Annotated in this window: 56 protein-coding genes and 1 tRNA gene (1 of these 57 only partly in view); 26 read left to right on the plus strand and 31 right to left on the minus strand. The window is 73.5% G+C overall.

Features of this window, described 5'->3' with window-relative positions; translation table 11 throughout:
• The 7 genes from DQ241_RS16590 to DQ241_RS16620 form a co-directional block, all read right to left on the minus strand.
• A protein-coding gene (locus tag DQ241_RS16590; protein WP_113831316.1) for a nitrate/nitrite transporter crosses the window boundary here: on the minus strand, positions 1-884 show its 5' portion. It extends 346 nt beyond the left edge of the window; the window shows 884 of its 1230 coding nt (coding positions 1-884); its start codon is at positions 882-884; its stop codon lies off the left edge, out of view.
• Positions 881-1627, minus strand: a complete 747-nt coding sequence (gene narI / locus DQ241_RS16595) for a respiratory nitrate reductase subunit gamma (protein ID WP_113831317.1) — start codon at positions 1625-1627, stop codon at positions 881-883. The genes DQ241_RS16590 and narI overlap by 4 nt, the downstream gene beginning before the upstream one ends.
• On the minus strand, positions 1624-2313 hold the full coding sequence (gene narJ / locus DQ241_RS16600; RefSeq protein ID WP_113831318.1) for a nitrate reductase molybdenum cofactor assembly chaperone: 690 nt from the start codon (positions 2311-2313) through the stop codon (positions 1624-1626). Before narJ ends, narI begins: the two co-directional genes overlap by 4 nt.
• A complete protein-coding gene (narH, locus tag DQ241_RS16605; protein ID WP_113831319.1) occupies positions 2310-4010 on the minus strand; it encodes a nitrate reductase subunit beta in 1701 nt (566 codons plus the stop codon). Before narH ends, narJ begins: the two co-directional genes overlap by 4 nt.
• A 1-nt stretch (position 4011) precedes the next feature.
• Positions 4012-7713: a nitrate reductase subunit alpha gene (locus DQ241_RS16610; protein ID WP_113831320.1), complete on the minus strand. Its 3702-nt coding sequence runs from the start codon at positions 7711-7713 to the stop codon at positions 4012-4014.
• A gap of 140 nt (positions 7714-7853) precedes the next feature.
• On the minus strand, positions 7854-8195 hold the full coding sequence (gene fdxA / locus DQ241_RS16615) for a ferredoxin (RefSeq protein ID WP_113831321.1): 342 nt from the start codon (positions 8193-8195) through the stop codon (positions 7854-7856).
• Positions 8196-8253: 58 nt separating this feature from the next.
• A complete protein-coding gene (locus tag DQ241_RS16620) occupies positions 8254-8991 on the minus strand; it encodes a metalloregulator ArsR/SmtB family transcription factor (RefSeq protein ID WP_113831322.1) in 738 nt (245 codons plus the stop codon).
• Positions 8992-9177: 186 nt separating this feature from the next.
• Here DQ241_RS16620 and DQ241_RS16625 point away from each other — a divergent pair, with 186 nt between their 5' ends.
• Positions 9178-9645, plus strand: a complete 468-nt coding sequence (locus DQ241_RS16625) for a hypothetical protein (protein ID WP_113831323.1) — start codon at positions 9178-9180, stop codon at positions 9643-9645.
• Positions 9646-9732: 87 nt separating this feature from the next.
• Here the strand turns inward: DQ241_RS16625 and DQ241_RS16630 are convergent, their stop codons facing one another.
• The 4 genes from DQ241_RS16630 to DQ241_RS16645 are packed head-to-tail and all read right to left on the minus strand — an operon-like array spanning position 9733 to position 13157.
• On the minus strand, positions 9733-10962 hold the full coding sequence (locus DQ241_RS16630; RefSeq protein ID WP_113831324.1) for an acyl-CoA dehydrogenase family protein: 1230 nt from the start codon (positions 10960-10962) through the stop codon (positions 9733-9735).
• A 46-nt stretch (positions 10963-11008) separates the two neighbouring features.
• Entirely contained in the window at positions 11009-11794 is a 786-nt protein-coding gene (locus DQ241_RS16635) for a thioredoxin domain-containing protein (RefSeq protein WP_113831325.1), read from the minus strand.
• Positions 11784-12329 carry a MauE/DoxX family redox-associated membrane protein gene (locus DQ241_RS16640; protein WP_113831326.1) on the minus strand — a complete coding sequence of 182 codons (546 nt, stop codon included), beginning with the start codon at positions 12327-12329 and terminating at the stop codon, positions 11784-11786. The genes DQ241_RS16635 and DQ241_RS16640 overlap by 11 nt, the downstream gene beginning before the upstream one ends.
• Positions 12330-12332: 3 nt before the next feature.
• Positions 12333-13157 (minus strand): DUF2249 domain-containing protein, encoded by an 825-nt coding sequence (locus DQ241_RS16645; RefSeq protein WP_199584643.1) that lies wholly within the window; start codon positions 13155-13157, stop codon positions 12333-12335.
• Between the two features lie 62 nt (positions 13158-13219).
• Between DQ241_RS16645 and DQ241_RS16650 the strand changes: the two genes are divergently transcribed.
• From DQ241_RS16650 to DQ241_RS16675, 6 genes are all read left to right on the plus strand, one after another.
• Positions 13220-13939 carry a metalloregulator ArsR/SmtB family transcription factor gene (locus DQ241_RS16650; protein WP_113831327.1) on the plus strand — a complete coding sequence of 240 codons (720 nt, stop codon included), beginning with the start codon at positions 13220-13222 and terminating at the stop codon, positions 13937-13939.
• A gap of 151 nt (positions 13940-14090) precedes the next feature.
• A complete protein-coding gene (locus DQ241_RS16655) occupies positions 14091-15107 on the plus strand; it encodes a hypothetical protein (protein WP_199584645.1) in 1017 nt (338 codons plus the stop codon).
• Positions 15104-17701, plus strand: coding sequence for a multicopper oxidase domain-containing protein (locus tag DQ241_RS16660; RefSeq protein ID WP_113831329.1), 2598 nt, complete (start codon positions 15104-15106; stop codon positions 17699-17701). The genes DQ241_RS16655 and DQ241_RS16660 overlap by 4 nt, the downstream gene beginning before the upstream one ends.
• Before the next feature lie 123 nt (positions 17702-17824).
• Positions 17825-18265: a CBS domain-containing protein gene (locus tag DQ241_RS16665; RefSeq protein WP_113831330.1), complete on the plus strand. Its 441-nt coding sequence runs from the start codon at positions 17825-17827 to the stop codon at positions 18263-18265.
• Between the two features lie 88 nt (positions 18266-18353).
• Positions 18354-18821 (plus strand): hemerythrin domain-containing protein, encoded by a 468-nt coding sequence (locus DQ241_RS16670; protein ID WP_113831331.1) that lies wholly within the window; start codon positions 18354-18356, stop codon positions 18819-18821.
• Positions 18818-19186, plus strand: coding sequence for a LuxR family transcriptional regulator (locus DQ241_RS16675; protein WP_233492509.1), 369 nt, complete (start codon positions 18818-18820; stop codon positions 19184-19186). Before DQ241_RS16670 ends, DQ241_RS16675 begins: the two co-directional genes overlap by 4 nt.
• Here DQ241_RS16675 and DQ241_RS16680 read toward each other — a convergent pair.
• The 3 genes from DQ241_RS16680 to DQ241_RS16690 form a co-directional block, all read right to left on the minus strand.
• Positions 19180-20226, minus strand: coding sequence for a tellurite resistance/C4-dicarboxylate transporter family protein (locus DQ241_RS16680; RefSeq protein WP_113831451.1), 1047 nt, complete (start codon positions 20224-20226; stop codon positions 19180-19182). The two genes, DQ241_RS16675 and DQ241_RS16680, sit on opposite strands and share 7 nt — an antisense overlap.
• A 306-nt stretch (positions 20227-20532) precedes the next feature.
• Entirely contained in the window at positions 20533-20934 is a 402-nt protein-coding gene (locus DQ241_RS16685) for a hypothetical protein (RefSeq protein ID WP_113831332.1), read from the minus strand.
• A gap of 17 nt (positions 20935-20951) precedes the next feature.
• Complete coding sequence (locus DQ241_RS16690; RefSeq protein WP_113831333.1) at positions 20952-21557, minus strand: GAF and ANTAR domain-containing protein; 606 nt, start codon at positions 21555-21557, stop codon at positions 20952-20954.
• Between the two features lie 508 nt (positions 21558-22065).
• On the opposite strand from DQ241_RS16690, the gene heR reads away from it, so the two are divergent.
• Complete coding sequence (gene heR, locus DQ241_RS16695) at positions 22066-22854, plus strand: heliorhodopsin HeR (protein ID WP_113831452.1); 789 nt, start codon at positions 22066-22068, stop codon at positions 22852-22854.
• Between the two features lie 159 nt (positions 22855-23013).
• Here heR and DQ241_RS16700 read toward each other — a convergent pair whose 3' ends face one another.
• Positions 23014-23376, minus strand: a complete 363-nt coding sequence (locus DQ241_RS16700) for a hypothetical protein (protein WP_147252391.1) — start codon at positions 23374-23376, stop codon at positions 23014-23016.
• Between the two features lie 291 nt (positions 23377-23667).
• Here DQ241_RS16700 and DQ241_RS16705 point away from each other — a divergent pair, with 291 nt between their 5' ends.
• Entirely contained in the window at positions 23668-23937 is a 270-nt protein-coding gene (locus tag DQ241_RS16705) for a hypothetical protein (protein WP_113831335.1), read from the plus strand.
• A gap of 35 nt (positions 23938-23972) precedes the next feature.
• On the opposite strand, the gene DQ241_RS16710 is transcribed toward DQ241_RS16705, so the two are convergent.
• The 4 genes from DQ241_RS16710 to DQ241_RS16725 all read right to left on the minus strand — a co-directional run bounded on the left by DQ241_RS16710 (position 23973) and on the right by DQ241_RS16725 (position 27861).
• Complete coding sequence (locus DQ241_RS16710) at positions 23973-24641, minus strand: enoyl-CoA hydratase-related protein (RefSeq protein WP_113831336.1); 669 nt, start codon at positions 24639-24641, stop codon at positions 23973-23975.
• 29 nt (positions 24642-24670) lie between these two features.
• A complete protein-coding gene (locus DQ241_RS16715; RefSeq protein ID WP_199584647.1) occupies positions 24671-25105 on the minus strand; it encodes a MarR family winged helix-turn-helix transcriptional regulator in 435 nt (144 codons plus the stop codon).
• Positions 25106-25155: 50 nt separating this feature from the next.
• Positions 25156-26139, minus strand: a complete 984-nt coding sequence (locus DQ241_RS16720; RefSeq protein WP_113831338.1) for a sigma-70 family RNA polymerase sigma factor — start codon at positions 26137-26139, stop codon at positions 25156-25158.
• A gap of 87 nt (positions 26140-26226) precedes the next feature.
• Positions 26227-27861, minus strand: coding sequence for a hypothetical protein (locus DQ241_RS16725; protein ID WP_113831339.1), 1635 nt, complete (start codon positions 27859-27861; stop codon positions 26227-26229).
• A gap of 197 nt (positions 27862-28058) precedes the next feature.
• Here DQ241_RS16725 and DQ241_RS16730 point away from each other — a divergent pair, with 197 nt between their 5' ends.
• Positions 28059-29369 carry a sensor histidine kinase gene (locus tag DQ241_RS16730; protein WP_113831340.1) on the plus strand — a complete coding sequence of 437 codons (1311 nt, stop codon included), beginning with the start codon at positions 28059-28061 and terminating at the stop codon, positions 29367-29369.
• A 20-nt stretch (positions 29370-29389) separates the two neighbouring features.
• Positions 29390-30034, plus strand: a complete 645-nt coding sequence (locus DQ241_RS16735) for a response regulator transcription factor (RefSeq protein ID WP_113831341.1) — start codon at positions 29390-29392, stop codon at positions 30032-30034.
• On the opposite strand, the gene DQ241_RS16740 is transcribed toward DQ241_RS16735, so the two are convergent.
• Positions 30035-30454, minus strand: a complete 420-nt coding sequence (locus DQ241_RS16740; protein WP_113831342.1) for a MarR family winged helix-turn-helix transcriptional regulator — start codon at positions 30452-30454, stop codon at positions 30035-30037. It abuts the gene before it with no gap.
• A gap of 106 nt (positions 30455-30560) precedes the next feature.
• Between DQ241_RS16740 and DQ241_RS16745 the strand changes: the two genes are divergently transcribed.
• Positions 30561-31805 carry a GNAT family N-acetyltransferase gene (locus tag DQ241_RS16745; RefSeq protein ID WP_233492511.1) on the plus strand — a complete coding sequence of 415 codons (1245 nt, stop codon included), beginning with the start codon at positions 30561-30563 and terminating at the stop codon, positions 31803-31805.
• 72 nt (positions 31806-31877) lie between these two features.
• Here DQ241_RS16745 and DQ241_RS16750 read toward each other — a convergent pair whose 3' ends face one another.
• Positions 31878-32357, minus strand: a complete 480-nt coding sequence (locus tag DQ241_RS16750) for a ribose-5-phosphate isomerase (RefSeq protein WP_113831344.1) — start codon at positions 32355-32357, stop codon at positions 31878-31880.
• 26 nt (positions 32358-32383) lie between these two features.
• Here DQ241_RS16750 and DQ241_RS16755 point away from each other — a divergent pair, with 26 nt between their 5' ends.
• The gene (locus DQ241_RS16755) at positions 32384-33049 is read left to right on the plus strand and encodes a DUF429 domain-containing protein (protein WP_113831345.1); all 666 of its coding nucleotides are present in this window, start codon (positions 32384-32386) and stop codon (positions 33047-33049) included.
• A gap of 57 nt (positions 33050-33106) precedes the next feature.
• Here the strand turns inward: DQ241_RS16755 and DQ241_RS16760 are convergent, their stop codons facing one another.
• On the minus strand, positions 33107-33868 hold the full coding sequence (locus DQ241_RS16760; protein WP_113831346.1) for an SDR family oxidoreductase: 762 nt from the start codon (positions 33866-33868) through the stop codon (positions 33107-33109).
• A 174-nt stretch (positions 33869-34042) separates the two neighbouring features.
• On the opposite strand from DQ241_RS16760, the gene DQ241_RS16765 reads away from it, so the two are divergent.
• Entirely contained in the window at positions 34043-35680 is a 1638-nt protein-coding gene (locus tag DQ241_RS16765; protein ID WP_113831347.1) for an MFS transporter, read from the plus strand.
• A gap of 9 nt (positions 35681-35689) precedes the next feature.
• On the opposite strand, the gene DQ241_RS16770 is transcribed toward DQ241_RS16765, so the two are convergent.
• Positions 35690-36355, minus strand: a complete 666-nt coding sequence (locus tag DQ241_RS16770; RefSeq protein WP_113831348.1) for a DsbA family protein — start codon at positions 36353-36355, stop codon at positions 35690-35692.
• Between the two features lie 134 nt (positions 36356-36489).
• On the opposite strand from DQ241_RS16770, the gene pepN reads away from it, so the two are divergent.
• On the plus strand, positions 36490-39042 hold the full coding sequence (gene pepN / locus DQ241_RS16775) for an aminopeptidase N (RefSeq protein ID WP_113831349.1): 2553 nt from the start codon (positions 36490-36492) through the stop codon (positions 39040-39042).
• Positions 39043-39093: 51 nt separating this feature from the next.
• On the opposite strand, the gene DQ241_RS16780 is transcribed toward pepN, so the two are convergent.
• Positions 39094-39549 (minus strand): DUF5130 family protein, encoded by a 456-nt coding sequence (locus DQ241_RS16780; RefSeq protein ID WP_113831350.1) that lies wholly within the window; start codon positions 39547-39549, stop codon positions 39094-39096.
• 45 nt (positions 39550-39594) lie between these two features.
• A complete protein-coding gene (locus tag DQ241_RS16785) occupies positions 39595-39951 on the minus strand; it encodes a hypothetical protein (RefSeq protein WP_113831351.1) in 357 nt (118 codons plus the stop codon).
• Between the two features lie 83 nt (positions 39952-40034).
• On the opposite strand from DQ241_RS16785, the gene kynU reads away from it, so the two are divergent.
• On the plus strand, positions 40035-41300 hold the full coding sequence (gene kynU / locus DQ241_RS16790; protein WP_113831352.1) for a kynureninase: 1266 nt from the start codon (positions 40035-40037) through the stop codon (positions 41298-41300).
• Between the two features lie 2 nt (positions 41301-41302).
• On the opposite strand, the gene DQ241_RS16795 is transcribed toward kynU, so the two are convergent.
• Complete coding sequence (locus DQ241_RS16795; protein WP_113831353.1) at positions 41303-42166, minus strand: hypothetical protein; 864 nt, start codon at positions 42164-42166, stop codon at positions 41303-41305.
• Positions 42163-42690, minus strand: a complete 528-nt coding sequence (locus DQ241_RS16800) for an HNH endonuclease (protein WP_113831354.1) — start codon at positions 42688-42690, stop codon at positions 42163-42165. Before DQ241_RS16800 ends, DQ241_RS16795 begins: the two co-directional genes overlap by 4 nt.
• A 209-nt stretch (positions 42691-42899) precedes the next feature.
• Here DQ241_RS16800 and DQ241_RS16805 point away from each other — a divergent pair, with 209 nt between their 5' ends.
• The 8 genes from DQ241_RS16805 (at position 42900) to DQ241_RS16840 (ending at position 50915) form a co-directional block, all read left to right on the plus strand.
• A complete protein-coding gene (locus DQ241_RS16805) occupies positions 42900-44975 on the plus strand; it encodes a prolyl oligopeptidase family protein (protein ID WP_113831355.1) in 2076 nt (691 codons plus the stop codon).
• 69 nt (positions 44976-45044) lie between these two features.
• On the plus strand, positions 45045-46370 hold the full coding sequence (locus DQ241_RS16810) for an MFS transporter (protein WP_233492512.1): 1326 nt from the start codon (positions 45045-45047) through the stop codon (positions 46368-46370).
• The gene (locus DQ241_RS16815) at positions 46367-46783 is read left to right on the plus strand and encodes a globin (RefSeq protein ID WP_113831356.1); all 417 of its coding nucleotides are present in this window, start codon (positions 46367-46369) and stop codon (positions 46781-46783) included. The genes DQ241_RS16810 and DQ241_RS16815 overlap by 4 nt, the downstream gene beginning before the upstream one ends.
• A gap of 64 nt (positions 46784-46847) precedes the next feature.
• Complete coding sequence (locus tag DQ241_RS16820) at positions 46848-48422, plus strand: glycoside hydrolase family 13 protein (RefSeq protein ID WP_199584648.1); 1575 nt, start codon at positions 46848-46850, stop codon at positions 48420-48422.
• Between the two features lie 27 nt (positions 48423-48449).
• Entirely contained in the window at positions 48450-49016 is a 567-nt protein-coding gene (locus DQ241_RS16825; RefSeq protein WP_113831358.1) for a biotin transporter BioY, read from the plus strand.
• Between the two features lie 2 nt (positions 49017-49018).
• Positions 49019-49750, plus strand: a complete 732-nt coding sequence (locus DQ241_RS16830) for an energy-coupling factor ABC transporter ATP-binding protein (RefSeq protein WP_113831359.1) — start codon at positions 49019-49021, stop codon at positions 49748-49750.
• On the plus strand, positions 49750-50385 hold the full coding sequence (locus DQ241_RS16835) for an energy-coupling factor transporter transmembrane component T (protein WP_113831360.1): 636 nt from the start codon (positions 49750-49752) through the stop codon (positions 50383-50385). Before DQ241_RS16830 ends, DQ241_RS16835 begins: the two co-directional genes overlap by 1 nt.
• On the plus strand, positions 50382-50915 hold the full coding sequence (locus DQ241_RS16840; RefSeq protein WP_199584649.1) for an MOSC domain-containing protein: 534 nt from the start codon (positions 50382-50384) through the stop codon (positions 50913-50915). The genes DQ241_RS16835 and DQ241_RS16840 overlap by 4 nt, the downstream gene beginning before the upstream one ends.
• 9 nt (positions 50916-50924) lie before the next feature.
• On the opposite strand, the gene DQ241_RS16845 is transcribed toward DQ241_RS16840, so the two are convergent.
• Positions 50925-52001 carry a bifunctional 2-polyprenyl-6-hydroxyphenol methylase/3-demethylubiquinol 3-O-methyltransferase UbiG gene (locus tag DQ241_RS16845; protein ID WP_113831361.1) on the minus strand — a complete coding sequence of 359 codons (1077 nt, stop codon included), beginning with the start codon at positions 51999-52001 and terminating at the stop codon, positions 50925-50927.
• 90 nt (positions 52002-52091) lie between these two features.
• Positions 52092-52505, minus strand: a complete 414-nt coding sequence (locus DQ241_RS16850; RefSeq protein ID WP_199584650.1) for a thioesterase family protein — start codon at positions 52503-52505, stop codon at positions 52092-52094.
• Positions 52506-52545: 40 nt separating this feature from the next.
• Here DQ241_RS16850 and DQ241_RS16855 point away from each other — a divergent pair, with 40 nt between their 5' ends.
• A complete protein-coding gene (locus DQ241_RS16855; RefSeq protein WP_113831362.1) occupies positions 52546-52986 on the plus strand; it encodes a protein phosphatase in 441 nt (146 codons plus the stop codon).
• Positions 52987-53121: 135 nt separating this feature from the next.
• Here the strand turns inward: DQ241_RS16855 and ettA are convergent, their stop codons facing one another.
• Complete coding sequence (gene ettA / locus DQ241_RS16860) at positions 53122-54792, minus strand: energy-dependent translational throttle protein EttA (protein WP_113831363.1); 1671 nt, start codon at positions 54790-54792, stop codon at positions 53122-53124.
• Positions 54793-54894: 102 nt separating this feature from the next.
• The gene (locus tag DQ241_RS16865) at positions 54895-55410 is read right to left on the minus strand and encodes a single-stranded DNA-binding protein (RefSeq protein WP_113831364.1); all 516 of its coding nucleotides are present in this window, start codon (positions 55408-55410) and stop codon (positions 54895-54897) included.
• Between the two features lie 190 nt (positions 55411-55600).
• Here DQ241_RS16865 and DQ241_RS16870 point away from each other — a divergent pair.
• Positions 55601-55673, plus strand: a tRNA-Arg gene (locus DQ241_RS16870).
• The last annotated feature ends 46 nt before the right edge of the window (positions 55674-55719 follow it).

Here is a 55719-nt window from a genome sequence, read left to right on the forward strand (position 1 = left end):
ATGAAGCACACCGTCAGCACGGGCACCGGGTGGAACCGGTCGGACAGGACACCGCCCAAGGGCCGCATGACCACCGCCAGGACGACGAAGCCGGCCGTTCGCAGCGCCGCGTCCCCCGCGTCGAGCTCGAAAGCGTCCCGCAGATAGGTCGGCAGGTAGACGCTGAAGGCGACGAAGCCGCCGAAACCCACCGCGTAGAGAAACGACAGCTGCAGAGTGATGGGGAGCCGAAAGGTCTCCCAGGTGCGCCGCAGCACGCTTCCGCCCGCCGGTGCCGGGCGGTCGGGGGCGTCGCGCAGCAGCAGCCACGACACGATGGCGTAGGCCGCCAGCAGGACCGCGACCAGCGTGAAGGGAAACTCCAGCCCGAAGCTGCGCCGGAGCTGCACGGTGCTGAAGGCCGAGATCGCGGTGCCGGCCATGCCGGCGCCGAAGATGCCGAGCGCGGTGCCGCGCTTGGCCGGCGGGAACCAGGCGTTGACCAGTGGGACGCCGATCGCGAACGTGGTGCCCCCGAGGCCGAGGACGAACCCGCCGAGCAGCATCATCGCGTAGGAGTCGCTGGCGATGTAGCCGATGAACAGCACCGGCAGGATGGTCAGCGCGCTGACCAGTGGAAACATCGCGCGGGCCCCGAAGCGGTCGGTGAGGGCGCCCACGGGGATGCGCCCCAGCGAGCCGACGATCACCGGCACCGCGACCAGCAGGGACTTCTCGAGGGCACTGAGCCCGAGCGCGTCGGTGTAGAAGGCGCCCAGCGGGCTGACCAGAGCCCACGCCCAGAAGTTGATCGTGAAGCCCACCGTCGCGATGGCGAGCATGATCCACGCCTGGCGCGGTACCGCCGTCGTCGCCGTGGTCTCCGGGACGGGTGCGCTGCTCATCGGCGACCACCTCCGACGCGCTCCCACCCCCGAGCCGTCGGCCGGTTGCCGAGCTGACGGTCACGACTGCGGTAGACGATGTAGGGCCGCGTGAAGTAGCCCAGCGGCGCACTGAACACGTGCACCAGGCGAGTGAACGGCCAGATGGCGAACAGCACCAGGGCCGACAGCGCGTGCAGCTGGAAGCCCAGGCCGGCCTCGGTCATCAGCTCCGGCTGCGGGTTGAAGTAGAAGATGCTCCGGAACCACGGGGAGACCGTCTCCCGGTAGTCGACGTGCTCGCCCTCCAGGCCGAGGACGCCGAGCACGGTGTTGCTCATCCCCAGCACGATCGTGACCGCAAGGACCGCGTACATGAGCTTGTCGTTGTTGGTCGTCGCGCTGAACACCGGGCCCACCGTTCGCCGGCGGTAGATGAGCACAGCCATCCCGACGACGGTGCCGATGCCGGCGATCGCGCCGACCCCGACGGCGAGGGCGTGGTACGCCTCTGGGGTGAGGCCCACCGCGTCGGTCCAGGACTTCGGGATACCGAGGCCCATGACGTGGCCGATGAGCACGAAGAGGATTCCGAAGTGGAACAGCGGGCTGGCCCAGCGCAGCAGCCTGCGCTCGTACAGCTGCGAGGACCGGGTGGTCCAGCCGAACTTGTCGTACCGGTAGCGCCAGATGTGCCCGCCGATGAAGATCGCGAGGCTCACGTAGGGCAGGACGACCCAGAGCAGGATCTCTGCAGTGTTCATCGGGGGGCTCCAGCGGGCTCTCCGGCGGCCGGCATGTACTCGGGCGGAGCGAACGCGGTCGTGCCGTAGGGATCCAGACCCACCTCCTCGGTGGGCGGCCCCTCCTGCGCGAGGCGGGCGATCGCCGCGCGGTCGGCCGCCTCGACGGGCGGCAGCGTGGCCGACACCGCCTGCAGGACCGCGGCCCAGGGAGACCGCCGCTCCTCCAGGGCGAGCCGGATGAGCTCCAGCCCGGCGCGGTGCTCGTGCAGCAGCCGCTCACCGCGCACGGCGTCCCCGGTCGCGGTGAACTCGAGGACGACCGCGAGGTGGTCGGGCAGCTCGCCGTCGGCGAGCTGGAGCCCGGCCCGGCCGTACAGGTGCTTGAACTGCAGCAGTGCCATGCCGCGCTTCCGGGTGTCCCCGTGCGCGTAGTAGGTCAGGTAGAGGCTGCACCGGCGCCGGAGGTCGAACGTCTCCACGTAGTCCGCTTGCAGGTCGGTGAGCGTCGTCGTCTCCAGGTGGTCGAGGAACCGCCCCAGCGGGCCCGACAGCTCGGCGGGCAGCGGAGCCGTGGCCGCGCGCAGCAACGGCAGCCGCCCGAGGAGTTCCTCGTCGGGGTAGCCCAGCAGCAGCGAGGCCGCCTGGCGGGCGGTGGCGAGCTGCTCCGGCGTCGCGCCGGACGACCGCCACGGCAGCCGGCTCACGGCTTCGGCTCCGTCACGCTCGGCGAGTCGGGGCCCACGCCGCCGCCGTCGCCCTTCGGTGGGAACAACCCCTCGGGTGCGCCCTTGCCGTCCCAGTTGAGCAGGTTGACCCGCTGGTTCTTGTCCGGTGGCGCGGACAGCGTGTCGGTCGTCTGCCGGGCGGCCAGCATGTGGAAGTTCTCCACCGCGATCGGCGTGGAGCCACCCGAGGTCTCCCCGAACGGACCCCAGCCGCCCATGCCGGGACCACCGTCGTAGTCCAGGGAGCAGCCGGTGTCGAACTCCTCCATCTCCGGCCCCTGCTCGGCGTGCGCCGTCGGGATCACGTAGCGCTCGTCGTACTTGGCGATCGCGAGCAGCCGGTGCATGTCCTGGATCTCCTGGCCGGTCATGCCGACGGCGGCGGCGATCGACTCGTCCGCGGGCCGGCCCAGGTTCAGGTCGCGCATGTAGGCCCGCATCGCCCCCAGCTTCTTGAGCACCCCGGTGACCAGGTTCGTGTCGCCTGCGGCGAACAGTTCGGCGAGGTACTCGACCGGGATCCGCAGCGACTCGATGGCGCCGAAGATGTTGCCGGCGTCCTCCCCGTCGTGACCGGTCTCGGTGAGGGCGTCGACGACCGGGGACAGCGGCGGGATGTACCAGACCATCGGCATGGTCCGGTACTCCGGGTGCAGCGGCAGCGCCACCTCGAACCTGGTGATGAGGGAGTAGATCGGCGAGCGCTGCGCGGACTCGATCCAGTCGCGCGAGATGCCGGCCTTCTCCGCGGCGCGGATGACCTCCGGGTCGTGCGGGTCGAGGATGATCGACCGCTGCGCCATGTAGAGGTCCTGCTCGTCCGGGGTGGACGCGGCCTCGAGGACGCGGTCGGCGTCGTACAGGATGATGCCGATGTAGCGCAGCCGTCCGACGCAGGTCTCCGAGCAGACGGTGGGGATGCCCACCTCCACGCGCGGGAAGCAGAACGTGCACTTCTCGGCCTTGCCGGTGCGGTGGTTGAAGTAGACCTTCTTGTACGGGCATCCGGTGACGCACTGGCGCCAGCCTCGGCAGCGGTCCTGGTCGACCAGGACGATGCCGTCCTCCTCGCGCTTGTAGATCGCGCCGGAGGGGCAGGACGCCGCACACGACGGGTTGATGCAGTGCTCGCAGATCCGCGGCAGGTAGAACATGTAGGTCTGCTCGAACTTCTCCTTGATCTCCGCCGAGATCTTCTGCAGGACAGGGTCCTGCTGGGTCAGTTCGGGCGCGCCGCCGAGGTTGTCGTCCCAGTTGGCGCTCCACTCGACCTTCATCGGCTCGTTGCTCAGCAGCGAGCGCGGCTGCGCCACGGGCGTGTGCTCCTGCACCGGCGCGTTCGTGAGGGTCTCGTAGTCGTACGTCCAGGGCTCGTAGTACTCCTGGATCGATGGCAGCTTGGGGCTGGAGAAGATCTGCAGCAGACGCTTGAGCCGGCTGCCGGTGCGCAGTGTCAGCTTGCCGTTGCGGCCGACCACCCAGCCGCCCTTCCACTTCTCCTGGTCCTCGTAGGTGCGCGGGTAGCCCTGGCCCGGCCGGGTCTCGACGTTGTTGAACCAGACGTATTCGACGCCGGTCCGGTTAGTCCATGCCTGCTTGCAGGTGACCGAGCAGGTGTGGCACCCGATGCACTTGTCGAGGTTCATGACCATGCCCATTTGCGCCATGACGCGCATATCAGTACTGCACCTCCTGGCTGCGGCGGCGGATCACGGTGACCTCGTCGCGCTGGTTCCCGGTGGGGCCCAGGTAGTTGAAGGCGAAGGACAGCTGCGCGTAGCCGCCGATCAGGTGGGTGGGCTTGAGGAAGAGGCGCGTCCCGGAGTTGTGGATGCCGCCACGCCTGCCCGTCGTCTCCGATCTCGGGACGTCGATCAGCCGGTCCTGGGCGTGGTACATGTACACCGTCCCCTCGGGCATCCGCTGGGAGACGATGGCTCGGGCCACGATCACGCCGTTGCGGTTGACCGCCTCGATCCAGTCGTTGTCCGTCACGCCGACCTTCGCCGCGTCCTGGGTGCTCATCCAGATGGTGGGCCCGCCGCGCGACAGCGAGAGCATAAACAGGTTGTCCTGGTACTCCGAGTGGATGGACCACTTGTTGTGCGGCGTCAGGTAGCGGACCGAGATGCCCAGCTCGGTGATCTCGCCGACCTGCGGCTCCCCGTAGAGCGCCGTCATGTCCAGCGGTGGCCGGAAGACCGGGAGGTTCTCGCCGGCGTCGGTCATCCAGTCGTGGTCGAGGAAGAAGTGCTGCCGGCCGGTCAGCGTGTGCCAGGGCTTGAGCCGTTCGACGTTGATGGTGAACGGCGAGTAGCGCCGGCCGCCGGTCTCGCTGCCCGACCATTCCGGTGACGTGATGACCGGGGTAGGCCGCGCCTGCGTGTCGGCGAAGGTGATCAGCTTGCCCTCGTGCTCGGCGGCGAGGTCGGCCATCCGGGTGCCGGTGCGCTCCTCGGCGTTGTGGAACCCCTGGGTGGCGAGCCGGCCGTTCGTCGTTCCCGACAGCGCCAGGATGGCCTCGCACCAGTGGACGTCGCGGGCCAGCGCCGGCTGCCCGGCGGCCACGCCGTCGCGCACCACCCCGTTCTTGTGCCGGAGGTACTCCGCCTCCTTGTCCGGCTTGGTGGTGACGCCCTTGACCTGCAGACCCAGCTCCTCGACCAGCGGGCCGAGGGCCGCCCACTTCTGCGCGATCGCGCCGTAGTCGCGTTCCTGGACGGTGATCTTCGGCATCGTCTTGCCGGGGATCGGGTCGACCTCGCCAGCCTTCCAGTCACGGACGACACCGCGCGGGTTGGCCGTCTCGTCGGGGGTGTCGTGCAGCAGCGGCAGCGCCATGAGGTCCTTGCGGACGCCGAGGTGCGTCGCGGCCAGCCGGCTGAACTGACGCGCGATCGTGCCGAACGCGTCGAAGTCGGTGCGGGTCTCCCACGGTGGGGCGATCGCCGGGTTGAACGAGTGCACGTACGGGTGCATGTCGGTGGTGTTGAGGTCGTGCTTCTCGTACCAGGTCGCCGCGGGCAGCGTGATGTCCGAGTACACCGTGGTGCTGGTCATGCGGAAGTCCAGCGCCAGCAGCAGGTCGAGCTTCCCGCGGGGGGCTTCGTCCCGCCAGACCAGGTCCTTGGGCCGCGCGTCGGGGGCGGCCTCGGTGGCCCGAAGGTTGGAGTCGGTCCCCAGCAGGTGCTCGAGGAAGTACTCGTTGCCCTTCGCCGACGAGCCGAGGAGGTTCGCCCGCCAGACGGTGAGGACGCGCGGGAAGTTCTCCGGGGCGTCGGGGTCCTCGCAGGCGAACCGCAGCCGCCCCGCCTGCAGTTCGTCGACGACGTGCTGCCCCGGTTCCTTCCCGGCCGCCGCCGCCTCGTCGGCCAGGTCGAGGGGGTTGCGGTCGAAGGTCGGGTAGCTCGGCATCCAGCCCATGCGGGCGGACTCGGCGAGCACGTCGGCGGGTGCCTTGCCGGCGAACCGGCCGCCGCCCAGCGGTGACCCGAACGAGTCCAGCGTCGTCCGGTCGTAGCGCCACTGGTCGGTGTGCAGGTACCAGTACGCGGTCTGGATCATCTGCCGCGGCGGCCGGGCCCAGTCCAGCGCCGACGCCAGGGTCATCCACCCCGTGACCGGCCGGCACTTCTCCTGTCCCACGTAGTGCGCCCAGCCGCCGCCATTGACGCCCTGGCAGCCGGTGAGCGTGGTCAGGGTCAGGAAGGCGCGGTAGATCGTGTCGGAGTGGTACCAGTGGTTGGTCCCGGCACCCATGATGATCATCGACCGGCCGCCGGAGTCCTCGGCGTTCTGCGCGAACTCGCGGCCGATCTTGGCGGCCGCGGCGGCCGGGACACCGGTGAACTGCTCCTGCCACGCGGGCGTGTACGGCTGGGTCGCGTCGTCCGGCCCTGCGGGCCACTCCCCCGGCATGCCCGGCCGGGCAACGCCGAACTGCGCGAGCAGCAGGTCGTACACGGTGGTGACGAGATGCTTGCCGATCCGTCGCACCGGGACGCCGCGTCGCATGGCCGCGCCGGTGCCGCCCGGGGTGTCGAAGCGGGCCAGGTCGACGGGCGCGGTCTCGGCGCCGTCGGCGTAGAGGCTCAGGCGTGGATCGACGTCACCCAGGTCGAGATTCCACCGGCCCTTGCCGGCGTCGGTGAACCGGTCGCCGAGCGTGCCGTTCGGCACGTGCGGCGCGTCGGTGCGGGAGTCGATGAGCACGGTCTTGAAGTCCGCGCCCTCTCCGACCTCCCCCAGGTCCGCGGCGGTGAGAAACTTGCCCGGCACGTAGCCGTCCCCGCGCGGCGTCAGGGTGAGCAGGAACGGGAGGTCGGTGTAGCGCTTCGTGTACTCCTGGAAGCGTGGGACCTGCCGGTCGACGAAGAACTCCCTGAGGACGACGTGGCCCATCGCCATGGCCAGCGCGCCGTCGGTGCCGGGGTGCGGGGCGAGCCAGTCGTCGGCGAACTTGGTCGCGTCGGAGTAGTCCGGGCTCATCACGACGACCTTCTGGCCGCGGTAGCGCGCCTCGGTCATCCAGTGCGCGTCCGGCGTCCGGGTGACCGGCACGTTGGAGCCCCACAGGATCAGGTAGCTCGCGTCCCACCAGTCGCCGGACTCCGGAACGTCGGTCTGGTCGCCGAACACCTGCGGCGAAGCCACGGGCAGGTCGGCGTACCAGTCGTAGAACGACAGCATCGGCGCGCCGATCAGCGACATGAAGCGGGCCCCGGCGGCGTGCGACACCATCGACATCGCCGGGATCGGCGAGAAGCCGGCGATCCGGTCGGGCCCGTACTTCTTGATCGTGTGCACGTGGGCGGCGGCGATCATCTCGGTCGCCTCGTCCCACGACGCGCGCACCAGCCCGCCCTTGCCTCGCTGCGACTTGTAGGTGCGCGCCTTCACCGGGTCGCCGACGACGTCGGCCCACGCCAGCACCGGGTCACCGAGCCGCTGGCGGGCCTCCCGGTACATCTGCAGCAGCGAGCCGCGGACGTAGGGGTAGCGCACCCGGGTCGGCGAGTAGGTGTACCAGGAGAACGCGGCACCCCGGGGGCAGCCGCGGGGCTCGTACTCCGGCCGGTCGGGCCCGGTGGAGGGGTAGTCGGTCTGCTGCGCCTCCCAGGTGATGATCCCGTCCTTGACGTAGACCTTCCACGAGCAGGAGCCCGTGCAGTTCACCCCGTGCGTGGAACGGACGACCTTGTCGTGGCTCCAGCGGTCCCGGTAGAAGCTGTCGGCGTCGCGCCCACCGATCTGGTGGAGGGAGCGCATGTCGGCGCTCACCTCGCCCTTGCGGAAGTACTTCGAGGTCTTGACGAGGGCTTCGGAGAGCCCGCTGTCGAAGCCCGCGTCCTGCCGGCTGCCCTCAGGTGCGAGAGTCACGGCTCTCCTTCTCGCTCGCTCGTGTCCATGGCGGTCCTCGTGGTGGCGCGCCGCACTCCCATCCCAGCGGCTCGGGGAGGAAAGCGCATCCCGAGGACCGGTTCCCGTCCGGCGCGATGAGGACGCCGGACCGGGCGGGTTCAGGCCCGGCTCGGGTACCCGCCGACCAGCTCGGTGTCGGCCCCGACCGACCCTGTCCTCGCGGCACCACCGGGGGAACCCAGTGCGGCGTCGCGACCCGGCAGCGGCTCGGCGAAGAAGCGGGCGTTGTCGGCGGTGAAGACCGACCACTTCGCCGGGACGTCGTCCTCGTAATAGATCGCCTCCACCGGACAGACCGGCTCGCACGCCCCGCAGTCGACGCATTCGTCGGGGTGGATGTAGAGCGCGCGTTCGCCCTCGTAGATGCAGTCGACCGGGCACTCGTCGACACACGCTCGATCGAGTACGTCGATGCACGGTTCCGCGATCACGTAGGTCATCCGACGCTTCCTCCGCATCCCCAGGCGTGGCCGTCGGTTCGGAGCGTAGCGACGCTCTTTATCGACCGCTCGGCGAATCGCCACGGGTGTCGTCGGAGGCGGGACGGCTCCTGGAGATCTCGGCCACGCACCGCTCCGGGGTGACGAACGGCTGGAGTGCGGCCGAGGCGGCGACCTCCGGCATGCCCATGCGGGCGAGGGCTCCGCGCATCAGCCCGAGGTGCACCGCGCACACCACCTGAGGGTGGGCCCGCGCCACGTCGCGGAACGGGCACCGGTCCAGGGCGATCCGGAGCCGGCCGGGATCGGCGTCGGCCCGACGCGGTGCGAAGCCCAGCCTGCCGAACAGCTCGTCGAGGCCTGCCGCGGCCTGCTCCCACGAGTGCGCTGCGCCCGCGGGCACCTCGCCCTCGGCCCACTGCCGGCCGGCCTTCTCAGCCCGACGCCGCCCCTTCTCGCCTCCGGCGTCGAGGGCGCCGGCGAGCACCTCGGCGAGCTGGCGGTGCCCTTCACCGGCGGCCCCGCCGGTGAGCGACGCGTAGACGTACCGCGGCCGGCCCGGGCCGACGGGCTCCTCCAGCGCCCGGACGACCAGCCCCGCGGCCTCCAGCACCCGCAGGTGCGTCCGCGCCGTCGTCACGTGCAGACCCGTGGCGGCTGCCAGCTCTCCCACCGCAGCGGGGCGGCCGGCCGACCGGAGCGCCTCGAGGAGCTGCCGCCGCGACCGGACGGCGAGCGCCGCGTGCCGCCGCTCGTCGGCGTCGTCGGCGACGACCGCGGGAAGGCAGTCCGGCATGGCGGAATTTTGCTCCCGTACGTCGAGATCTGCCCGACGGCACCGTCGGTCCGACGACGGAGTGCATCTCGACGACGGAGCACGCCCGGACGACCGGTGACCCGACGCGCCGGGGACCTGTTTTTATTACGGCGGCTGCTGTAAGAAATGACTCGTCAGCACTCTCCACACCGCCAGGAGGCTTCCGTGACCATCACCTTCGACGAGGCCGCCACAGCCGTCGAGAACCATCATGAGGACCTGCGCGACCGGCTGGTCTGGCGGACGGAGGCGCTGATCTGCGCAGTGGCCGACCGCCGGCCGTACGAGTCGGCGTACCAGGACCTCGTCGAGTTCCTGGACGACGAACTGCTGCCGCACATGGAGGTCGAGGCGGGCCTGCTGTTCACCGCCGGGGGGAACGCCACCACCGCCCTGCTGATCGCGGCGATGCAGGAGGAACACCGGATGATGACCACCCTGGTGCGCGAGATCGAGCGCGCGAGCAACGCCATGGATCTGGCCATCGCCACGGGATCACTGGTCGTGCTGTTCGACGTGTGCGCCCATCAGGAGGACAGGTATCTCGTGCCCGCACTCACCGAGGCCGGCGTCGATCTGGGCACGCTCGTCGAGAACGCTCCGGAGATCGTCGGGGCGATCTCGGAGGCATAGCGAGTCCCGGGCCCCGACCCGCACGGAAAACTCCTCCGCGCGGGTCCGGACTGACCCTGTCGGCCGGGTGGCCGACCGGCCAGGGGGTCAGGGAGCGACCACGTGCGGCGGAAGCTCCGCTGCCCGACCGAGCTCGGCCTTGGCGATCGAGCGCAGGTGCACCTCGTCCGGGCCGTCGAAGATGTGCATGGCCCGGTGCCACGCGTACATCGCGGCGAGTGGCGTGACGTCGGTGACGCCGGCGCCCCCGTGCACCTGGATCGCCCGGTCGATGACCCGCGTGGCGGCGCGGGGAACGGCCACCTTTGCCATGGCGACCAGGTGGCGGGCCGCCTTGTTGCCCTGCGTGTCGATGACATGGCAGGCGTGATGGCATAGCAACCGGGCCTGGTCGAGCTCCAGCCTCGACTCGGCGATCTGCTGCTGGACGACCCCCTGCTCCGACAGGTGCTTCCCGAAGGCCACGCGTTCCTTCGCCCGGCTGACCAGCAGCGCCAGCGCCCTCTCCGCGGCGCCGAGGGCGCGCATGCAGTGGTGGATCCGACCGGGACCCAGGCGCGCCTGCGCGGCCGCGAAGCCCCCACCCTCCTCGCCGATCACGTTCGCGACCGGCACGCGCACGTGGGAGAACACCACTTCGGCATGGCCGTGCTGGTCGTGCTGCCCGAGGACGGGGTAGTCCCGGACGACCGTGACGCCGGCAGTGTCGCGCGGCACGAGCACCATCGTCTGCTGCGCGTGCGGTGGTGCACCCGGGTCGGTCTTGCCCATCACGACGAAGAAGGCGCAGCGGGGGTCCATCGCGCCGCTGGTCCACCACTTGCGACCGTTGATGACGTACTCGTTCCCGTCGCGCTCGATCCGCGTGGCGATGTTCGTCGCGTCGCTGCTGGCGACGTCCGGCTCGGTCATCGCGAACGCTGACCGGATCTCCCCGGCCAACAGCGGCTCAAGCCACGTCCGCTTCTGCTCCTCCGTGCCGAGCAGGTGCAGCAGTTCCATGTTGCCGGTGTCGGGCGCGGCGCAGTTGATCGCCTCGGGGGCCAGCTCTCCGCTCCACCCCGACAGCTCCGCGATCGGCGCGTACTCCAGTTGCGTGAGACCCGACTCGGCGGGCAGAAAGAGGTTCCACAGCCCTCGGGCGCGGGCTCGACGCTTCAGCGCCTCGATGACGGGCGGAACGTCGTGGCCGCCCCTCCGCCGGAAGGCCAGATACTCGGTCTCCGCGGGCAGCACCTGCTCCCGCATGAACGTGACCATGGCCTCGCGCAGCTCCTGGGCGCGTGGCGACGGCGCGGGCAGGTCGTACTCCGACATGGAACCTCCTCATCGCAGGTGGTGCGGCAGCCGACGAGCCGCCAGGTCAGACGGCGCGCACAGCGTCGGCCAGGGCGGCGGGGTCCAGCGTCGCCCAGTCGAGCGGTTCACCGTCGAGGAGCACCGTCGGCGTACCGGCGACACCCTCCCGGCTCGCGCGGTCGGTGAGCTCCCGGGTCCAGTCCTCGAACACCAGCTCGCGGATCCCGCGCTCGACCGCAGGCCCCGCCGCACCCGCCTCACGAGCCAGTCCGACCAGCTCGTCGTCGGTCAGACCGGGTCCACCCTCTGCGGGCTGCCGGGCGAAGAGCTCCTGGGTGAAGCGCACGTAGGCCTCCGGTCCCGCCGCGTCGACGACGACGCCCGCCGCGTTCATGGCGCGCGTCGGGTAGTCGTCGGTGAAGGCCCGGTCGAGGATGGAGATCGGGTGGTACCGGAGCAGCACGTCGCCGTCGGCCGCGAGCTCCGCCAGCGTGCCGGCGTGGCGGGCCTCGAACGCGCCGCAGGCAGGGCAGCCGAAGTCCTCGTACACGTCGAGGGTCGCGGAAGCGTCCGCGCTCCCCACCTCGACGACCGCGCCGTCGGCTGTCGTGTGGGCGGGCACAGCCGCGTCGGGCGACGACGAGACCCGCTGGGACTGAACGACGACCACCACCAGCACTGCGACGGCCAGCAGGGTCGCTGCGACGGTCGCGCCCGTCACGGTGCGCCGCCGCTGGGCCGCACGTGCACGGGCCGCGGCCTCCGCGGCTCGCCCGGCCTCGGCGCGCTGCCGGGCGGTCGGGCGCCGGCCGGGGCGGACGGGCTGGCGGGTCTGCTGGTCAACGGGCATGGGTCTTCTCCAGTGCGAGGGAAGCCGGCGGCGGGTCGCCGTCCGGGAAGGTGGATGGCCGGCTGGCGGAACCGAGCGCGAGCCGGGACGTGGGCCAGCGGGCGAGGAGGACGGCGACGACGAGCAGGCCGAGGTCGCGGAGGAGCTCGGTCCCGTACGCGGTGTCCGCGGCGGCCACCTGCCCTCCCCCGCCGAAGCAACCGCAGTCGATCTGCAGTCCGCGGGCCCAGGCTGAGGCGACGCCGACCATGAAGACGATCAGCAGTGCCGCGGACGCCATGGCGGCGGCGCGGACGAACAGCCCGGCGAGCAGGGCCAGTCCGACCGCGATCTCCACCACCGGAAGTCCGAAGGCGACCGGCCCGACGATCGGCTCGGGCAGCAACTGGTACGCCCGGACGGCCCGGACGGCGGCCGCCGGATCGGGGATCTTGATCGCCCCCGCGACGACGAGGACGCCGCCGAGCAGGAGCCGCCCGGCGGTCGCCGCCCACGGTGCGACGGCCGGGATGTCACCGGCCCGTGCGCTGCCCATCGATCAGGCGCGGGTGAGCCGGAGGCGCCAGGCCTCGGGTCCGCGCTCCTCGTAGTCGACGGCCACCCCACCACCGGCGCGCGCGGTCAGCTGGCGCAGCAGTGGGATCGGGTCGTGCGGAGCCACGAGCATCAGCGACCCGCCGTCGGGGATGGCGTCGAAGGCGCCGAACACGGTGGCGTGCCGGATGGCGTGCGGCACCGCGCGGACGTCCAGAACCGGGATGTCGACGTCGTCGTGCCCACCGCAGCCGCAGCTGCCCTTCGCGGGGGTGGCGGGAACGGCTTCGGCGGCATGCCCGTGCCCGTGCGCTTCCTCGCCGAGCAGCTCGTGCATGCCGTCGAGGATCCCGGTGAGCGAGGTATGCGGATCGGCGGCGACCACCGGCAGGACGAGGTCGTTCTCCTTGGACAGGTGGGTGTCGAACAGCACCCGGAGCGCGGCACTCGTCGCGGCGGCGCGGGCCGGCTCCGCGGCGCTCCGCAGCTCCTCGACCAGGCCTTCGAGCACCCGGTGCTCGGCGACCATGGCGTCGACGAGCAGGCGGAGCCGCTCCGACCGCGCGGCCGCCGGGTAGAGCGCACGCTCCTCGGCGGCGGCGTGGGGCATCAGGTAGCCGGAGAGGAAGGCCAGCGCGGCGGTACGGGCCTGGGGGAAGCCGTTCCCACCGTGTGCGGTGGCCGCGGCGAGCAGTGCGTCGACGTGGGCGCCCAGCCTGCCGGCCAGCTCGGCGTGGTGCTGCCGGACGGCGTCGACGGCGGCGGCGTCGTCCGCGTCCGATGCCAGGACCACGTCAGTGGCGGCGCCCGGGGGCAGGGTGATGGTCACGGGATCCTCCTTCTCGCCGGCCGTGCTGGCCGACCCGCCCGCAATTTACTACGGTATGCACCGTGAAAAACAAGAGCGACGCTCCGGCGCTGGGTCCGGCCCCCGCCCGGGGCTCCGGCGGTCCGACGTTGTCCGGCCCGCGTGGCCTCGTGCTCGAGCGGCTGCAGGACTCGGCCGAGCCGGTCACGATCTCCGGCCTGGCCGCTGAACTCGGCGTGCACCCCAACACGGCGCGCGAGCACCTCGACGCGCTCGTCGAGCAAGGCCTGGCGGTGCGGGGCCGCGCCCCGGCCCAGGGGCGGGGGCGGCCGGCGTGGCGCTACACCGCGGCGGACGACCGGCTCGATCGCGATGTGCGGGTCCGCGACTACGTCGGCCTGGCCGCCGCCCTCGCCGGGCATCTCGTCCGCACGTCCGCCGATCCCGGCGCCGAGGGCCTCGCGGCCGGGCGCGAGTGGGGCCGCACGCTGATGAGCGACCGCCCGGCGGAGGGCGCGGCAAGTCCGAGGCACAGCGTGCTGCACCTGCTCGACGAGCTGGGCTTCGCCCCCGAGGCCGACGCCGGCGCCACCACCGTCGCGCTGCGCCGCTGCCCGCTGCTCGCCGCGGCACGACAGCACCCGGAGGTGGTCTGCCAGGTGCACCTCGGCATCGTCCGCGGTGCGCTGGAGCACCACGGCGGTGATCCGGAGCCGACGGCGCTGTTGCCCTTCGCGGAACCGGGCGCCTGCCGGCTGCACCTAGACACGGCGGCCGTCCGCGCGGGCGGCGCAGGTGAGTGAGATCGTCGCGCCGCCTGCTCCCCCGCCGTCCTCACGGGCAAGCGCGGAGGCGGTGGACGGGCAGGGTCGGGCGCCTGCCCCGACCACGCGCGGGACGTCGGCGGGGCGCCTTCTGCTCCTGCTCCCCGGCGCGATTGCCCTGCTGGCGGGGTTGGACGCCGCACTGATCCTGCTGGACCTGCCCGCCCCCGTGCGCATCGACCGGTTGCCGCAGGTGCACGGCGTGCTGCTCGTCCTCGGGTTTGTCGGCACCCTCGTCGCGCTCGAACGGGCCGTCGCGCTACGCCGGCCGGCCGGCTTCCTCGCCCCCGCGCTGCTCGGCCTCGGCGGCCTGCTGCTGCTCACCCCGCTGCCCCTGCGGCTGGGGCAGACCGTGCAACTGCTCGGAGCCGCCGCGTTCGTCGGCGTGTACGCGTCGCTGTGGCGCCGGCAGCGGGACCACGCCGTTCTGGTGCAGGCGTTGGGCGCCGTCCTGGCCGGCGGCGCGGCCATCCTCTGGCTGGGCGGCGTCCCGGTCCCGTTGCTGCTGCCCTGGCTGGTCGGCTTCGTCGTCCTCACCATCGGCGGCGAGCGGCTGGAACTGGCGCGGCTGGCGATGGGACCGGGGGCCGGGCCGACGCTGGTGCTGCTCGCAGCCTGCCTGCTGGCCGGCGTCGTGGCCGCGCTGCTGTGGCCGGCCCCCGGGTCGGCGCTGCTCGGGGTCGCGCTGCTGGCGCTGGTTGGTTGGCTGGCGGCGCACGACGTGGCCTGGCGCACCATCCACGCGCAGGGGCTGACGCGTTTCATGGCGGCGTGCATGCTCGCCGGCTACTTCTGGCTCGGTGTCGCCGGGATGATCTGGCTGCTGGGCGGCGCCGCGACCACGGGGGTGCGCTACGACGCGGTGGTCCACGCCGTCTTCCTCGGCTTCACGATCTCGATGATCATGGCGCACGCGCCGGTGATCCTGCCCGCCGTCCTGCGCCGGCCGCTGCCGTACCACCCGGTGCTCGTGGTCCCGGCCGTGCTGCTGCACGTCTCGCTGGTCGTCCGGCTGTGGCTCGGTGACGCGCTCGGGCACGAGGTCGCGTGGCGCTGGGGCGGGGTGCTCAACATCGTCGCCGTGGTCTCGTTCCTGGTGCTGGCGGCCGGCTCGGTGGTCGTCGCCGCACGGACGGCAGGCCGATGAGCCGGTCGACGGCGCAGGCACGGGGCTTCTGGCCGCTGCGCGACCTGCCGGTGGTGTTCTGGCTGCTCGCCATCGGAGTCGTCGCGCTGGCGCACCCAGTCGTCCCGGCCCCGCGATGGCTGCTCATCCACCTGCTGCTGCTCGGCGCGGTCAGTCACGCGATCCTGGTGTGGAGCCGCCACTTCGCCGACGCCCTGCTGCGCACCCCGGCACGCCCGGGGGACCGCACCTCGCAGTCGCGGCGCCTGCTGCTGCTCAACGGTGGCGCCCTGCTGGTGATGGCCGGCGTGAGCCTCGCCGTCTGGCCGCTCACCGTCGCGGGTGCGACGACGGTGGCCGGTGCCGTCGTCTGGCACGGCGCCGTCCTGGCCGGCCAGCTGCGCCGGTCGCTGCCGGGCCGCTTCCGGTCGACCGTCCGCTACTACCTGGCCGCCGCCGCGCTGCTGCCGGTGGGGGCCGTCCTGGGCACCCTGCTGGCTCGCGGGCTGGCCGGCCCGTGGCACGACCGCGCCGTCCTGGCGCACGCCGTCGTCAACGTCCTGGGCTGGATGGGCCTGACCGTCGTCGGGACGCTGGTGACGCTCTGGCCCACGCTGCTGCGCACCCGCATCGCCGAGGACGCCGAACGCTCCGCCAGGCGCGCCCTGCCCGTCCTCGTGGGGGCGCTCCTCCTCACCGCGGCCGGGGCACTGACCGCTCCCCAGTGGGTCGCCGGTCTGGGCCTGGCCGCCTACGTGGGCGGCCTGGCGCTGGTCGCCGGTGCGCTGGTCAGCACCGCGCGCAGCCGCCCGCCATCGTCCTACCCCGCGTGGTCGGTGGCCGCCGGACTGCTCTGGCTGACCGGCTGCCTCGTCGCGGCCTCCTTGTCGGTCGGGCTGGCGGACACGTGGCTGGAGGCCGGTGAGCGGTTCCGCTGGCTGACGCCGTTCCTGGCCACCGGCTTCGGCGCGCAGGTCCTGCTCGGTGCGCTGTCCTACCTGATCCCGGTCGCGCTCGGCGGTGGGGCGGTACCGGTGCGCGCCGCCAACGAGGGGCTCGACCGCGGCGGAGCGCTGCGCATCGCCGTCGTCAACGCCGGTCTGCTGGTCTGCGTGCTGCCCGTGCCGAGCGTCGTCCGGGTCCTTGCGTCGATGCTGGTGCTCGGCGGACTGGCCGCCTTCGTCCCCCTGCTCCTCCTCGCCATCCGCGCCTCGCGCCGGGCCAAGCGCGGGGACCTGCCCGCCCGGCCTCCGGGCCGCCCTCCGGGCCAGGTCGCCGGCCTGGCCGCCACCGGCGTGGCCGTCGTCCTCGTCGCCGTGGCGACGGGCGTGGCCGTCGACCCCTCCGCGCTGGCCGACGTCCGGGCCATGTCCGCGCCGTCCTCCGACGTGGCGGCCACCGGTCGCACCACCACCGTGCGGGTCGAGGCCGCGGGGATGCGCTTCACCCCCGGCACGATCGAGGTGCCCCTCGGCGACCGGCTCGTGATCGAGGTGGTCAACACCGACCACGACGCGGTGCACGACCTGGTGCTCGGGTCCGGGCCCGCCACCGACCGCCTGGCCCCGGGCGATTCGGCGACCCTGGACGCCGGGGTCATCGGAGGCGACGTGGACGGCTGGTGCTCGGTGGTCGGGCACCGCCAGATGGGGATGACCCTGGAGGTCCGCGCGATCGGGGCCGCACCCCTGGTGGCGGCCGTCCCGCACCACGACGGTCACCCCGCGCACGCGGCGAGCGCCGCGGACGATCTCGACTTCGCCGCCGAGGTCGACGACGGCTTCAAGTCGCACGACCCGGTGCTGCCACCGCTGGACGACGACGTCGTGCGGCGCTTCACCTTCCCCGTGACCGAGGTCGAGCGCGAGGTCGCCCCCGGCGTGACCCAGCGGCTGTGGACCTTCGGCGGCACGGCACCGGGTCCGACGCTGCACGGGCGGGTCGGTGACGTCTTCGAGATTACCCTCGTCAACGACGGAACCATCGGGCACTCCATCGACTTCCACGCCGGATCCCTGGCACCGGACCAGCCCATGCGGACGATCGCCCCCGGCGACTCACTCGTCTACCGCTTCACCGCCACGCGGGCCGGGGTGTGGATGTACCACTGCTCGACGATGCCCATGTCGGCCCACATCGCCAACGGCATGTTCGGCGCCGTGGTGATCGAGCCCCCGGACCTGACCCCGGTGGAACGCAGCTACCTGCTGCTCCAGTCCGAGCTCTACCTGGGGCCTCAGGGTGGCACGGTGGACACGGCGAAGCTCATCGAGGAGCGACCCGACGCCGTCGTGTTCAACGGATACGCCAACCAGTACGACGCCCGACCGCTGGAGGCTCAGGTCGGCGAGCGGATCCGCATCTGGGTGCTCAACGCCGGTCCGAACCGGGCGACCAGCTTCCACGTCGTCGGCGGCCAGTTCGACACCGCCTACGCCGAGGGCGACTACCTGCTCCGACCGGGCGCCGGCGGCAGCCAGTCGCTGGCACTGACGCCGGCCCAGGGCGGGTTCGTCGAACTGTCGTTGCCGGAAGCCGGGCGCTACCCGTTCGTCTCGCACGTGATGGTCGACGCCGAGCGGGGGGCGCACGGCGTGATCCGGGTCACCCCCTGAGCCGTGGCTGCTGCCGAGACGTCGTCGCCGGCTCGCGGCACACCGGCCGGCTGACGAGCATGGAGCCAACCGGTCCGCGCCGACGAGCGTCCGGATGGAGTCGACGGGAGGAGAGAAGAAGGCATGGCGCTCGCCACCGCCCCCGCCGGACGCGACACCACGGTCGCCGACGTGATGGTCCACCGGCCGAAGGTCATGCCGGCCGACGTCGCCCTCCGGGAGGTGGTCGAGGTCTTCGCGGACGAGCACGTCGTCATGCTGCTGCTCACGGACGCGGGAATCTTGCGCGGCACCCTCCTGCGCGAGGACCTCCCGGCCGACGCCTCTCCCACCGACCGCGCGTTACCGCTCTCCCGACTCGAGGGCCGGGTCGTGGGGCCCGACGAGCCGGCGGACACGGTGTTCCAGCGGCTCCTCGACACCGGGGCACGACGACTCGCCGTCGTCGACGGCGGCGGGACGTTGTTGGGCCTGCTCTGCCTCAAGCGCCGTCGCAACGGCTTCTGCAGCGACGCCGGGATCGCGGCGCGCGCCCGTGGGAACCGTGGTGCCGGTGTGTCCTGACGCGACCGAGCATGCGCGGGCGCCTTCATTTTCGACGGCGAACACTGTAGAAAATAAGTGTCAACCGTTCCGACCATGGAGGTCCGTCGTGACCGTCGCCCTCGAGCACCTCACCGCCGCCGCCGAGAACCACCACGAGGACCTACGGGACCGGTTGGTCTGGTACACCGAGACGCTGATCGCCGCGGTGGCGACCCGTCAGCCGCACGAGGCCGCCCGGGCGGTCCTCCTGGAGTTCCTGCGTGACGAGCTCCTCGCACACACCGAGGTCGAGGACGGCCTGCTCTTCACGTCCGCCGAGGACGACCGGACGGCGCTACTGGCGGCTGCGATGCAGGACGAGCACCGGATGGTGGCCACGCTGGTCCGGGAGATCGAGCAGACCACCGACACCATGGACCTGGTCATCGCGGCCGGCGCCCTGGTCGTGCTGTTCGACGTGTGCGTCCACCAGGAGAACCGGTACCTGCTGCCGGCCCTCGCCGCGGCGGGCGTGGACCTGGAGGGGTTGCTCGTGGACGTCCCGGAGATCCTCGGCGCCGGGAACGAGCGGTGAGCGGCCACCACGCCGTCGACCTGCGCGGCCTCGCCGAGGAGCTGCTCGCGGACGCCGCCATGCAGACAGCCCTGCGCGCCGCGCACACGCTGCCCCATCCCGTCGACGGGCTGCGGCAGACCGTGATCGCGCTGATCGGCGGCCAGCAGCTGGCCGAGCACGAGAGCCCCGGCCCGTCCAGCCTGCACGTCCTCCGCGGCCGGGTCCGGCTCGTCGCAGGCGACGAGGAGCTGAGCCTGGAGCAACACCAGGTGGCACCGATCCCGAACCGCCGGCACAGCCTGCAGGCCGACGACGACTCCGTGGTCCTGCTCAGCGTCGCCGTCCCCCAGCGCGCCGGGACGCCGGAACACACCCGTCAGTAGGTGCTCACGTCGCTGCGCCCGCTGACCGCCCCCTCGCGAGCCGTCGCCTCCCGGTAGACGCTCAGCAGCATCGCCACCAGCAGGGTCGCCCACACGGTGAAGGCGACCCAGACGCCGACCTCACCGACCACGCCGACCAGCGGCAGGTCGTCGGCCCGGGAGAGGTACGTGGCCGCGACCGCGTACATGCCGAGCGGGAAGACGATGCTCCACTGGGACGGCTCGTAGGTCAGCGGCACCCGGTGGGTGTGGTGGCGCCACCAGCCGGCGGCCACGAGCACGGGGATCAGCCAGCTCCCGAACAGCCAGATGCTGACCGACACGCCGGCCACCAGGCCGCGGACGGCCTCGACCATCGGGGTGTCGACCATCTCCACGATGCTGGCACCCGCGAGCACCGTGATCGCCCCTGCCCCCATCGCGACCCAGTACGGCGGGGTGAGGTCCGTCGGGCGGAGCTCGTAGAGGAGGAGCCGGGCAGAGACCATGATCCCGACGGCGGCGTACAGGACCAGGCCGACCGACCACGCGAACGCCGCCACGACCGCCAGCGCGTCCCGGAGCACGGGCAGCGCCGGCTGCAGCGTCGCGGACGACGCCGCGACCGACTGCGCCGCGACCACCCAGATGAACCAAGTCCCGTTGGCCTTGGTCAGCACCGGCCGCTCCGCCCGACCGAGGACCGAGGTCCACGGAACGACGTAGCCCAGGAGGAGCCAGGCCGACAGGCCGACCACGAGCAGCACCCCGGCCGCGAGGTGGTGCCCGTCCATCGCGAGCCGGACGCCCAGCACGTTGCCGCCCGCGATGAAGGTGAAGAACCCGAAGCCGCGGGCGGGGTCGGTGAGGTCGGCCAGCACAGCGTCGCGGAAGGCGAGCATCCGCCACACGTTGAGCGCGAGCAGGACGGCGAAGGAGACCCCGCAGACGCCCAGGAGCAGCGCGGACAGCGTCTCCTGGTCCTGCAGACGCAGGCCGACGGAGATGATGCCGCTGGCCATGACCAGCGCGAAGTAGCCGGGTGTGAGGTCCCGGACCATCGCACCGAGCCGACCCGGCTGCGCCGTTCCCATCACCCCAGCGACGCTAGCGCTGGGAAGCACCTCGTGCGCCGCCCGCCGGCGTCTCGGCCGTCGGAGCCCGACCTGCTTCCTCCGTCATCAGTCGGGGCAGCCAGGGTCGCGGCCGCGGCGATGGGCACCTGGGCGGAGTGTTTGCGTGCTCATGGCGTCCGCGGCAACACGGCCCTCCGCAGGTGACGCCGTGACTCCCCCGCTCGAGCAGGACAGCACATCGGCGACCGGCCGCGTGCTCGGGCAGCGGCCCTCCCCGCGCGTCCGCTCTGGTCATTCGCTGTCGTCCGGCTCACGCCGGGGCTCCAACTGCGGGTCTGCTGGCTGAGCCACGTCGACCGATGGCGCGCGAGGGCCGGTTCGGCGTGAGCCGGTGGAGCCGAGTAGCGCAGCGACGACGTCGGACAGCTCACGACTTGCCGGGAGGCGGGCAGGCGGGCTGGACAGCGGAACGCGGACGCTGCGGTAGAGCTCCTCGAGCCGCTCGTTGACCGCGGTGGCCAGCACGTCCTGGTCGAAGGGATTCAGCTGCAGTAGGCCGTTCAAGTAGCCGTCGACGTCGAACAAGTCCCCATTGCCACCAAGGGCGACGTAGCGCAGCCACAGGTCTGAGACGGTCAGCTCTCCACGCACCCGAGCGGCCTCGACCAGCTCGTGCCGGTTCTCAGGTGCCATGTCAGCCGTCGGCTCGGTCAGACCGGCGAGGAGTCGGCGTCGTCCGCGGTGACCGTGGCCAACAGCTCCACGGCCACCTCCCGCACCGACCGTCCGGATCGCTCAGCTGCGGCGACGAGTTCGGCGAAAGCGACCTCACGGTCCGGCGCACCCCGGCCCAGCAGGACCCCCGCGGCCTGGCTGACGACATCCCTATCGGCCAGCGCGTCAGTCAGCCGACGGCTGAGCGCCCGGGCGTTGGCCAAGTCCCGAGTGGTAGTGAGCAGGATCGCCGCCTGCCGCGCGAACAGCACCATGACCTGCTCTGCGTGCTCATCGAACCGCCCAGCCTGCAGCGCGTACAGCTTGATCGCGCCGATCTTCTCTCCGCCGGCCAGCAGCGGCGCGCTCAACGCCGACCGGACGCCCAACTGGGTGGCCGCCTCGCTCCACTTCGGCCAGCGCCGATCGCCGGCGGCGTCGTCGACACGGATCATCTGCCCGGTGCGCCAATCGACGACATCGACATGGTGGAGCGCGCCTCCCTCGAGCCGAACGGCATGATCAGTGTGATCCGCCGCGATGGGGAGGAAAGTGAACCGGCCGAACGTCCGGAAGCTCTGTAGCTGGTATCGCGCGATCAAGCCGCGGCAGGCGACTGAACCACGGTGCCTCTTGCACTGGGCAACTACCGCTCGATGCATGGAAGGCGCCCAGAGGTCGTGGTGGGGCGCGGCACGCAGAAGGTCGGCGAGGTTGGGCCGACTCCGTGCGTGGCGCACACCATGGCAACGCGATGGTGCAGAGCGGCTCGTCCACCGGGGGGCTGCGGTAAGGCACGCGAAAGGCACGCCATCCAACTGACAGGTCTCTGACCAGGTAGTCTGCCCCCGGAGCGACCATGCCTTCCAAGCTGGCCATGCCGGTTCGATCCCGGTCACCCGCTCCACATCCTGACCTCGATGACCCTCAACACCGGGTTCGGCCGGTGCGCGGAGCACGGATGAGGCAGGTCCTCGAGAGACCGTTCCTGACGAACCGACTCGGCCCTCTCCGAGCCTGCGCGCGCTACCGTCCGGCGTCCGCACGCCAATGGGCGTCACCGTGGCGGCGCAAGCGGCCCGGCCGCCCTTCCCCTGTCCGGAGGTGGTCGTGACCAGCACCGGTCCCGGGTCCGCACCGGTCGCGACGGGCGTCGACGACGCGCGCCTCGCCGGCCTCCGGCGCTGGAACCTGGCGCTGACAGTGCTGCATGCCGCGCAGGCCGTCGCGGTCCTCCTGCTGGCCAGCAGCTTCGCCATCACCGTGACGTCGTCGTTCCCAGCCGGTCCGCCGGGTACGGCGGTGCCGGCGCCGGAGCCGCTGGTCGACGTCGGCGTGGGCGCGGCGATCGCGGTCTTCCTCGGGCTGGCCGCGCTGGACCACCTGCTGACCGCCACCGTGCTGCGCCGGCGCTACGAGGAGGATCTCCGCCGCGGCCTCAACCGGTTCCGCTGGCTGGAATACTCGGTCAGCTCGACCATCATGGTGCTGCTGATCTGCGCCTATACCGGCATCACCGGCCTCAGCGCGCTGATCGGCATCGCCGGCGCCAACGTCGCGATGATCCTTTTCGGCTGGCTGCAGGAGCTGATGAACCCGCCCGGCCGCACCCGGACGACGATGCTGCCGTTCTGGTTCGGCTGCGTCGCCGGGGCCGCGCCCTGGGTGGCGGTCACCGCCAACATCGTCGGGGCCGAGCAGATACCCGGCTTCGTCTACGCAATCTTCGTGTCGCTGTTCGTCTTCTTCATGAGCTTCGCGGTCAACCAGTGGCTGCAGTACCGGGAGATCGGCCCGTGGCGCAGCTACGCCTACGGCGAGAAGGCCTACCTGCTGCTGAGCCTGGTCGCCAAGAGCCTGCTCGCCTGGCAGATCTTCGCCGGCTCACTGGCCACCTGATCCCGACACGCGGCACCAGGTGAGGACCCAGCGCCCCGCCGCTGCGTGGTCAACCTCGACTCGGTCGAGGCGTCTCCACGGCACCTCGACGTCCCCTCGGCAGGACCCCCGTGGGCGCGTACGCGATCACTCGGGACGCGGGTTCTCCCCGTCACGGACTCAGCTCGCCGCGCCGTCGAGCAGCCAGTGGTATCGGAGCCGGAGCCCCCGTTCCATGCTGGCCATCACCGCACCCAGGCCCAGGGCGACGGTGAGCCACAGCGGCAGCTGCACCGGGGAAGCGAAGCCCCCGTACCGGTCCACCACGGGAGGGATCCGGCCGACCACGTCCACGAGCTCGAGGACGACGACGCTCAGGCCGCCGACGAGCAGCACCACGGACATGGCGCCGATGGACCGGCTCAGGGCCGGGTGGTCGTGCTCGAGGCGGAGGCGGCGCCCGGCGGCGGACCGCGGGTCCGGGACGAGGCGCTGCTCTCGCCCGTCGGGGGTGACGTAGTGGCAGCGCTTGAGCCCGAACATGGTCGCGGCCACCTCGATGACGCCGCTCTCGTCGTGGCCGGCTTCGACCGCTGGTGCGTCATCGCGGCCCCCCTGTCGGCGAACGTCTCCCGGTCATCGCGCTCCTTGCAGCGCCCTGGCCGCGCCCAGCGGCCGGGGTCCCGTGCCGGCGATCTCCTGCGTCGACGCTTCCGGGGATCGCCTTCCGCGACCAGGGCCCATGCGCACGACACCGAGCCGACCAACGCCCCTGTCGGCCGGCCGTGGCCCGCCGCAACCTTCGGGGGCCCGGGGGCTTCATGGAGGTGCGTGGTGGACCAGCAGCCGGAGACGACGGCGAAGTACCTGCGCGTGCGGGTGCTCGACCACAGCAAGGCGGACAGCCCGGCGGTCACCATCACGGTGCCGATCGGCGTCGTCCGGTGGGGGATGTCGATGGCGCAGGCCTTCTCCCCGCAGATGAAGGGCGTCGACCTCGACTGGGACAGCGTCACCGCCATGGTGGAGGACGGCGGCACCGGGAAGATCGTCGAGGTCGAGGACGAAGGCCAGCAGAAGACGATCGAGATCTGGCTGGAGTGAGGCCGGGCGGCGGGCCCGCTGCCCGGCCGTCCCGGTCAGCCTCGCGGAGCCGTCCGGTCGCGCAGCACCGCGACCACCGGCGCGTACATCCGCTGCTTGATCGTGGCCAGGGTCGCGCCGGCCTTGCCGGCCAGCGAGCCGGCCAGCTCCACGGCGGCCGACCGCACCGCCTCCTCGACCGCGGCGTCGACGATCCCGGCCGCGAGGGCGTCCCCGCCCCCGTAGCGGCGAGCAGTGGTCATGGCCACGTGCGCCGTCTGCGGCGTCAGCCGGGCCTGGATCAGCGCTGACATGCCCGGGGTGAACGGGATCTCGATGTCGACCTCGGGCAGGCACCAGAAACCGCGATCGGCCCGCATGACCCGGAGGTCGTGGGCGAGGGACAGCATGGCCCCGGCGGCGAAGGTGTGCCCCTGCATCGCCGCGACCGTGGCCACCGGCAGGGTCAGCACGCGGGCGAACAGCTCCTGGACCCGCACGACGTAGTCCTCGCTCTGGTCGGCGTGCGCGAGCAGCCAGTCGAGGTCCAGGCCGTTGGAGAAGAACTTGCCGGTGGCCGTGGTCACCAGGGCGCTGGGCCGGCCGGCCCCCTCGACCTCGTCCAGCGCCGCCTCGACGGCGGCCAACCAGTCGGGGTGGAAGCGGTTCTCGGTGTCGCCGAGGTCGAGGACGAAGACGTCGTCGGTGCGGTCGAGCGTGGGCATGGCGGTTCCCTCGGTTCGGAGTGGTGTGGTCAGCGGGCGGCGAGCCGGGAGAGCTCGGTCGTGCGCGCCAGCCAGCGAGCGACGGTGGCCAGCTCCTCGGGTGTGAAGCCGTCGACGAGCAGCTCGTTGAGCTCGGCGAGGATCGAACGGGCCGCCGCCTCGACCTCGCGGCCGCGCGGGGTCAGGCTCAACCGCACCGCGCGGGCGTCAGCCGGGTCGGGCGTCTTGCGCAGCAGGCCGGCGGCGGCGAGCCGGTTCACCAGGCCGCTCGTCCCGGCCGCGGACGCGTTCAGGGCCGCCGTCACCTCGCCGACCAGCGCGCCGTCGTGGGCGGCCAGGTGGAACAGGACGCCGGCTCCTGCCGCGCCGATCCCGCTGTCGCCCGAGCGCCCGTCGACCCAGCGCCGCACAGCACGCTCGGCCGACATCAGCCCGAGGACGAGCCGCGGCGGACTAGTTCGCATGCGAACTAATCTAGCCGATCCGCTTCGCGCGCCCGATCAGCCCTCGTGGCTCAGTCGAGCGCCGCGGGGAGGCCCAGCTTCACGAACAGACCCGAGCCGAGGTCGAGGAAGCTGGAGATGTGGGCGATCCGGCCGTCCTCGATCTCCAGCACGTGCAGCCCCCACGGCTCGTGCCCACCACCCGCGCGGGGCCGGTACTGCGCCACCGCCGGCGTGCCGTTCGCCGAGACCGGGAGGAGCCGCGATCCCGCGCACTCGCTGCCCGGGCCCCGCATCCAGGTGCCGATGTCCTGAGCCCCGCGGAGCCACATCTCGAAAGGGGGCATGTGCTGCGTGGCGTCCTCGTGCAGCAGCCGCACGAAGGCGTCGATGTCGTACCGCTCGAAGGCGTCGAGGTAGCGCTCGAGCAGGTCGCGCGCCTCGTCGTCGAGGGTGCGGGGCGCCGGCCGGCCGCCGAGGTCCGCGAGCGTGGCGCGCGCCCGCTGCAGCGCGCTGTTCACCGAGGCCACCGTGGTGTCGAGCAGCTGGGCGACCTCGTCGGCCTTCCAGCGCAGCACCTCGCGCAGGATCAGGACGGCTCGCTGCCGCGGGGGCAGGTGCTGCAGCGCCGCCACGAACGCCAACCGCACCGACTCCCGGGCCACCGCCTGGTCCGCCGGGTCGCCGTCCTCGGGCAGGACCTGCCGGTCGAGCACCGGCTCCACCCAGGCCGTACCCGGCCGCCGGCCGGCGAGCGAGGCCTCCACCGGCGGGTACGGGTTGCCGGCGAGGTCCATCGGCAGCGCCCGGCGCTGCCGGCCGGACAGCTGGTCGAGGCACACGTTGGTGGCGATCCGGTACAGCCACGACCGCAGCGCCGACCGGCCCTCGAAGTCGTCGAGCGCGCGCCAGGCGCGCACCAGCGTCTCCTGGACGGCGTCCTCGGCGTCGAACACCGAGCCGAGCATGCGGTAGCAGTAGCCGGTGAGCTCGCGGCGGTGCTCGAGCAGCCGCGGGTCGAGCTGGTCGGTCGGGCCGAGGGCCACGCTGGTCACCCGGGAATCACCCCTCCGGTCGATGTGGGCGCCAGCACACCACAGGGCACCGACAGTCCGGGAGGGGTCGGGGCCCGGACCACCCGGCTACTGGTAGCTCACCAGCTCCGGGACCGGGTCGACCTGGTCGACCGTCTGCTCCGGCGTCAGCATCGGGGCGTCCTCGTCGTAGAAGTTCTTCCAGCCCCACGTGATCCCCGCCGGCGGGTTCTCGTGCAGCCGAGCCCAGGTCGCCTGCTTGTCGCCCTGCGACCCCTGCCCGTCGGCGTGGATCAGCACGGCCAGCTCGTCGCGCGAGGTGTCCAGGCGCTCCCGCCCCGGGAGCATGTCGGTGCGGAACTGGTGCAGCACGAGGAGCTTCTGCGGCAGCGCGGCCGCGCGCGTGAGGTCGGCCAGCCAGGTGACGACGGCGTTGACCTCCTCCACCGGCACCGAGCCGATCTGGGTCAGGTGGACCTGGTCCGGGGCCAGCCGCCACTCGGGGTCCAGCGCCAGCCCGACGTGCGGCAGCTCGAGCAGCGACCGGTACCGCTCCGCCTGGGTCACGAAGTCGGTGCGACCCGGCTGCAGGTCCAGGACGACGTAGACCCCGGCCTCCCCCGCGGCCTCGACCCAGGGCCGGAGGAACTCGGGATCGGCCTCGGCGGAGTAGTTGCCGTCGCCCCCGGCCGCCGAGGACGCGACCGTCGCGATGATCTCGAACGCGGGCACCACCTCGGCGTCGACGAGCGGCTCGTAGGGCGCCGCGTGGTCGCGCGCCCGCTGGATGGCCGCCTCGACCGGCTGCTCCCCCAGGACGCCGAGCGCACCGGTGCCCGGGTGCCCGTACAGGGCGACCAGCATCCGGCCCGGGAAGAGCAGCTGGCCACCACCGGGCAGCTGGGCTCCGGTCGCCGCCGTCTCCACCTTCCAGTCCAGCCCCGGTTCGGCACCGAACCCCGCTCCGAGCGCGAGCACGGACTCCGGGTCGTCGGCGAGGAGCTCCACCACCTCGGCCGACGCACGGGGGTCGGTGTCCGCACCCACCAGCTGCACCCGGGCCCCGGCGGCGCGGGCGGTGGCCACCGCGGCGGGCACGGCGTCGGCGGCGGCCAGCACGACCGCCCCCCGGAGCGGTTCCGGGCGGTCGAAGGCCGGCAGGGCTCCCACGTCGTCACCCGGGGCCGGGGCGCCCTCGTCGTCCGGCCGGAGCGCGGCCGGGCGGTCCGCGTCCAGGGCCGCGACCGCGGCGAGGTCACCGTCGGTCGGCACCTCCTGGCGCTCCCCGAACCCGAGACCCGCGGTGTCGGCGACCCGCCCGGCGTCCGTGGGCACCCGGCGGACCTCGACGTCCAGCCCCTCCCCCTCCGCGTCGCCGACGGCGAGCACGGTGCGGGCACCCAGGCGGGCCAGCTCCGCGGCCGGTCCGTCGCCGTCCCCGTCCGCGGGGGTGAGCAGCAGCGGCACCCCCAGGCCGACCGCGGCCGATGCGCCCAGGAGCACCCCTGGGCGGTCGTCGGCCTGCGCCAGCACGGCGGCAGGGGCGGATTCGAACAGCGCGCGGCTGGTGCTCAGCGCCTGGTCGACCGGGTCCGCATCGGCGACGACGGTCAGGCGCGCCCCCGGCGCCGAGACCACCGGCGCCGCGGCCCGCTGGACGGAGGGCTCGCCGTCGTCGGAGGCGCTGCAGCCCCCGGCGAGCAGGGCGATCGCCGCGGACAGGACCACCGCACGTGAGCGCACGTTCCTCCTCCGACCGCCGACAGCGGGTCTGCGCCGACCCTACGACCCACCCCGACGGGGCGCGGGTGCTGGACACCCGGCGTGCCGCACCGGGAGCATCGGCGCGACATGAGCAGCGCACGGTCGGGTCAGCCCGACTCCCGAACGGCCAGGCAGCGGGATGGGTCCGGAACCGCCCGCCGACCAGGCTCGACGGCATGATGACCGACACCGCCGTCCTCCCCGCGATGCCTCCCACGGCACCGCCCGCCCGCCGCCCGGGCCGCCTGCAGCAGCTCGGCGTGGACACCGCCTACACGCTCGTCGGCTTCCCGGTCGCGATCGCCTCGTTCGTCGTCGTGGTCACCGGGCTCTCGGTGGGCGCCGGGTTGCTGGTCGTCTGGGTGGGCGTCGCCGTCCTCGCGGTCACGCTGGTCGCGGCGCAGGGGTTCGCCGCCGTCGAGCGGGCCTGGCTGCCGAAGGTGCTGGGCCGGCCGGTGCCGCGCCCGGTGTACCGCCGGGCCGACGGCGGCGGCGTGCGGGCGGTCACCACCCCGCTGCGCGATCCGCAGCGCTGGCTGGACGTGCTGCACGCGCTGGTCCAGTTCCCGGTCGCGATCTTCTCCTTCGTCGTGACCGTGACCTGGTGGTCGGTGACGCTGGGCGGGCTGACGTACGGCGCGTGGGACTGGGCGCTCCCCGACCCCTCGACCGACCCCGACAACAACGACCTGCTCGAGCTGCTGGGCTTCGAGAGCTCCGCGGGGCGCCGCATCGCCTTCTACACCGCGATCGGGATCCTCTTCGCCGTCCTCCTCCCCTTCGTCGTCCGCGCCGTCGCCCTGCTCCAGGCCCAGCTGGGCCGCGTCGTCCTCACCTCCCGCGCCGCCACGCAGCAGGAGATCGACCGGCTGGCCGGGGGCCGCGACGCCGCCGTCGCCGCCGAGGCCGTGGCCCTGCGCCGGCTGGAGCGCGACATCCACGACGGCCCGCAGCAGCATCTCGTGCGGCTGTCGATGGACCTGTCGCGTGCGCAGCGCCAGCTCGACCGGGACCCGGACGCGGCGCGCGGCACGCTGACCGAGGCGGCCGGCCTCGCCCGCGAGACGCTGGAGGAGCTGCGGGCGCTGTCCCGCGGCATCGCCCCGCCGGTCCTCGCCGACCGCGGACTCGCCGCCGCGCTGGCCGCCCTCGCCGCCCGCTCCCCCGTGCCGGTCGAGCTCGCCGTCGACCTGCCGGCCGAACGGCTCGCGCCGGTCACCGAGAACACCGCCTACTTCGTCGTCAGCGAGGCGCTGGCCAACGTCGCCAAGCACAGCGACGCCGCCACCTGCCGCGTCGACCTGGTCTGCACCGGCGGCCGGCTGCGCGTCGTCGTCGAGGACGACGGCTCCGGCGGCGCCGTCCTCGCCCCCGGCCACGGCCTGTCCGGGCTGGCCGACCGGCTGCAGGCGGTCGACGGCACCCTCGCCGTCGACAGCCCCCGCGGGGGCCCCACCCGCCTCACCGCGGAGCTCCCGTGCACGTGAGCCGACCACCGGACCGAGGCATGCGGGTGGCGCTCGCCGACGACTCGGTCCTCCTGCGGGAGGGCCTGGTCCGGCTCCTCGAGGAGGCCGGCACCGAGGTGGTCGCCGCCGTGGCGGACGGACCGTCGCTGGTGAAGGCCGTCCGCGAGCACCGGCCCGACGTCGCCGTCGTCGACGTCCGGATGCCGCCGACGCACACCGACGAGGGCCTGCGGGCCGCCGTCGAGGCGCGGACGGCGGTGCCCGGCACCGCCGTCCTCGTGCTCTCCCAGTACGTCGAGGTGGCCTACGCCGACGAGCTGCTGGCCGACGGCCGGGGCGGGGTGGGCTACCTGCTCAAGGACAGGGTCGCCGACGTCGACACGTTCCTCGCCGCGCTCGAGGACGTCGTCGGCGGCGGCACGGTCCTCGACCCCCAGGTGGTGTCGCAGCTGTTCGCGCGCCGGCGGGCCGACGACCCGGTGCGGCGGCTGACCCCGCGCGAGCGCGAGGTCCTGGCGCTGATCGCCGAGGGGCACTCCAACACCGCGATCGCCCGCGAGCTGGTGGTCACCCAGGGCGCGGTGGAGAAGCACACCCAGCACATCTTCGCCAAGCTCGGGCTGGCCCAGGACGAGGACCAGCACCGGCGGGTGATGGCCACGCTGGCCTACCTGCGCAGCTGATCAGCCGCGGCCCAGCGCCCGCTCCATGTTCTCGACCATGCGGGCCAGGACCAGGATCGTCCGCTCGTACTCCTGCCGGGACATCCCGTCCGCGGCGTGCCGGCGCACCCGGCCGACGGCCCGCAGCACCCGGTCGTGCCCGGCGGCGCCGTCCTCGGTCAGCCGGACCTGCCCGGGCGCCGGTCGGGCCACCCAGCCACGGGCGGCGAGGTCGGCCACCACGCCGGGGACGTCGCCGGCGAAGTCGCGCAGCGCGTCGGAGACCGCCGCCTCCCGCGCCTCGCCCTCGGCCAGCGAGTGCAGCACCTGCCAGTGCCGGCGGGTGAGCCCCTCCCCCGCCACGGCGGCGTCGACGGCCTCCTCCAGGAGCGCGTCGAGACGCTTGACCCACCAGCCGATCGGGCGCTGCTCCTCGGGCATGGGCGGCATCCTGACACCCCGACCTGCGATGTCGCGCGCCGATCCGCGCGCGACGGTGCCGGAACTCGTTGGCGGACCGTCGTCCCCGCCCGGTAGACACGTCCTCGTGCCCGAGGACCTCGCCGCCCAGCTCCGCGCCGCCACCGCCGACGAGTGGCCCGCCTTCACGCGTGCGATGAGCCGGGTGTTCGCCGAGGATCCCTCGGGTCCGTACCTGGACACGCCCTCGCCGGTGGCCGAGCTGGACCGCTCGCTGGGCCTGTTCGACGGCGACCGGGTGGCCGCCACCTCGGGCATCTACAGCCTGGAGATGACCGTGCCCGGCGCCGTCGTCCCGTGCGCCGGCATCACGTGGGTGACCGTCTCCCCCACCCACCGGCGGCGGGGCGTGCTCACCGCGATCATGCGGCGCCAGCTGGAGGAGATCCGGTCGGCCGGGCGCGAACCGGTGGCGGCGCTGTGGGCCGCGGAGTCCTCCATCTACGGCCGTTTCGGCTACGCGCCCGGCTCGTACCGGGGTGGCTGGACCGGGCGCACCGAGCGGCTGCGCCTGCGGGCCGACGTCGACACCGGGACGGGCACGGTGCGGCTGGTCGACCGCGACGAGTACCTGGCGGCGGCGCGGTCGGTGCACGAGCAGGTGCGCCGGTTCGTCCCGGGCAACATGGCCCGCGACGACCGCTGGTGGGACCGCCAGCTGTTCGACCCCGCCGAGCGGCGGCACGGCTGGACCGCCCGGCAGCTGGTGCTGCACACCGAGGACGACGGCTCGGTGACCGGGTACGCGAGCTACCGGCTGAAGTCCTCCTGGACGGAGGGCAGCGAACCCGACGGCACGCTGCAGGTCGGCGAGGTGCGGGCCACGCACCCCGCCGCGTACGCGGCGCTCTGGCAGTACCTGCTCTCGCACGACCTCATCCGGACGGTGAACGCCTCGCACGCGTCGGACGACGACCCGCTGCAGCACCTGCTGGCCGACCCGCGGGCGCTGCACGCCCGGCCGGTCGATGCGCTGTGGGTGCGGGTGGTCGACGTCGGCCGGGCGCTGTCGGCCCGCCGGTACCCCGCTCCGCTGGACATGGTGTTCGACGTCCGCGACGACTTCTGCCCCGAGAACAGCGGCCGGTGGCACGTCTGGGGCCACCCCGCCGGCGCGTTCTGCGACCGCACCGACCGCGACCCCGACCTGGCGTTGGACATCCAGGCGCTGTCGGCCGCCTACCTCGGCGGGGTCTCGCTGGCGACGCTGCAGGCCGCCGGACGGGTCCGCGAGATCAGCCCCGGAGCGGTCACCCAGGCGTCGACCGCGTTCGGCTGGCCGGTCGCTCCCTGGTGCCCCGACGAGTTCTGAGAGGACCCCTCCCTCCCCCGCCCTCGCACGCTCGGGCCGGGTCCCTGGCAGGGGACCGCTCCAGCACGTCGCCTAGCGGGTGGGCAGCCCGCCGGCGGGGCGGTGGCGGTCGCGCTCGTAGTCGGTGATCAGCCCGATCCGGCGCACGTGCCGCTCGTCGCCGCTGAACGGCGTCCGCAGGAACTCCAGGACCAGCTCGGTGGCCTCCTCGATGGAGTGCTGCCGGGCGCCGATCGAGACGACGTTCGCGTCGTTGTGCTGGCGGGCCAGCTGGGCGGTGTCGGTGTTCCACACCAGGGCGGCGCGGACTCCCGGCACCTTGTTCGCGGCGATCTGCTCGCCGTTCCCGGAGCCGCCGATCACCACGCCCAGCGAGCCCGGCTCGGCGACGGTCCGCTCGCCGACCTCGAAGCAGAACGGCGGGTAGTCGTCCTGGGCGTCGTACTCGAACGCCCCGCAGTCGACCGGCTCGTGCCCGGCCTCGGCCAGTGCCTGCTTGAGGTGCTCCTTGAAGTCGAGGCCGGCGTGGTCGGTACCGACGAAGACGCGCATGACGAGCAGTTTGACAGGCTGCCCGCATGGCGGTTCTGGGGGTCGACGGCTGGCGCGGGCGCTGGGTGGGCGCGCTGCTCGACGGCCGCGCGGTCCGGTTGCTCGACCTGCCGGACGTGGCCGCCGTCCTCGCCGTCCCGGAGGCCGAGCTGATCGCGATCGACATGCCCATCGGGCTGGCCGAGGACGGCGTCCGCGTCTGCGACGTCGCCGCGAGGAGACGCCTGGGTCGAGCCGGGAGCTCGGTCTTCCCGGCTCCCCTGCGCCCGGTCCTGGACGCCGTCGACTACGCGGACGCCTGCCGGATCTCCCTGCAGGCGTCGGGCAGGGCGCTGTCGAAGCAGGCGTGGAACCTGGTGCCGGCCATCCGCTCGCTCGATCTGGCCCTCGGCGCCCCGCCGTCCGAGCGGGTCGTGGAGGTGCACCCGGAGCTGGCCTTCCGGGCGATGGCCGGCACGGTGACCGACCCCAAGATCACCGCCCGCGGCACGGTGCAGCGGCTCACCGCCCTCCGCGCCGTGTTGGACGTGGAGGAAGCGCTGGCCGGCGCGCCGGCTCGCGTGCCGATGGTCGACGCCCTGGACGCCTGCGCGGCAGCCTGGTCGGCCGCCCGTCTGGCCCGCGGTGAGGGCGAGTGCCTCGGCGACGGCTCGCGCGACGCCCGCGACCGCCCCATGCGGATCTGCTTCTGACCAGCTTTCGGTACCGAAAGCTGGTGCCCTCCCCCAGCTTTCGGTACCGAGAGCTGGTCAGTCGCCGGTGAGGCGGCGGACGGCCGGCAGGGGCAGCACCCGCAGCAGCCGCGACACCGGGCGCCACGGCCACTCGGGCACGTAGCCGCGCACCGGCTCGCGCTCGATCGTCTCGGTCAGCGCGCGGACGCCCTTGTCCAGCCCCACGGTGAGCGGACCGCGGCGGCCCTCGTTGATCGCCGTCTCGATGTAGCCCGGCAGGATCGTCGAGACGACGATCTGCGAGCCCAGGACGTCGGACCGGATGCCCTCCGCGAGGGCGTTGAGCGCAGCCTTGCTCGCGCCGTAGGCGGTGCGGCTGCCCTTCATGCCGCGGACGCTGGCCACCGAGCTGATCAGCACCAGGTGCCCGGCGCCCTGGTCGCGGAACAGCTCCATCGCGACCTCGCACTGGGCGTGCGAGCCGAGCACGTTGGTGACCAGGATGGCCCGGTTGACCTCCGCGGCGCCGGTGCCGATCGAGGCGCCCGCGCCGATGCCGGCGTTGACCACCACCCGGTCGAAACCGCCCAGCTCGTCGGCGAGCCGGCGCATGCCGGTGCCGACCGAGGCGGGGTCGTCGACGTCCATGGCGCTGGTGGCCACCCGGATGCCCGGGTGCGCGGCGAGCAGCTCCGCGCGGAGGGAGTCGAGCCGGTCGGTGCGGCGGGCGGCGAGCGCCAGGTCGCGGCCCATGGCGGCGAACCGGCGGGCCATGCCCTCGCCGAGGCCGGCGCTGGCGCCGGAGATGAAGATGCGCTGGCGGACGGGGTGCGGCACCGCACCAGCATGCCGCACGGGTTCGCACGGTGACCGGGCGCTCGCGGCCGATCAGGCCACGCCCGGACGGCCGGGGTCCGCCGGGCACGGGCTCCCCGGCGGGCAGCGCCGTCGCTACCGTGCCGCGCGGATGCAGCCGCGCGCCCACGTCTCCCGTCGAAGCGGAGCGACGACATGACCGACGACCCGCCCCTCCCGCCGCCGCGCACGTCCGGCGAGGCCGCTACCGCGGCCGACGAGGCGACCCCGCGCCGGACCGGCCCCGGCGGGCGCCCGCTGTGGGTCGCGCTGGTCCTGATCAGCACAGCGCAGCTGATGGTGGTGCTGGACGGCTCGGTGGTGAACATCGCGCTGCCGCGGATCCAGGAGGACCTGGCGATCTCGGACGCCGACCTCACCTGGGTGGTGACCGCCTACGCGATCGCCTTCGGCGGCCTGCTGCTGCTCGGGGGCCGGTTGGGCGACATCATCGGCCGCCGCCGGGTCTTCGTCGCCGGCGTGCTGCTGTTCTCGCTGGGCTCGTTGCTCGCCGGCATCGCCCAGGAGCAGTGGCAGCTGCTCGGCTCCCGCGCACTGCAGGGTGCCGGCGCCGCGGCGGCCTCGCCGACCGCCCTCGCCCTGATCACCACGACGTTCCCGGCGGGCCCACCCCGCAACCGGGCGTTCGCCGTCTACGCCGCCATGTCGGGCGCCGGCGCGGCGGTCGGGCTGATCCTCGGGGGCGCGCTGACCGAGGCGTCGTGGCGCTGGACGATGCTGATCAACGTGCCGATCGGCCTGGTCGTGGCGTTGCTGGCACCGCGCTTCCTGGCCGAGTCGCGGCCGCAGCCGGGCCGGTGGGACCTGCCCGGGGCGCTCACCGCGACGACCGGCCTGGCCGCGATCGTCTACGGCTTCAACCGCAAGGCGCAGACCGACGCCGACACGGGGCAGCCGCAGGAGTGGTCGGACGCCCTGGTCCTCTGGCCGATCCTGGGCGGCGTCCTGCTCCTGGTGCTGTTCTTCGTGATCGAGGCCCGGTCCTCGACCGCGCTGCTGCCGATGCGGGTGATCGCCGACCGGACCCGCGCGGTGAGCTTCGTGGCGATGCTTCTCACCGGCGCGGCGATCTTCGCGATGTTCCTGTTCATCTCGCTGTTCGTGCAGCAGGTGCTGGGCTACGGGCCGCTGAAGGCCGGCGTGGCCTTCCTGCCGTTCACGGCCGGCATCGTCGTCGCCGCCCAGATCGCCTCGGCGCTGGCGTCGCGGCTGGACCCCCGGTGGATCGCCGGGGCCGGTGGCGGGCTGTCGGTGCTGGCCATGTGGGGCTACAGCCGGATGGACGTCGGCGCCGCGTACGCCACCGACGTGCTGCCGTGGATCGTCGTCCAGTCTGTCGGCATGGGCCTGCTGTTCGTGCCGCTCACGCTGACCGCGGTGAGCCGGGTGGACCCGGCGGACGCCGGCGTGGGCTCGGCCGTCCTCAACACGGTGCAGCAGATCGGCGGCGCGATGGGCATCGCGGTGCTGGGCACCGTCTTCGCCAACGGGATCGCCGAGCGCCTCGCCCAGCTGTCCGCGGCCGGGCCGCCCGGGCCGCAGGCCGCGCTCGAGGCCCAGGCCTACGGGACCTCGCAGGCGTTCACGGTCGCGATCTGGATGATGGCCGCGGTGACCGTCGTCGTCCTGGTCGGGCTCTCCATCCGGCACCAGGACCTGGCCACCGACGTCCCGCCGGGGGCACCGCCGGCCGCTCCGGAGGGCGCGGTCGCGGTGCCCGAGCCGGCCCGCCCGGCGAGCGACGAGTCGCTCCCCGAGCGGGACCGGACCTGAGCCGGGCGGTCAGCGGCGGCCGGTCAGCTCCAGGGCGTCGGCCGGGACGGAGTCCATGTCGGGACCGGAGAGCCGGGTGCGCTTGAGCTCCCAGAAGTCGGGCAGGTTGGCGAGCAGGACGGCGCCGTCGAACGCCTTGCCGGCGTCCTCACCGGTCGGCACCCTGCTGATCACCGGGCCGAAGAACGCGACGCCGTCGATGTGCATGACCGGGGTGCCGACGTCGTCACCGACCGGGTCCATGCCCTCGTGGTGGCTCTTCTCCAGCGCCTCGTCGTACTCGGTGGAGCCGGCGGCCTCGGCCAGCGACGCGGGCAGCCCCACCCGCTCCAGCGCCGGCGCGATGAGGTCGGGCAGCTCGACTCCCTCGTGGTGCCGCAGCGTGCCCATGGCGGTGTAGAGGTCGCCGAGCACCTCGTCGCCGTGCTGCTGGGCGGCGGCGACGGCGACCCGCACCGGGCCGATCGCCTGCTCCATCATCTCCTGGTACTCCTCCGGCAGGTCCCGCCCGCGGTTGAGCACCGCGAGCGACATGACGTGCCAGTGGAGGTCGATGTCGCGGACCTTGGCGGCCTCGAGCACCCAGCGGCTGGTGAGCCAGGCCCAGGGGCACAGCGGGTCGAACCAGAAGTCCACGCGTGCCTTCACGGGGGCGCTCTGCACTGCCTCGGTCATGCGGTTCTCCTCGCGCGTTCGTGGCCCGCCGGGACGGTGGCGGGCACCTGGCTCCTGCCAATCCGGATCAGGAGCGGGTTGTTCCCCAGGACGCACGGGGACTGCCGTCGTCACGCCGTGGGAAGCTGCCGGGCGTGGCCGTACCCAACCTGACCCGCACCGATGCCGCTGCCCGCGCCGAACTCCTCACCGTCTCCAGCTACGACATCCAGCTGGACGTGACCGACGGCGCCGGCCACCCCGGTGAGCGGACCTTCCTGTCCACGACGACGGTGCAGTTCGGCGCCCGGCAACCCGGCGCCGCCACCTTCATCGACCTGGTCGCCGACGGCGTCCGCTCCGCCACCCTCAACGGCGTCGAGCTGGACGTGAGCACCTGGTCGGAGGAGGGCGGCCTGCCGCTGCCCGACCTGGCGGAGGAGAACACCCTCGTCGTCACCGCCGACTGCCGGTACTCGAACTCCGGCGAGGGGCTGCACCGCTTCCTCGACCCCGAGGACGGCGCCGTCTACCTCTACACGCAGTTCGAGCCGGCCGACGCCAAGCGGATGTTCGCCTGCTTCGACCAGCCCGACCTCAAGGCCACCTTCACCCTGCACGTGACCGCGCCGTTCGACTGGCAGGTCGTCTCCAACACCGGCGACCGCACCATCGAGGCCGGCACCGGCGGCTCGCAGCTGGTCCACTTCGCGCCCACCAAGCGCATCTCCACCTACCTGGTGGCGCTGATCGCCGGCCCGTACGCGAAGGTCACCGACTCGCACGACGGCATCCCGCTGGGCCTCTACTGCCGCGCCAGCCTCGCCCGGTTCCTCGACCCCGACGAGCTGTTCCGGGTCACCAAGCAGGGCTTCGACTTCTTCCACCGGGTCTTCGACTACCCGTACCCGTTCGACAAGTACGACCAGCTGTTCGTGCCCGAGTTCAACGCCGGCGCCATGGAGAACGCCGGGGCGGTGACGTTCCTCGAGGACTACGTCTTCCGCTCGAAGGTGAGCCGGGCCCGGTACGAGCGGCGCGCGGAGACGGTGCTGCACGAGCTGGCGCACATGTGGTTCGGCGACCTGGTGACCATGCGCTGGTGGGACGACCTGTGGCTCAACGAGTCCTTCGCCACCTACATCAGCACGCTGTGCCAGGCCGAGGCGACCGAGTACACGACCGCCTGGACGACGTTCGCCAACACCGAGAAGGCCTGGGCCTACGCGCAGGACCAGCTCCCGTCGACGCACCCCATCGCCGCGGACATCCCCGACGTCGCCGCGGTGGAGGTCAACTTCGACGGCATCACGTACGCCAAGGGCGCCTCGGTGCTCAAGCAGCTGGTCGCCTACGTCGGCCGCGACGAGTTCCTCGCCGGAGTGCAGCGGTACTTCCGCCGCCACGAGTACGGCAACACCACGCTGGCCGACCTGCTCGGCCCCCTCTCGGAGGCGACCGGCCGCGACCTCGCGGAGTGGGCGGACCAGTGGCTGCGGACCAGCCAGGTCAACACCCTGCGCCCGGTCTTCGAGCTGACCGACGACGGCCGCTACGCCTCCTTCGCCATCGAGCAGAGCGCCGTCGCCGAGCACCCGGTGCTGCGCAACCACCGGCTCGCCGTGGGCCTGTACAGCGAGGGCCCGGACGGGCTGACCCGCACCTCCCGGGTGGAGCTCGACGTGGCCGGTGCGCGCACCGAGGTCACCGAGCTGGTCGGCCACCCGGCCGCGGACCTGGTCCTCGTCAACGACGACGACCTGAGCTACGCCAAGCTCCGGCTCGACGAGCGGTCGCTGGCCACCCTGCGCGACCGCATCGGCGCCATCCCCGACCCCCTGGCCCGGGCGCTGTGCTGGTCGGCCGCCTGGGACATGACCCGCGACGCCGAGCTGCACGCCCGCGACTGGGTCCAGCTCGTCCTGGCCGGGATCGGGGCGGAGACCGAGATCAGCGTCGTCCAGTCACTGCTGGCCCGGGTGCAGACGGCGCTGACCAGCTTCGCCGAGCCCGGGTGGGCCGCCACCGGCTGGGCCCGGCTGGCCGACCACGCGCTGGCCGCCCTGGAGGCGGCGCCGGCGGGCAGCGACGAGCAGCTGGTGTGGTCCCGGACGTTCGCCAGCGCGGCGCGCACCGAGGAGCACGCCGCGGTCCTGCGCGGGCTGCTCGACGGCTCCCGCACCGTGGCCGGGCTCGAGGTCGACGCCGACGCCCGGTGGGCGTTCCTGTCGGGGCTGGTCGCGATCGGCGCGGCCGGGGACGCGGAGATCGACGCGGAGGCCGAGCGGGACGCCACCGCGACCGGCGTGCGCCGCGCCGCGACCGCTCGCGCGCTGCGCCCGACCGCGGAGTCCAAGGAGCAGACCTGGACCCGGGCCTTCACCGACGAGACGGTGCCCAACGCGGTGCACGAGGCGATGGTCGCCGGGTTCTGGCACCCCGCCCAGCGCGAGCTCACCGCCGGCTACGTCGAGCGGTACTTCGCCGACGTGCGCGGGGTGTGGGACTCCCGGCCGGGTGAGATCGCGAAGAACGCGGTGCAGTACCTGTTCCCACCGGTGGTCGAGCCCCGGACGCTCGCGGCCGCCGACGCGTGGCTCGCCGACGCGAGCCAGCCGGCACCGCTGCGCCGGCTGGTCTTCGAGGGCAGGGACGGCATCGCCCGCGCGCTGCGCGCCCGCGAGCGGGACGCCGAAGCCGGTCTGTGAACGACGAAGGCCCCGCTCCTCCAGCCGGAGGAGCGGGGCCTTCGTCGTCGTTCAGTGGTGGCGCAGCGCCGCCGGGTGCCCGGCCTGGTCGGAGAGCTGGCGCAGCCCGTTGACGATGCCGCCCACCAGGTCACCCCCTGCGAAGGCGGTGGTCATGGAGAGGACGGCGAGCGCGCAGGCGCGGTCGGGCAGCCGGCGCGCGGCCGCGGAGCCGGTCACGACCTCGACGACCCGCTGCCCGGGCGAGACGGCGATGAGCACGGCCTCCGCGGTGTTCCCCCCGGACCGGGCGTGCAGCTCCTCGGCGCGGGGGCGGGTGGGCTTGCCCAGGTCGCCGACGTACAGCGTGAACCGCAGGCCGGTCTCGCGGGAGGACATGGTGAGCGCTTCGTCCAGGCGGGCCAGCTCGCGGAACGAGAAGACCTGGTCGATGCCCTCGTCGGTGCGGGCCGGACCGGTCTGGCTGGTCGCGGTGTCGTGGGACTCGACCTCGAGCGCGCTGGTCATCGCCGGCCTCCGTGCGTGTCGTGGGTGGGGGTGCGGGTCACCGGGTCACCAGGTCCCGCGGGCGCCGCCGAGCGGCCCGGCCGGCTTGGGCGCGTGCGGCTGGGCGGCGGTCCCGCCGCCGTGGGGGGCGCCCGAGACGGCGTGCGTGGCCGCGGCCTCGATGCCGTGGCGCTCGGGGTAGACCGACGAGCCGATGGCGTTGGTGTCGTCCCCGTGGCCGCCGCCGTGGCCCGAGCCCTCGGGGTGCGGCTCGTACCAGATGGCGTCGTGCTCCCAGGGCTGGCCGGGCTTGTAGCGCGGCCGGCGCTCGCGGACCGCGGGCCCGAGGGTCAGCAGCGCGAGCAGCAGCACGATGGCCAGCGGGGCCACGACGAAGACGAGGATGGTCTCGACGACGGTCACGGGGCTCAACTTACCGGCAGCCGGTGCGCCCAGCCGGTCGGCTCCGTGCGCGCCGCCGCCGGGCCGTCGGGTAGACATCGGCCGTGGACCTCACCCGCGCCGCCGCCGAGGAGCTCGACGCCGCCGATCCGCTGGCCTCCTTCCGCTGCCGCTTCGCCGGTGCCGACGACGAGGGCCCCGACCGGCTGCTCTACCTGGACGGCAACTCGCTCGGCCGGATGCCGCTGGACACCCCGGCGGCGGTCTCCCGGGTGGTCGAGCAGGAGTGGGCGCGCGGGCTGGTCGGCTCGTGGTCGCGGTGGATCGGCACCGCCGCCCGCCTGGGCGACCGGCTCGGCGCCGGCGTCCTCGGCGCGGGTCCCGGCCAGGTGCTGGTCGGCGACTCGACCACGGTGAACCTCTACAAGCTGCTGGTCGCCGGCGCGGCGGCGCGGCCCGGTCGCGACGTGCTGGTCTGCACGGCCGACGACTTCCCCACCGACCGCTACGTCGTCGCCGGGGTGGCCGAGGCGCGGGGCATGACGGTGCGCGAGATCGAGGCCGACATCGACCAGGGCCCGGACCCGGCGGTGCTCGCCGCGGCGCTGGACGAGCGGGTCGCCGTCGTCGTCCTGTCGCTGGTGGCCTACCGCTCCGGCGGGCTGGCCGACGTCGCCGCGATCACGCGGGTGGTGCACGACGCCGGGGCGCTGGTGCTCTGGGACCTCTCGCACGCCGTCGGGGCGGTGCCGGTGGACCTCGACGCCGCCGGCGCCGACCTGGCCGTCGGCTGCTCGTACAAGTACCTGAACGGTGGGCCCGGGGCGCCGGCGTTCCTCTACGTGCGCCGGGACCTGCAGGAGGAGCTGCGCTCCCCCATCCAGGGCTGGTTCGGGCAGAAGGACCAGTTCGACATGGGGCCGGTCTACGTCCCGGCCGACGGCGTCGAGCGGTTCGGCGTGGGGACGCCGCCGGTGATCGGCATGGCCGCGGTCGAGGTGGGCGTGGAGCTGATCGCCGAGGCCGGGATCGAGCGGCTGGCCGCCAAGGGCCGGACGATGACCGACCTGGTCGTAGCGCTCGGCGACGAGTGGCTGGCCCCGCAGGGGGTGGCGCTGGCCTCGCCGCGGGACGCGGCCCGCCGCGGCTCGCACGTCACCTTCGCCCACCCGCAGGCCTGGCAGCTGACCCAGGCGCTCATCGACCGCGGCGTGGTGCCCGACTTCCGGACCCCGGACCGGGTGCGGCTCGGGCCGGCGCCGCTCTACACCCGGTTCGTCGACGTCTGGGACGCCATGGACCGGTTCCGCGCGATCCTGGCCGACCGCACGTACGAGGCCTTCCCGGCGGAGCGCGCCCGCGTCACCTGAGATCAGTCGGGTTCCGGGACGCCGATCGGGTTGCCCGCCGCCCAGTCACCGGCGGCAACGACCGCCCGGCGCACCGGCCCCAGCAGCTCGGCCAGCCGCCTGGCCCGCTCCTCGCCCAGCTCCCGCCACGGCCCGAGCGCCAGCCGGTCGGTGTCGGCCTCGACCCCGGCGACCACCGACCGGCCCTCCGCGGTCAGCTCGCCGCCGTCCAGCCACCCGCGGTCGCGGAGCGCCTCGGCGGCGTCGTCCCACTGCCCGTCGTCGAACCCGCGGGCCCGCTGCAGCCACTCCCGGTCGGTCCGCCCGGCCGCGACGGCGAGCACGTGCGACTCCAGACCGGAGATGTCCCGCTGGAGCAGGGCGGCGTTGTGGCCGTCGCCGCGGTGCTCGCGCAGCGTGCTGAGCGCCTGCCAGAGGGCCAGGTGGGCCTCCCGCGGACGATCGAGGGCCGCGTTGGCCGCGGCGAGCGGGCGACCCGACGCACCGACGGCCGTCGCGGCGGTCCAGGCCAGGTCGGCGGCCTGCTCCGCCTCGGACGCGGAGACCCAGTCCCCGCCGAGGACCCGCCGGACCGCGGCGTCGACGCCGGCCAGCCGGGCGTCGAGCGCCGCGGCCGGGGTCACGACGTCCCAGATCCCGGGCACCGCACGCGCGACGAACCCCGGTGCGAACCCGTAGAAGGCGGCGACGACGACCGGCGCCCCCACCGGACCGAGCGGCGCGGCGCGCATGGCGAAGTAGCCGCGCCAGAAGCCGCGCAGCCCGCGCTCCTCCGCGGCGGTGCGGCTCTCCGCCGCGAAGTAGGTGAGCGCGTGGTACGGCTCGGCGATCGCCCAGAGCCGGCGCGCGGTGGTCGGGGTCGTCATGCCGAGACGCTCTCGGGGACGCCCAGCCACTCGCGCCAGCGCGGGTCGACGGTGCGGTGGCCGAGCAGCCGCCAGGCGGCTCCGCTCGGCGTCCGCGGCGGGTGCGGCAGGTGCCAGCCCAGCTCGGCCAGCGACCGGTCGGCCTTCGTGTGGTTGCAGCGCCGGCAGGCGGCGACGACGTTGTCCCAGGTGTGGGTGCCGCCGCGGCTGCGGGGCACGACGTGGTCGATGCTGGTCGCCGAGCCGCCGCAGTACACGCAGGTCGACCCGTCGCGGGCGAAGACCGCCCGCCGCGACAGCGGGACCGACGCCGGGTACGGCACGCGGACGTAGCGGGTCAGCCGGGCGACGACGGGCACCGGGAGGCTGAGCGTGGCGGCGTGGACGACGTCGGCGGCGGAGTCGACCGGCTCGGCCTTCTCCGCCAGCACGAGCACGATCGCCCGCCGGCTGGAGACGACGCACAGCGGTTCGTACGTCGCGTTGAGCAGCAGGGTGGCGCCGGTGGTGCCCGCGGAGGGCACGGGGGCGAGCGGTGGGGCGGGGTCGCGGCGCGGGCCTGGGTGACCCGCCGTCGACGACCCAGGCGCGGAACGCGGCACGGATCACCTCCGGACGCCCCGGACCGCCGGGTGCTGCGCGACCCGCGGGCGGAGCCCATTCTGCCCGGAACGGCGCGGTCCGCGCTGGCCGTCGCCCCGGGAGGGTCGGCGGCGGCGGTTAGCGTGCAGGCATGCGCTACCCCGAGGCCCCCCGGCTCGACCTCGTCGAGGACCTGCACGGACACGCCGTCGCCGACCCCTACCGCTGGCTCGAGGACCCCGCCGACGCACGCACGCAGGCGTGGAGCGAGGCGCAGGACGCGCTCGCCGCCGAGACCCTCGGGGCCCTCCCGCTCCGCCCCGCCTTCGCCGCGCGCCTGGAGCAGCTCGTGCACGCCGGCGCGGTCGGGGTGCCGGTGTGGCGCGGCGAGCGGGCCTTCTCCACGCGCCGCGACCCGGGTCAGGAGCACGCCGTGCTGCGGGTGCGCGAGGCCGACGGCAGCAGCCGCGTGCTGGTCGACCCCATGGCGCTGGACCCGGAGGGCACCACGACCCTCGACGCGTGGTCGCCGTCCTGGGAGGGCGACCGGCTGGCCTACCAGGTCTCCACCGGCGGCGACGAGGAGTCGCGGCTCTACGTGCTCGACGTCGCCACGGGCGAGGTGCTCGACGGGCCGATCGACCGCTGCCGCTACTCCCCCGTCGCCTGGCTGCCCGGCGGCGAGGAGCTCTTCTACGTCCGCCGCCTGGCTCCCGACCAGGTGCCGGCCGGCGAGGAGCAGTTCCACCGCCGGGTGTGGCGCCACCGGGTGGGCGGCGACCCCGACGGCGACCTGCTCGTGCACGGTGAGGGCAGTGATCCGTCCAGCTACTTCGACGTGCACACCAGCCGCGACGGCCGCTGGCTCGTCGTCTCCCGATCCGTCGGGACCGCCCCGCGCGACGACGTCTGGCTCGCCGATCTCGCCGGGGACGGCGCGCTGCGCGACCTCCAGGTGGGCGTCGACGCCCGGACGACGGCGTGGGTGGCACGCGACGGCCGGCTGTGGCTGTTCTCCGACCGCGACGCCCCGCGCAGCCGGCTGGCGGTCGCCGACCCGGCCGATCCGTCGACGTGGCAGCCGCAGGGGTGGCGGGATGTCGTCCCGCAGCAGGACGGCGCGGTCCTCACCGACGTCGCGATCGTCGACGGCCCCGAGGGCGGGCTGCAGGTCCTGGCCGTGCACGCCGTCGACGCCACCGACCGGCTGTCGGTCTGGGCCGCGGACGGGACCGGCCGGCTCGGGCAGGTCACCGGGCTCGGGGCCGGCAGCATCTCCGGGGTCACGTCCCGGCCGGAGGGCGGCAGCGAGGCGTGGGTGGGCCACACCGACTTCGCCACCCCGCCGTCGGTGCTGCGCTGGGATGCGTCCGCCCCCGAGGCGCTGCAGCCCTGGGAGTCCGCCGACGTCGCCGGCGAGGTGCCCGCCGTGCACGTCGTGGAGACCCACGCGACGTCGGCCGACGGCACGCCGGTGCACGTGTTCGTCCTCTCGGCGGCCGGGACCCCCGACCGGCCCCGGCCGACCGTCCTGTACGGGTACGGCGGCTTCAACGTGTCGCTCACCCCGGCGTACAGCGCCCAGGCCCTCGCCTGGGTCGCGGCCGGCGGCGTGTGGGCGGTCGCCAACCTGCGCGGTGGCTCGGAGCACGGCGAGGAGTGGCACCGCGCCGGCATGCGCGAGCGCAAGCAGAACGTCTTCGACGACTTCGCCGCCGCGGGTGAGCACCTCGTCGCCCAGGGCTGGACGTCGCACGAGCAGCTGGGGATCTTCGGCGGCTCCAACGGCGGGCTGCTCGTCGGCGCGAGCCTGACCCAGCGGCCCGACCTGGCGGCCGCGGTGGTGTGCTCGGCACCGCTGCTCGACATGGTGCGGTACGAGCTGTTCGGGCTGGGCCGCACCTGGAACGACGAGTACGGCACGGCGGCGGACCCGACGGAGCTGGGCTGGCTGCTGGGCTACTCGCCCTACCACGCGGTGCGCGAGGGCAGGGCCTACCCGGCGGTGCTGCTCACGACGTTCGAGTCCGACACCCGGGTCGACCCGCTGCACGGCCGCAAGCTGGCCGCCGCGCTTCAGCACGCGACGACCGCGGAGGCGCCGGTCGTGCTGCGCCGCGAGACGTCGGTCGGGCACGGGGCGCGGGCGGTGAGCCGCACCGTCGGGCTGGCCGCCGACCAGCTGGCCTTCCTGGCCCGCTACACCGGGCTCACGTCGGAGGGGTGATGTCGGCGGTGCGTCGCTGACATCCGAGACGGCACCTGCAAGTATTTCCGCCGTGATGAGCAGGTCACGGTGCGTCATTCCGACCGGCGAGGGGGCACGCTGACAGCCGAGGTGCCGGGGAGCGGCTCGTCGCCGCGCCCGGCCGATCGGCCGGCGACCTACCGCGAGGTCTTCGGCGTCCCCGAGTTCCGGCCCCTGTTCGGCACGTTCCTGCTCTCGACCGCCGGCGACGAACTGGCCCGCGTCGCGCTGACCGTGCTCGTCTACCAGCGCACCAGCTCGCCGCTGCTGTCGGCGCTCACCTTCGCGATCAGCCACTTCCCGTGGCTGATCGGCGGTCCGCTGCTCTCGACCCTGGCCGACCGGCTCCCCCGCCACCGGGTGGTCATCGGCGCCGACGCCGTGCGGGCGGTGCTGCTCGGCCTCATGGCCGTGCCGGGGATGCCGCTGCCCGTGCTGCTGGGCCTCCTGCTGCTGGTCTCGCTGTGCGCGCCACCGTTCGAGTCGGCCCGGTCCGCGCTGATGGCCGACGTCCTCGAGGGTGAGCGGTACGCGCTGGCGACGTCGCTGACCACGATCACCCTCCAGGTCGCGCAGGTCGTCGGATTCCTGGTCGGTGGCGCGCTGGCGGCCCTGCACCCCTCGACGGCGCTGGCGATCGACGCGGTCACCTTCGCCGTCTCCGCGCTGTGGCTGTGGGCCCGGCTCGAGCGGCGCCCGGCACCGGCCACGAGCGAGACGGGGACGCCCCGGTCGCTGTGGCGGGACACCACCGAGGGGCTGCGGTTCATCGGCTCCACGCCGCGGATGCTGGCGATCATGGCGGTGCTGTGGGTCGGCGCGCTGTTCGGCAACGCCTGGGAGGGCATCGCCGCGCCGCTCACCGACGAGCTGGGCCGCGGATCCATGGCGCTCGGCGTCCTCCTGGCGGCCAACCCGGCGGGCATCGTCGTCGGCGGGCTGGTGCTGGGCCGGTTCGTGCCCTCCGCCCGGAGGGAACGCCTGGTCGTGCCGCTGGTCCTGCTGTCGCTGGCGCCGCTGCTGATCGCCGGCCTGGTCGCGGCGGAGGGCGCCGTCCCGTTCGGGGCGGTCCTGGCCCTGCTGTTCCTCTCCGGGCTGGGCGCCACCTGGCTGATCCCGCTCAACGTGTCCTTCGTCCAGGCCGCGCCGGCCGCCTACCGGGGGCGCGCGTTCGGTGTCGCGGTGAGCGGGCTCTACGGCGTGCAGGGCATCGGTGCGCTGCTGGCCGGCCTCACCGCCGAGGGGCTGCTGCCCAGCAGCGTGCTGGCGCTGTGCGGCGGCCTCGGAATGATCGCCGTCGCCCCGGCGCTGGTCTCCTACCGACGGACGCAGCAGCGGACGGCGATCGAGGCTGAGGGAGCACCACGAGCATGAGCGGGTCGAGGCGGTCGTTCTACGACGAGGTCGGCGGGCACGCGACCTTCGACCGGCTGGTGGCCCGGTTCTACGCCCTCGTGCGCACCGACCCGGTGATCGCGCCGCTCTACCCCCAGGACGACTGGGAGGGCGCCGAGACCCGGCTGCGGATGTTCCTCGAGCAGTACTGGGGCGGGCCGGGCACCTACTCCGAGCAGCGCGGGCACCCCCGGCTGCGGATGCGGCACGCGCCGTTCGCGATCGGGCCGGCCGAGCGCGACGCCTGGCTGCGGCACATGCGCAGCGCCGTCGACTCGCTGGAGCTGACGCCCGAGCAGGACGCGACGCTGTGGGGCTACCTCGAGATGGCCGCGGCGAGCATGCAGAATCGTTTCCCGGCAGACGCCGGCGGGGACATGTCCCCCCGCTGAGCCGCCTCCCCGAGCAGCGCCGCCCGGGCCCTCCCCCGCACGTCCGCACATCCCAAGGAGCCCGGTGCACACGCCTGCGCACGTCCGCCCCACCGACTGGTGGCGCGAGGCCGTCTTCTACCAGGTCTACATCCGCAGCTTCGCCGACGGGAACGGCGACCGCGTCGGCGACCTCGCCGGCCTGCGGGCCAAGCTGCCGTACCTGCGCGACCTGGGCGTCGACGCGCTCTGGATCACGCCGTTCTTCCCCTCGCCGATGGCCGACCACGGCTACGACGTCGCCGATCCGCGCGACGTCGAGCCGGTCTTCGGCAACCTCGCGCTGTTCGACGCCATGCTGGCCGAGGCCCACGAGCTGGGCCTGTGGGTGACCATCGACCTGGTCCCGAACCACAGCTCGCACGAGCGCGAGTGGTTCCAGGCGGCGCTGGCCGCCGGCCCCGGCTCGCCGGAGCGCGCTCGCTACCTGTTCCGCGAGGGCACCGGTCCGGACGGCGCCGAGCCGCCGAACAACTGGCCTTCGGTCTTCGGCGGTCCCGCCTGGACCCGCGTTCCGGACGGCCAGTGGTACCTGCACATCTTCGCGCCGGAGCAGCCGGACCTGAACTTCGCCAACCCCGAGGTGGTCGCCGACCTCGAGGAGACGATGCGGTTCTGGCTGGACCGGGGTGTCGACGGCTTCCGCATCGACGTCGCCCACGGCATGGCCAAGCCCGACGGGCTGCCGGACATGGTCCCGATGGACGACACCGGTCTGCTCGACGACCACGGCCCGGGTGACCACCGCTTCGACAACGACGGCGTGCACGTGGTGCACCGGAAGATCCGCGCGGTGCTCGACCAGTACCCCGGCACGATGGCCGTGGGCGAGGTCTGGGTGTCCGACGACGACCGGCTGGCCCAGTACCTGGCCCCCGACGAGCTGCAGCTGGCGTTCAACTTCAAGCTGCTGACGGCGGACTGGTCGGCCGACGAGATGCGCGACGCCATCGATCACTCGCTGGCCGCGGTCGGGCAGACGCCCGCGCCGGCCTGCTGGGTGCTGTCCAACCACGACCGCCCGCGGCACGTCACCCGCTACGGCGACGGCGAGGTCGGCACCCGGCGGGCCCGCGCCGCGGCGCTGCTGCAGCTGGCCCTGCCCGGGGTCGCCTACCTGTACAACGGCGACGAGCTCGGCATGCCCGACGTCGACCTGCCCGACGAGGCCCTGCAGGACCCGATGTGGTTCCGGTCCGGCGGTGCCGAGCGGGGGCGCGACGCCTGCCGCATCCCGGTGCCGTGGTCGGGGACGCAGCCGTCGTACGGCTTCTCGTCCGACGCGGAGACGTGGCTGCCCATGCCGCGGGGGTGGGCGGGCCTGACCGCGGAGGCGCAGGAGCGCGACCCGGCGTCGATGCTGTCGCTGTACCGAGCCGCGCTGGAGCTGCGCCGGTCGGACGCCGTCTCCGGCGACGGGCTGGAGTGGCTCCCCGCGCCGGACGGTTGCCTGGCGTTCCGCCGGCCCGGTGGGCTGGTGTGCCTGGTGAACTTCTCCGGCTCCCCGGTGCCGCTGCCCGAGGGGCGGGTGCTGCTCGCCAGCGCGGACGTCGCCGGGGGTTCGCTGCCCGGGGATGCGGCCGTGTGGCTGCAGGCCTGATCCGGGGCCTCCGGTAGCTTCCGGCGGGTGAAGTCCAGGGATCTCGCCTACGTCGCGCTGTTCGCCGCCATCGTCGCGGTGCTCGGTCTGGTGCCGCCGGTGCCGGTACCCGGGCTGCCCGTGCCCATCACCGCCCAGACGCTCGGCGTCATGCTCGCCGGGTCGGTGCTCGGCGCGAAGCGCGGCGGGCTGGCGCTGCTGGCGTTCCTGGCCGTGGTCGCGGTCGGCCTGCCGGTCCTCTCCGGCGGCCGGGGCGGGCTCGGCGTCTTCGTCGGGCCCACCGCGGGCTACCTGTACAGCTGGCCGATCGCCGCGTTCGTGATCGGGCTGCTCACGCAGCTGTTCTGGCGCCGGTTCAACCTGGCCTGGGCGCTGATCGCGAACATGGTCGGCGGCATCCTCGTCATCTACGCGATCGGCATCCCGTTCACCGCCCTGTACGGCGACATCTCGCTGTGGGCGTCGTTCACCGGGTCGTTCACGTTCATCCCGGGCGACCTGGTGAAGGCGGTCGCCGCCTCGGTGGTGGCCGTGGCGGTGCGCCGCGCCTACCCGGTGATCGAGCTGCCGGGCCGGCGCGCCACCGCGGGCTGACCGTGCGCTGGGGACGGCGCCCGGCCGCGCTCGAGGAGGCGCCGTCCGTCGAGCGGACGGGCATCGAGCTGCGCGACGTCGTCCACTCCTACGGCGACCGCACGGTGCTGACCGGGGTGTCGCTGACCCTGACCGAGCGGCGGGTCGGCGTCATCGGCGCCAACGGCTCGGGGAAGAGCACCTTCGCCCGGCTGCTCAACGGGTTGGTGCTGCCCACCGAGGGCACCGTGCTGGTGGACGGGCTGGACACCGCGACCCGTGCCCGCGAGGTGCGCCGGCGGGTCGGGTTCGTGTTCCAGGACCCGGACGCGCAGATCGTGCACCCGACGGTCGCCGAGGACCTCGCGTTCGGGCCGACGAACCAGGGTGTGCCGGCCGACGAGATCGAGCGGCGGGTCGCCGACGTGCTCGACCGCTACGGGCTCGCGGGGCACCGCGACCACCCGGCCCACCTGCTCAGCGGCGGCCAGAAGCAGCTGCTGGCCATCGCCGGGGTACTGGTCATGCGGCCGGAGCGGATCGTGTTCGACGAGCCGACGACGCTGCTCGACCTCGCGAACGCCCGCCGGGTGGCGCGGGTGATCGAGGAGCTGCCGCAGGACGTCGTCGTCGTCAGCCACCACCTCGAGCTGCTGGACGGGTTCGACCGGGTGCTGGTGTTCGAGGACGGCCGGGTGGCCGCCGACGGCCCGCCGGCCGAGACGGTGCCCTGGTACACGGCGAGGATGGGTTGATGCAGTCGCTGTACCGACCGGGGAACTCGCTGGTCCACCGCGTGCCTGCCGGGCTCAAGCTCGCGCTGCTCGCCGCGCTGGGCGTGGGGCTATTCCTGACCGGTTCGCTCCCGGTGGTGGCCGGCGCCGTCGTGCTGGTGGTCGCCGTCGGCCTGCTGGCTGCCCGGCTGCCCTGGTCGGCGCTGCTGGTGCAGGTGCGCCCGGTCCTGATCTGGCTGGCCGTGCTGCTGGCCTTCCACGTGCTGGTGACCGACCCGCGCACCGGTGCGGTGGCCGTGCTGCGGCTGCTCGCCCTGCTCGTGGCCGCAGCGGTGGTGACGGCCACGACCCGGGTGACGGCGCTGGTGGCGGTGGTCGAGCGGCTGGCCTCGCCGCTGCGCGTGGTCGGCGTGCGACCGGCCCGGATCGGGCTGGTCATCGCGATGACGCTGCGCTTCATCCCGCTGGTGGCCGACCGCGCCGCGCGGGTCAGGGAGGCGCAGGCTGCCAGGGGCGCGTCGCGGGTGGGGCTGGGCATCGTCGTCCCGCTGCTCGTGCAGGTGCTGCGGATGGCGGCCACCGTCGGGGAGGCGCTGGACGCACGGGGTGCCGACGACGCGCCTGCCCGCCGGCGCCTCGCCCGGGCGGCGTCGTGACCGGGACGCTGCGCGAGATCTGGCGGACGTCCGCGGCCGCCGCGCCGATGGAGCCGATCCCGTCGGGGACGCTGGTGGCCGGGGCGGGCCTGGTCGGCGACCGCTACGCGCTCGGCGGCGGCACGTGGGCGCAGTACCCGGCGCTGGAGAAGCAGCTGACGTTGATCGACGCCGACGACGTCGCGGCGGTGGGCGCGGAGGTCGGCGTCGACCTCTCCCCCAGCGACACCCGGCGCAACCTGGTCACCTCCGGCATCGAGCTGCCGTCGCTGGTCGGCCGGTGGTTCGCCGTCGGCGACGCGCTGCTGTTCGGGATGAAGCGCTGCCCGCCGTGCACGCACCTGGAGCGGCTGACCGGCGCGAAGCTGGTCAAGGCGATGGTGCACCGCGGTGGGATCAACGCGGCGGTGTTCGAGGGCGGCGTGATCGCACCGGGCGCCGTCGTGCGGCCGGTGCCGGAGGAGGAGGCCGCCCGGCGCGGGGCGTCCACGGGTCCCGACCGGCCGGTCCCCCGCCACGTGCCGGGCTGACGCCCCGGATCAGCCCACGAGCCGGTAGAAGCGGAAGAAGTCGTCGGCGATGTCGAGCACCTCGATGTCCTGGAAGCCGGCCTCGCGGGCGTAGCGGCGCAGGACGGCGGGGCGCATGACGGTGCCGGTGCCGACCGAGGGCTGGTGGGCCAACCCGTCGGCCAGGCAGCACAGGATGCTGTAGCCGTACATGAGCCGCTCGACGTCGTCGCCGGGCGCGGTGAACGCCTCGGCCACCCGCTCGTCCATCACCAGGACGTACCCCTCGGGTCCCGCCAACCGCCGCATGGCGGCGAGGACCGCGACCGGCTGCGGCAGGTCGTGGATGCACTCGAAAGCGGTGACGAGGTCGTACCGACCGGCCTCGTCCACCGCGGCCGCGTCCACGGCGGTGAAGCGCACCCGGTCGGCGACGCCGGCCTGCTCGGCGTTGCGGCGCGCCGCCTCCACCGAGGGGACGTCGACGTCGTAGCCGTCGACGGTGGCGCCGGGGTAGGCCAGCGCGATGCCGATCGACGACCAGCCTTCGCCGCAGCCGACGTCGGCGACCCGGCCACCGGCGCGGAGCACCGCGTCCAGCTCGGGAACCGACGGCAGGTGCTCCCGCCCGAGGGCGCCGAGGAACAACGGGCGGTTGGCCGCCGCCTGCGCCTCGCGGACGTCGTCCCCCAGCTCGGCCCAGGCGACCCCGCCGCCGGTGCGGTGCGCCTCGACGAGTGCGTCGACGTGCTTGCCGGCGCCGACCAGGAATCGGGCCAGGGGCACGAGGTGGTTCGGGCTGAGCTGGTCGGTCAGCGCTTCGACGTGGGCCGGTGGCAGGGCGAACCTCCGGTCCGGCGCGCGGGGGTCGTCGACCTCGAGCAGGCCGGTGACCGCTTGCTGCTCGAGCCACTCGCGGGTGTACCGCTCGACGGTGCCGCAGCGGGCAGCCAGCTCGGCCGGCGTCTGCGGACCACCGTCGGCGAGCGCGCGGTAGTAGCCGAGCCGGTCACCGAAGCAGATGGACTGGACGTCGATGGTGGCGAGCACCGCCGCGAACAGCCGGTCGACGAGCGTCCCGGTCGAGGTCGCGGGGCTGGTGGTCATGGCGAGGTTCTCCCGACAGATCAGGCGGTCCCCGTGCGCGCCCAGCCTGGCCCCGCCGTCGCATCGGCGGAACCGCTTTTCCCGGGTGGCTCAGCCCGCCGGTTCGTCGAAGCAGGTGGCGAGGAACGCCTTCTCCTCGGGCGTGAGGCGGCGCGGGCGCTCGAGGTCGAAGTCGTAGGGCACCAGCTGCGTGCTGCCGGTGACCGCGAGCCGGCCGTGGTCGAAGACCTCGTAGTGGCAGCGGAACGAGGCGGCGCGCACGTCGGACACCCAGATCTCGACCTGCAGCGGCGCGGCGGCGTAGACGACCGGGCGCTTGTAGGCGATCTCGTGCGCGGCGACGACGAGGCCCCGGCGCAGCCCGCTGCGCTCCTCCAGGCTCGGCCGCTCGAAGAACAGGTGGACGCGGGCCATCTCGAAGTAGCCGAGGAAGGCCACGTTGTTGACGTGCTGGTAGGCGTCCATGTCCGACCAGCGCATGGGGACGTCGACGGTGTGCCTCACACCCTCACCTTGCCCTACCGCCCTCCCCTAACGTGCGCGCATGGGTTCTCCCTGGGACGCCGGCACCCCGGGGGTGCTGACGCTCCCGTCGGGACGCCGGGTCCGCGGCCGCGCCCTGCGCCGCCGGGCTCCGGACGGCCCGCGGCCGGAGTTCGGGCTCTACCTTCTCGGCCGTCCGCCCGCGCCGGTGCCGTGGCCGTCGCGGTGGGTGCGCTGGCCGGACTTCCGGCTGCCCGGCGATCCGGACGACCTGCGGGCGGCGCTGTTCGAGACCTGGAACCGGTCAGCGGGCGAGCGGGTCGAGGTGGCCTGCGGGGGCGGGCGTGGCCGGACCGGGACGGCGCTGGCTTGCCTGGCCGTGCTCGACGGAGTGCCCGCGGACGAGGCCGTCGCGTTCGTGCGGGCGGGGTACCGGCGCGACGCGGTGGAGGGTCGCCGGCAGCGCGCGTTCGTCGAGGCGTTCCGCCCGCACGCGAGGTAGGGCACGTTCCCGCGGGAACGCCGACGGCCGGCCCGGAGCGCCTGCTCCAGACCGGCCGTCGTGAGGTGCTCGAACGGCCCCGCTGCAGAGGCCCGCGCCGAGCGTGCGAGGCGTGGGTGGCAGCGGGGTCCTTGATCAGTCCCGGGTCAGCTTGCGGTAGGTGGCCCGGTGCGGACGGGCGGCGTCGGGACCGAGCCGCTCGACCTTGTTCTTCTCGTAGTCGGCGAAGTTGCCCTCGAACCAGAACCACTTCGAGTCGCCCTCGTAGGCGAGGATGTGCGTCGCCACGCGGTCGAGGAACCACCGGTCGTGGCTGACCACCACGGCGCAGCCGGGGAACTCGAGCAGCGCGCTCTCCAGGCTGGTGAGGGTCTCGGTGTCGAGGTCGTTGGTCGGCTCGTCGAGCAGCAGCAGGTTGCCGCCCTGCTTCAGGGTGAGCGCCAGGTTCAGCCGGTTGCGCTCACCACCGGAGAGCACGCCGGCCGGCTTCTGCTGGTCCGGGCCCTTGAACCCGAAGGCCGCGACGTAGGCCCGCGAGGGCATCTCCACGTTGCCGACCTTGATGTGGTCCAGCCCGTCGGAGACGACGTCCCACAGCGTCTTCTTGGGGTCGATGCCGCTGCGGTTCTGCTCGACGTAGGAGAGCTTGACCGTCTCGCCGACCTTGATGTCGCCCTCGTCGGGCTTCTCCTCGCCGACCAGCATCTTGAACAGCGTGGTCTTGCCGACGCCGTTCGGGCCGACGACGCCGACGATGCCGTTGCGCGGCAGCGTGAAGGACAGGTCGTCGATGAGCACGCGGTCGCCGAAGCCCTTGGTCAGGTGCTTGGTCTCGACGACGACGCTGCCCAGCCGCGGGCCCGGCGGGATCTGGATCTCCTCGAAGTCCAGCTTGCGGAACTTCTCGGCCTCCGCGGCCATCTCCTCGTAGCGGGCCAGACGGGCCTTGCTCTTCGCCTGGCGGGCCTTGGCGCCGGAGCGGACCCACTCCAGCTCCTCCTTGAGCCGCTTGGCGCGCTTGGCGTCCTTGGCGCCCTCGACCTGGAGGCGGGCGGCCTTGGTCTCGAGGTAGGTGGAGTAGTTGCCCTCGTAGGGGTAGGCGCGACCGCGGTCGAGCTCGAGGATCCACTCGGCGACGTTGTCGAGGAAGTACCGGTCGTGGGTGACGGCGACGACGGTGCCGGCGTACTTCTCCAGGTGCTGCTCCAGCCACGCGACGCTCTCCGCGTCGAGGTGGTTGGTGGGCTCGTCGAGCAGCAGCAGGTCTGGCGCCTCGAGCAGCAGCTTGCACAGCGCGACGCGGCGGCGCTCACCACCGGACAGGACGGTGACGTCGGCGTCGCCGGGCGGGCAGCGCAGCGCGTCCATGGCCTGCTCGATGCGGGCGTCGAGCTCCCAGCCGTCGTTGTTCTCGATGACCTCCATGAGCTCGCCCTGCTCGGCGAGGAGGGCGTCGAAGTCGGCGTCGGGCTCACCCATCGCCGCGCTGACCTCCTCGAAGCGCCGGAGGGCGTCGCGCAGCGGCTTCACCGCCTCCTCGACGTTGCCCCGGACGTCGAGCTCCTCGTTGAGCGGCGGCTCCTGGAGCAGGATGCCGACCGTGGCCTCGGGGGCCAGCGTCGCCTCGCCGTTCGAGGGCTGCTGCATCCCGGCCATGATCTGGAGCACGGTCGACTTGCCGGCGCCGTTGGGGCCGACGACACCGATCTTCGCGCCGGGCAGGAACGACAGGGTGACGTTGTCGAGGATCACCTTGTCGCCGTGCGCCTTGCGCGCACGGACCATGGTGTAGATGTACTGGGCCACTGGGCTTCGGAGCCTTCCGTCGGGTTCGCGAGCGGGGGCGGGCCGGCGTTCGCGGCCCGGCCCCCTGGCGTTCTCACCTCCGATCCTCCCAGCCCGGGGCAACTAGGCGTGCGCGGGCTCTCCGGTGAGGTCGTCGGCGTTCACGTGGTCCAACGCCTCGACCGCCGCCTGGTAGTCCCGGCCGGCCCGCGGCTCGCCGTCGTCGAACTCCTGCGCTCCCGGGTCCGTCGGCACCGGGGGCTCGTCCGCCCGGGGCTCGGAGCGCTGGGTCTTCCGGAACTCCGCGACCCCGCGTGCCAGGTTGGGCGCCACCGCGTCGGCGCGGACGCGGGACCGGCTGCGGCGCCCCTCGTCGGACTCCCACTCGTCGGTGCGGATGGTGCCCACGACGACGACGGGGTCGCCCTTGCTGATGCTGTGCGAGACGTTGCCGCCGAGGTCGCCCCAGCACTCGACGTCGACGAAGAACGAGTTGCCGTTCCCCCAGGTCTCCGTCGACCTGTCGTAGCGGCGCTCGGTGGAGGCGACGCGGAAGTTGGTGACGCTGCCGTTCTGCGTCCGGTTGCGGCTGGGCGAGTTGACGACGTTGCCCACGACGGTGATCTGGGTGCCGTTCACGGTGCTCCTCGGGTCTGCGGCGCCGGGTGGCGCGGCCGGCGCGGTGCCGGTGTGCGATCGACTCTGGGGTCCGCTGGTCGCCCGGGGAGCCGCGCGTGCGCATCTGTGGACGGCGGCGCGGGGTGTGGACGGGGCCGCCTCGGCGGCGTGCTCCGGTCCGGCCCGCCGTGATGCGATGATCGGCCGTCGAGCGCCCGTAGCTCAGCGGATAGAGCAGGTGCCTTCTAAGCACTTGGTCGCAGGTTCGATCCCTGCCGGGCGCACCGCATCGTCGCAGGTCATGTGATTGAGACCACGCGACACGGGTAA

It is taken from the genome of Blastococcus sp. TF02A-30, assembly GCF_003319185.1.
GTDB lineage: Bacteria > Actinomycetota > Actinomycetes > Mycobacteriales > Geodermatophilaceae > Blastococcus.

Bases quoted from the DNA above. Each gene is read 5' to 3' on its own strand.
- DQ241_RS16795 (WP_113831353.1), bottom strand. From the start codon at position 42,166: ATGACGACCCCGACCACCGCGCGCCGGCTCTGGGCGATCGCCGAGCCG.
- DQ241_RS16770 (WP_113831348.1), bottom strand. From the start codon at position 36,355: ATGACCGAGGCAGTGCAGAGCGCCCCCGTGAAGGCACGCGTGGACTTC.
- DQ241_RS16815 (WP_113831356.1), top strand. From the start codon at position 46,367: ATGAGCGGGTCGAGGCGGTCGTTCTACGACGAGGTCGGCGGGCACGCG.
- DQ241_RS16765 (WP_113831347.1), top strand. From the start codon at position 34,043: ATGACCGACGACCCGCCCCTCCCGCCGCCGCGCACGTCCGGCGAGGCC.
- narI (WP_113831317.1), bottom strand. From the start codon at position 1,627: ATGAACACTGCAGAGATCCTGCTCTGGGTCGTCCTGCCCTACGTGAGC.
- DQ241_RS16805 (WP_113831355.1), top strand. From the start codon at position 42,900: ATGCGCTACCCCGAGGCCCCCCGGCTCGACCTCGTCGAGGACCTGCAC.
- fdxA (WP_113831321.1), bottom strand. From the start codon at position 8,195: ATGACCTACGTGATCGCGGAACCGTGCATCGACGTACTCGATCGAGCG.
- DQ241_RS16845 (WP_113831361.1), bottom strand. From the start codon at position 52,001: ATGACCACCAGCCCCGCGACCTCGACCGGGACGCTCGTCGACCGGCTG.
- DQ241_RS16735 (WP_113831341.1), top strand. From the start codon at position 29,390: ATGCGGGTGGCGCTCGCCGACGACTCGGTCCTCCTGCGGGAGGGCCTG.
- narH (WP_113831319.1), bottom strand. From the start codon at position 4,010: ATGCGCGTCATGGCGCAAATGGGCATGGTCATGAACCTCGACAAGTGC.
- DQ241_RS16715 (WP_199584647.1), bottom strand. From the start codon at position 25,105: ATGCGAACTAGTCCGCCGCGGCTCGTCCTCGGGCTGATGTCGGCCGAG.
- DQ241_RS16710 (WP_113831336.1), bottom strand. From the start codon at position 24,641: ATGCCCACGCTCGACCGCACCGACGACGTCTTCGTCCTCGACCTCGGC.
- DQ241_RS16630 (WP_113831324.1), bottom strand. From the start codon at position 10,962: ATGTCGGAGTACGACCTGCCCGCGCCGTCGCCACGCGCCCAGGAGCTG.
- DQ241_RS16750 (WP_113831344.1), bottom strand. From the start codon at position 32,357: ATGCGCGTCTTCGTCGGTACCGACCACGCCGGCCTCGACTTCAAGGAG.
- DQ241_RS16635 (WP_113831325.1), bottom strand. From the start codon at position 11,794: ATGCCCGTTGACCAGCAGACCCGCCAGCCCGTCCGCCCCGGCCGGCGC.
- DQ241_RS16730 (WP_113831340.1), top strand. From the start codon at position 28,059: ATGATGACCGACACCGCCGTCCTCCCCGCGATGCCTCCCACGGCACCG.
- DQ241_RS16680 (WP_113831451.1), bottom strand. From the start codon at position 20,226: ATGGTCCGGGACCTCACACCCGGCTACTTCGCGCTGGTCATGGCCAGC.
- DQ241_RS16685 (WP_113831332.1), bottom strand. From the start codon at position 20,934: ATGGCACCTGAGAACCGGCACGAGCTGGTCGAGGCCGCTCGGGTGCGT.
- DQ241_RS16660 (WP_113831329.1), top strand. From the start codon at position 15,104: ATGAGCCGGTCGACGGCGCAGGCACGGGGCTTCTGGCCGCTGCGCGAC.
- DQ241_RS16755 (WP_113831345.1), top strand. From the start codon at position 32,384: ATGGCGGTTCTGGGGGTCGACGGCTGGCGCGGGCGCTGGGTGGGCGCG.
- DQ241_RS16835 (WP_113831360.1), top strand. From the start codon at position 49,750: ATGCAGTCGCTGTACCGACCGGGGAACTCGCTGGTCCACCGCGTGCCT.
- DQ241_RS16665 (WP_113831330.1), top strand. From the start codon at position 17,825: ATGGCGCTCGCCACCGCCCCCGCCGGACGCGACACCACGGTCGCCGAC.
- DQ241_RS16780 (WP_113831350.1), bottom strand. From the start codon at position 39,549: ATGACCAGCGCGCTCGAGGTCGAGTCCCACGACACCGCGACCAGCCAG.
- DQ241_RS16700 (WP_147252391.1), bottom strand. From the start codon at position 23,376: ATGTTCGGGCTCAAGCGCTGCCACTACGTCACCCCCGACGGGCGAGAG.
- DQ241_RS16640 (WP_113831326.1), bottom strand. From the start codon at position 12,329: ATGGGCAGCGCACGGGCCGGTGACATCCCGGCCGTCGCACCGTGGGCG.
- DQ241_RS16740 (WP_113831342.1), bottom strand. From the start codon at position 30,454: ATGCCCGAGGAGCAGCGCCCGATCGGCTGGTGGGTCAAGCGTCTCGAC.
- DQ241_RS16620 (WP_113831322.1), bottom strand. From the start codon at position 8,991: ATGCCGGACTGCCTTCCCGCGGTCGTCGCCGACGACGCCGACGAGCGG.
- DQ241_RS16855 (WP_113831362.1), top strand. From the start codon at position 52,546: ATGGGTTCTCCCTGGGACGCCGGCACCCCGGGGGTGCTGACGCTCCCG.